This is a genomic window from Bradyrhizobium sp. USDA 4341, assembly GCF_054063755.1.
The window spans coordinates 2073390-2128615 of sequence record NZ_JBSSGO010000002.1 but is presented as its reverse complement, the minus strand read 5'-3'; the positions used below and the strand labels follow the sequence as shown (position 1 = coordinate 2128615).

The window sequence follows — 55226 nt, the reverse complement described above, 5'->3', positions numbered from 1 at the left end:
ATGCTGGACGACATCCTGGGCTCGTCCGCGAACATGGCCGACCTGAAGAGTCGCGTCGTTCTTCATACGGCCAGCGTACCGCTCTTCATCGAAGAGGTTTGTCGCAGCCTCAAGGACAGTGGAGTCCTCCGCGGGCATTGGGGCGATCTGGCGCTTGCGCGTCCGGTTGGCGATCTGGGAATTCCAAGCAGCATCCAGGGCGTTATCGCCACACGTCTGGATCGCATATCGAAGGAGGAGCGTTCGCTGCTGCAGATCGCGGCGGCGTTGGGGCCCCAGTCGACGGAATCCATGCTGCGTGAGGTGGCCGGCCTGCCGCAGGAGGTTTTTCAGCGCTGCCTGATGGCGCTCGATCACGCCGAGTTTCTTGTGAGGATCGATGTCGAACAGGATGGTTTGCTCGAATTCGCGCACGAGATGGTTCGCCAGGTGACCTACGACTCGATGGTCGAGAAGGTGCGAGAAAGCGTCCATGCGCGCATTCTCGCGACGCTGGAGAGCAGCGGCCGCTGGCTTGATGAACCCAACAGGCTTTGTGATCATGCAACGCGTGCCAAGGATTGGCAGAAGGCGTTTACCTACGGACGAGCCGCCGCAAGAAGAAGCCTGACGCGGTCGGCGTTCGCCGGTGCGGCCAGCTACTTCGAGACCGCTATGACGGCGCTCGACAAGATGCCGTTCTCGACATTGCGGGAAACGGATGCCGTCGACCTGCGGATCGAGGCGCGGGTGGCGTTCATGTGGTCGGGGAAGGTCGCGGAATCATTTGATCTTGGCAGAGAGGCCGAGCGCCGTGCCGACGCGATCGGGGACATTGGACGCAAGGTCGCGGCCATGACCGTCAGGTCGGGCACGCAGAACTTCTACAGCACGCCGGTCGAGGCGATCGCAACTGGCGAGGACGTCGTACGTCTGGCGGGGCAGTGGGGTAATGCGGGCTGGCTCAACCTCGCCCAATACACCCTTGGCCAAGCCTACTTCATCGCCGGCCGGTTTCGCGAGGCTGAGCAGATGCTGGGACAGGCCTGCGTGCAGCTTTCCGGACCGGATGCCAGCGCGCCGCCCGGCACGACCCCGAGAACGCTGCTGTTGCTGTGCTGCATGATGAAGAGCGTAACCCACACGACGCTGGGAGAGTTCGATACCAGCATCGAATTTCACCAGCGCGCGGCAGCGATCGCCGATGAAAGCAACCGACCGTTTGATCGCGTTGCCGCTGGATATAGCGGCGGCTTCCTGATGCTCGGCCAAGGCAACCCCGAGGGAGCAGCGGCAATTCTGGAGGAGGCCTTCGCGGTCGCGCAGAAGTATGGAATTCGCCTCTTCCTGCCGGTCGTCGAGTGCCATCTCGGCATCGCCTATCTGGAGCAGGGACGTCTCGAAGAAGCACGGATGACACTCGCCGGGGCGCACGAGGAGGCCAAGTCCGTCGGCTATACGTCGATCGTGCTGCGAACTTCAATCGCTCAGGCGCTCGCGCTGAACCGGCTCGGCGATGCGCCGACCGCGCTGAACATGCTGCGAGAGGTGCGAAATACCGCGCGGCAGCAGGGCTTTTCCGGCCTGGAAGCCGAGGCGCTGTTCAGCGAGACGACGATATTGCCTGCCACAAATGAGGACGAGACGAATTCCGTCCTCCACCAGTTGCGCGCAGCGATCGCGATTGCATCGGACAGTGGTGCGAAGCCACTGCTGCATCGGGCCGAAGCGCTTCTGAATGGAATGGTCGCCGATTCCCAGGGAAGTTTCTCGCGCCACTAGGACGCAGCTGCGAGCGGCGGCGAGACCACCTGCGGTGCCTCGGGGGTTTGCGTGGCGGTCGTCGCCAGCTGGAAGCGGATGCCGTGCATGGAGACGGTCAGCGGGATGGCGCGGAAGTCGTCGTGGAAGGCGCGGATCCGGCGGGCCAGTTCGCCGGCGCTGATGCCGGCGGGAAGCTCGCACATGTCGCGGTACATCTGCCGGGTGCTCTTGATGCCGCACCAGGCGATTTCCAGCTCCTGCAGCGGTGAGGGATCGCGGGCGAGATCGCGGGACATCCGCCAGAACAGATGGGCAAGCCGCACGTAGGCGATCTGCTCGAGCCCGCGCACGCTGATCTTGTCCGGAATGATGAAGGACTCGACCCCGACGATCGGACCGGAATCGACGCGCGCGGCCATCACATGGGCGGTCGCGCCGAACGTGCGCGCACCGTCATAGAGCGCGAAATGCGCCGGCGCCCAGCCGGGATATTGCGGCGGGCCGGGGTGGAAATTATAGGCGCCATGGCCAAGCGCCGACAGGATGCTTTCAGGCACGATGACGCTGGTGGTGAACGCCAGCAGCCGGGCCTCGCGCAACACCCCGGGCTCGATCGCCGCGAGGTCCTCGGCCGTCACCGCGCAGCGGAACGACAGTGTCGGATTGTACGCCTTCAACAGCTCGGTGAGCGCGAATTGCTGGTTGGCGACGCCGGTGAGAAGGATGATGGTCTTCATGATGTCGATGTCCTTCTCTTGCCTGGTTATTGTACCGTTGATCAGCCGCGTTGCCCGGCCATGACGAGGACGCTGCCGGCATCGCGGGATTGACCCACGGTGCGGAACAGATCGGCCGGCAATGCTTGCCAGGGCGCAATCTCGATGATCCGGTTGTTCGCGCTGGCGGCTGCCGATTTCGCCGCGCGGATATCGTCCTGCCAGGGGCAAAGCGCGAGCTCGAGCCGGCCGAACCCGCCGCAATCGGCAGCGAACGCGCCGGTGACCGCCTCGATGCTGGCAGCCATTTCGCGCGCGTCGCTGGTCGCGAGATCGCGCATGATCACGGTGATCGCGTTGTTCGAGGCTGCCGGCGACTTGATCACGATCATGGCGTCGCGGCCGCTGCTGCGGCTGGCGCGCCGCGCGGCCCGCATCGTGACGCCGAATTCGGCGTCGGGTCCAAGGTCGCCGTTGTCGGTCGGCAGATTGTGGACGACCGTAGTGTGGCGGGGCGTGCCGGCGTCTTCGGCGGGCGCATGGTACGAGCGCGGCAGCCACGCGGTGTCGAGCGCCATCTGCGATGACGTCAGGCTCCAGGCCTGGTCGAGCAGGTAGCCCTCCCAGACCGCGGGATAGGCTGTCGCGATGTGATGCCAGTTGCGTAGCAGCGCTTCGGCGGCCGGGGTGCGGCCGAGATACAAAGTGCGCGCCGACATCTCCCACCGGTTCCACTTGTGGAGCGCGATGTCGCATGCGAGGCACGACGGCAGCAACGGCGGCTCGCTGAGCGTTGCATCGGCCTCGATGAAGAGCAGCGGTTCGCGGTGCTCCTGCCACATCCGCAGCAAGAAGGCGGATTTCTCGGAGGCGCATATGCGCTCGCCATCCGCCGTGTCGATCGGCACGATGTCGGAGGCGATCTCGAATTCGGCGAGCTTTTCGCGAAGCGCGCGGGCATGATCGTCGCCGCAGGCGCGGGGATAGCAGGAGACCACGCGCAGCGCTGCACCGGATCGGGAGCCTTCCGCAGGCGCGATCGGGCGCCAGTTGAGGCCGCCCCACCACATCTCGTGCGGGCCGTCGAAGCTCGGTCCGATCGTCCCGAAGTCGGTCAGCTTGGACTTCAGGAAATCGAACGCGGGATTTTCGCCGAAGGGGACAACGACTGCACAATCGGCGCGAAGCGACCGGTAGAGCATTTCGGCGGCGGGGCCGCTCGGCGGCTCGACCAGAATGATGACGCCATGGTTCCGCCCCGGCACGGAGCCGGCCTGATGGACGGCCACTTGTCCGAGCCGCTCGGACAGCCACGCGAGCCGCCGGCGCTGTGCAGCGCTCGTCCGGATGCCGTTCGCCGCCAGCAACTGGTCGAAATTCGCCTGCAAGCCATCCGCTTGCACCGTGTCAGCCGAAATCATGCCCGCACTACCCCTCGTTAACCTTCTACGAGCGGGGCGGCCAGATCAGGCGGACAAATCAGCTGCCGTTGGCTGTCTGCGCACCGTTGGCGCTGCGCCAGGTCAGGGTGGCCGAGGGAGCCCGGTTACCGTCGCGGTCCTCGACCGCAAGGATGCGGTCATGGTCGAGGGCAGTCAGCGCGACGGTGTAGATGGCAACATCGTCCTCGAAGCTATCGACCGGGATCAACAGCATGCCGTCCTCGGTGGTGGCGCGGAACTGACGGCCGCTCCTCTCGAGGCCGGCATCGATCAGCCGTGCCTCCGCGATCGTCTTCACGTTCGAACTCGCCGCAGCCTTCGCAGCGCTTTCGCCGTACTGGACCGTGATGCCGTGGAGCATTCCGGCGCGGCTGAGCTTTGCCAGCGGCAGCGCGATGGTCGCAACCGCCATGCGGCGCGACAATGGAATCCGCAGGCGGAGGTCGCCGAGCCCGGTATGATAGACGCTGACGGCTTCCAGCGACGCCTGGCCGTCCGGCCCGAACAGGCCGACCCGCAGCGTCCCGCATTGCGCCTCGCCGAACACGTTCGCGGGCAGCCGATTGGCGCCGAACAATGTGTAGAGATAGGCGTGCGAGGGCGACAACGCGGCAAAGCTGCCAGCCAGCCACATCGGCGGCGCCGGCGCCGTGCAGGCGGTCAAGAGGCCGCGGGCGACGATGCAATCATTGATGAAGCCCGCGTCGAGCAGCGGCGCGAGCGCCTGCGTGCCGAGGTTGACGTCATGCTTGATGGAGCCGAGCAGCACGAGTTCATCATCGTCGGGCAGCAGCAGGAGGCGTCCGAGCACGGCGGCGGCCCAACGTGCCGCAACGACGGGATCGGCGTCGGGATGCAATGCATAGTGCGGCGCAAGCTCGCGGGCGCGCGACGCATAGGCCAGCGTTCCGGATTGCACCTCGTTGGCCAGCGCCAGCTGAGCGGTCGGGCGCTGATCGCCCTCGCGCAACACCTCGCCGCCGCGGTAGTCCCGCGCCGATCCTTCATCGGAACAGCAGAGCTGCTCCAGCAACGCGACATTGCCGATCAACATGCGCTTGACGTGCGGCGTGACGATGCGATCCGAGATCAGGCCTTCTGCGGTGTCGTTGTCGGCGAGGTCGTCGAAGGCATCATCAAGCGTCAGCAGGTAGGCGCCATGCAGGCGGATGCGAATGCCTTCGCGATCGAAGATGCGCCGCAGCGACTTCTGCACGCTGGCGGAATAGCCGAGGTCGACGAGGATCAGGTCGGTGCAGCCGTCGAAATCCGCGATCTTCGCCCGAAGATATGCGAGCAGGCGGGTGCGGACACCGGCAGCGATGTCGGTGATTTCGCGCGGGTCCATCAGATCGGGCAGGGTGTCGGCGAGTTCGCGGCCGCTCGCAATGCCGTCGGGATATTGCGCGAAGAACTTCATCACCGCCGGAGGCTGCACCTTGACGATATCGACAAAGGTGGCCGCGTCGATCTTGACGACCCGGCTCAACAGCTCGCTGAGAGGTTCGAGCGTATCGGCGGACCCGACCAGGCTGACACGACGATTGATCTCGACATAGGCGCCGGTCTCGCCATGGCTTGCCCGCCAGACGCGATACGGCAGCAAACCGTCGCGGCCGAGGAATCCGATCGCAACGCGCGCGCCCTCGCGCGCCAGTGCAGCGCGGCGCGCTTCGATGAAAGCGTCGAACGCCGCCATCACCGGGCCGAGCACGGTCACGCCGAGGTTGAAGGCCGGAGAATGCTCCGCGCTGCGTGCGGTCACCGCGCGCCGCAGCGTGCGGGCGCCGCAATCGAGCCGCGACGGTTGATCGGGACAAAGCAATTCGAAGATCGAGGTTTCGCGCTGAAACTTCGCCGCTAACGGTGCACTGGCCTGCGGATAGTAGCGCGGGCGGATGCCGTGACGGCGGGCGCCCTTGATATCGGCGTTGTGATTGTCGCCAACATGGAACGAGCTCGCCGCATCGATGCCTTGCTCGGCGAGATAGGCCTCGAATAGTTTTTCGCTCTTGCCAGAGCCGTGATCGCAGGATGCATAGAGGAAATCCCAGGTCAGTCCCGGGCTGCAGGAGCGCAGCAGTTGCGCGAGCTGATCGGTGCTCCAATACGTGTCGGAAATGAAGCCGACCCGAAAGCCGCCGCGCTTCATGTCCATATATTGCTCGAGCATTTCCGGATTGGGGCGGCACAGCTCGAGCTCGGCTTCGAACTCGATCTGCGCGAGATCGCCCAACGCATCGCGGCTCAGTCCGAACAGCCTGAACGGAAAGTACTTATAGATGTCGACGATGCGCACTTCAGTGGAGCCGCACCGCTCCAGCGCGAGCTTGCGCGCGCGCGCTTCGGCCTGGATTCGATGCTGAACGAAACTGACGGACATGTCCGGAAATTTTTCAGCAATGCGGGAAAGCTGAAAAACCCTTTCAAATACGCCATCCGGCGTCGTGCAGGCACGCAACAGAAATGTATCGAAAACATCGAATGAACATGCAGAAACATTCTGCGCTCGACGCGTTGCGTCGACTGTCATGATCGTCATGCGCAAAATTCCCGCCAGTCCTCATGCGTTGAACGCCTGCGTGGGACAAATCAGGCGCGATGATTCAAAAAAGTTGATGCGCGATTCAAAAACGCGCGCTTCGCGACTGACAGATTCAAAAAATCCGATAACGTCGAAATGGTGATTCGGAAAAAATTGCCTAGTCGCAATCGTCGAATGCAAGATGGCGACCAACGGCGATGGATCACTCGCATGCTGCGCGCATGCATGTGTTCGCGTGGCGTTAGTTGATGTGACAACAGCGTTTTCCGGCGCGACGAACTCTCCCGCGGGAATGCGAGGCGATGCTGAACGACTGCTCCAGACTCCGTCGAACTTTTCCCTGCGCCTCCGCGCAGCGGCAGCTTTTGCCGGGCGGTCGGCAAAAAAATCCAGCTAAGCATTTGAAAAATAACGAAAAAAATTCGCCTGGTTTACTCGACCCCTCCGTTCAACGCTCAGAAGCCGCATGCGATGTGTGCTTGCGGCGTTGGTTGGAGAGCGGCGGATGAGTTACGCGCTTGATGTGATGGCAGCGGTCGAGGTGGAGGCCACGGCGGCCGCGGCTGCACCGGTCGAAGCGGCTGCTCCCTGGAGCAACGTCCCCACCGTTGCCGATGCGGGCCCGCTCGACACCGTCGAGATCCAGGACGAGGACAAGGAGCTGCTCGACCGCCTCGCCGCCGGCGACGAGGCGGCGTTTCGTGCTCTCGTCGAACGCCATGTCGATCGCGCCTACGCGATCGCGCTGCGCATCGTCGGCAACGCCGCCGATGCCGAAGACGTGGTGCAGGACACCATGCTGAAGGTGTGGACGCACCGCGGTCGCTGGCAGCATGGCCGCGCCAAGTTCTCGACCTGGCTCTATCGCGTCGTCAGCAACCGTTGCATCGATCTGCGTCGCAAGCCGCGCACCGAGAATGTCGATGTCGTGCCCGAGGTCGCCGACACCCAGCTCGACGCTTCTACCGTCATCGAGCGCAACGAGATCGGCAATCTTCTGGAGCTCGCGATGCAGCGGCTGCCCGAGCAGCAGCGCGTCGCGGTGATCCTCTCCTACCACGAGAACATGAGCAACGGCGAGATCGCCGAGGTGATGGATACGACCGTGGCCGCGGTCGAGTCTCTGCTGAAGCGCGGGCGGCAACAGCTGCGCGAGCTGCTCAAGCGGCATGAGCGCGACCTGCGCGGCGCGTTTACCGACTGCTAACCATAAATTCCGGCTTCTGAAGATTTCGCGCCTGACCACCGGCGGCCGACCCGTTTGATCGGTCGGACGGGGGCTGGATCCGCGTCACCTCTCTTTTTCACGATGCGGCATGCCATGCCCCATCAGCACAGGAGCTACTCATGCCCGCAATTTCCACCAACACAGCTGCCAACTCCGCGGTCCGCTACCTCAACATCAACTCGCAGCAGGAAACCAGCGCGCTGTCGAAGCTGTCGAGCGGCTCGCGCATCACCTCCGCTTCCGACGACGCGGCTGGCCTCGCGATCTCGACCCGCATCTCCTCCGACATCACGACGCTGCAGCAGGCTGCCACCAACGCAGCGCAGGCGACCTCGATCCTGCAGACCGCCGACGGCGGCGCGTCCAACATCTCGGACATCCTGGCCCGCATGAAGTCGCTGGCCTCCGAGTCCGCATCCGGCACCGTGGCCGACTCCAGCCGCGCCTACATCAACTCGGAATTCACGCAGCTCAAGGGCGAAATCGACTCCATCGCCTCCGGCACCCGCTACAGCAGCCAGAGCCTGCTCGACGGTTCGAGCGTGTTCTCCTCGGGCGTCTCGGTGCTGGTCGGCTCGACCTCGGCCGACACCATCACGATCACGCTGACCAGCCTGACGGCGTCCTCGCTCGGCGTGACCTCGCTCGACGTCTCCAGCCTGTCGAGCGCCACCAGCGCAATGTCGGCCCTCGACAGCGCGATCGACACCGTGTCGTCCGCCCGCGCCGAGATCGGTGCCCAGGAATCGCGCTTCAATTTCAGCGCCGACTCGATCTCGACCCAGACCCAGAACCTGCAGTCCGCGAATTCGGCGATCAAGGACGTCGACATCGCTTCGGAGCAGGCGACGCTGTCGTCGGCCGAAGTGAAAACCCAGGCCGCTGTGTCGGCGGAAACCGCTGCCAACCAGATGCCGCAGTACCTGCTGAAGCTGCTCGGCTAATTCGAACGATAGATCGGGCCGGCATCGTGCGGGCCCGGTTCTCACGATGGCGGAGGTGTCGACATGACGGTTAGCAGCGCCACCTCAAGCACATCAGGCGCGACATCGTCGAGTTCCGCCAGCTCTGCGAGCACGGTGACCACGACCGGCACGACCAATTCGGCCAGTATCGACTGGACTGCCCTGATCGATGCCGAAGTCAACGCCAAGCTCACGGCGGCGACCACGATCACCACCAAGATTACCGCCAACCAGGCCAAGGTCACGGCCTACCAGTCCCTACAGACCGAGCTGTCGACGCTGGCAACCGGGTTGTCGTCGCTCAGCACGTCGATCATCAACTCGATCGCTACCAATGCGTTCGCCACACGTTCGGCGACGATTTCGTCCACCGGCGACGTCAGCGCCTCCTCGGCGCTGTCGATGAGCGTCAACAGCGGCTCGGCGACCGGCGATCACGCGCTCCAGATCACGCAGCTCGCAACCGCGCAGAAGGCGATCGGCACTCCGCAGTCGAGCAGTTCCACTGCGCTCGGCTACTCCGGGACGTTTTCGCTGGGCCTCGCCGGCGGCAGCAGCACGGCGATCTCGATCACCAGCGGCATGTCGATGCAGGATATCGTCGACACCATCAACGCCCAGACCTCGGCGACCAATGTCCAGGCCTCCATCGTCCAGGTGTCGAGCGGGTCCTATGAGATGGTTCTGACGGGGACCCAGGACGCCGCAAACATCACCTATTCATCGACATCCGGCGACGACATCCTGAACAAGCTCGGCGTCACCGACACCTCGGGGGCGTTCACCGACGTGTTGCAGAAGGCGCAATCCGCGGAATTCACCCTCGACGGCATCGCGCTCACCCGCAACACCAACGATATTTCCGACGTTCTCTCGGGCGTCACGTTCGACCTGCTGCAGCCGACGCCGAGCGGCACCAGCCTGAACATCAGCATCTCGACCGACACCAGCCAGATCACCTCGGCGCTGCAGACCTTCGTGACCAATTACAACGCATTTCGCGACCAGGTGATCGCGCAGTCCGCGCAGAATTCCGACGGCACCGCCGCATCGAGCGCGGTGCTGTTCGGCGACAGCACGATGCGCGATATCATGACCCAGCTTCAGCAGGTGCTCAGCGGCTCCGTCGGCGGCATGACGATGGCTGACCTCGGCCTGTCGTTCAACCAGAACAACGAGCTGCAGCTCGATACCGGTACGCTATCGACCGTGCTGACGCAAAACCTGGCCGGCGTCACCAAGCTGCTGTCCGCGCAGACGACGACCTCGTCCAGCCAGCTCAACGTCGTCAACACCGGCACGTCGCCGCAATCGTTCACGCTCGATGTGACGGTGGATTCGACCGGCACGCTGACCGGCGCCTCGGTCGGCGGCGACAGTTCCGGCTTTTCGGTGGTCGGCAACACCATCATCGGCAATTCGGGCACGATCTACGCCGGCATGGCATTCACCTACACCGGCTCGACCTCGCAATCGATCAGCGTGACGTCGTCGTCCGGGATTGCGACACAACTTTATCAGCTCGCGCAAACCAACTCCGGGACCAGCGGTCAGCTACAGACCATGATCACCAACCTGCAGTCGCGCGATACCGATCTGCAGTCCCAGGTCAGCGACATCCAGAGCAATGCGGCGACGTTCAAGGCGCAGCTGCAGCTTCAATACGCCAATTATCAGGCCGCCATCGAAAGCGCGAACAACACGCTGGGCTACCTGAGTGCCCTCCTGAACGCATCATCGAGTAAATAATGACCCAGAATGCTACGGCCTACCTTGTCAACAATGCCTATCGATCTGCCGCGGTGGCGGTCCCGCCGTTGAAGGCGGTGGTGATGCTGTGCGACGGCGCCATCACGTTGCTGCAGAAGGCGCTGGATGCGCACGAGGCGAAGCGCTTCGAGGAAGGGCACACTTATCTGACGCGGGCGACCGCGATCCTGCGCGGATTGAGCCACCATCTCGACGTCACCCGCGGCGGCGCGATGGCCGATCGCCTGTTCCGGACCTACAATGCCCTGATCATGGCGTGCCTGCGCTCCTACGGCCGGCCGCATGCCAGGGAGAATTTCCGGCGCATCATTGCCAGCCTGACGGAACTCCGCGACGCCTGGAAGTTCGTCGAGGCGACCGCCGGCAAGGCCGCCAAGGCCAGGATGCTCGACAAGACGCTCGAATCAGCCACCGGCCGCTGAGCGGGCGAATCGGCCGGCGAACCCCGTTTCGCCGGGAGGGGGCAGGGCGCTTGGGCGGGCGTCCTGTTGGGGAAAAAGGCCGCTCGGTGAGCGCCATGCTGGACCTGACGTTACGGCGGCGGAAATTGATTTCCGCCGTCTCGCGAATGCTTTATGACAGCCTTGGCGACGAGGCTGGATCTGCGCGCGGGATGGACGTTGCGACATTCGAAGACCTGATCGACCGGCTGGGGGAGGATCTGTCCCGCTGGCCCGATGATCAACGTCTTGCCGCCGTCCAGCTGCTCGCATCCTCGGTCGAGGCGCGGACGCTCTATGAGCAGGCGAGCGCGGTACGCCGGGCGCTCACGGCGCCGCCGGTTCGTGCACCCAAGGGTCTTGTCGACCGCATCGTGACTGCGGCGGCGAAACTGCCCCAGAAGGAACTGCCCGAAGTTGCGGCCCCGGAGCCGACCCCGTCTGAGGAGCAGCCGAACGATGCGCAAGCTCCGGGCGATGCCGCACAGCAAGGCAAGGTGCTGCCTGCACTGTTGCTGGCCCTCTGCCTGTTGCCAGCATTGGCGCCGCCGGCATTGATGCTCGGCGAACCGGACCTGCCGATCAGCCTCTCGCTCTAAGGTCTCCGCATTCCTTTGCAGCGCTCCGCGCCCGTCCGCGGTGGGTCGGCCTGCGCGCGCATTTGCGCGCCACTGGGCCGCGGCCGATCGGCAAATTCTGCCGATTAATCAAGTGATTCCGGGCGGACGAATCCGCGCCTGAAATCGGCGCGTCATCCGTTCTATCTGCGAACGACTTCACGATCCCAATGTTTCACCGCGTTCCGTCGCCTAGCCCGCGACGAAGAGAGCCTTGTCATGACCGTTTCCTCGGCAACCTCTGCTGCAGCCTCCGCCGCCTCGAGCTCGTCGTCGAGTTCGTCAACCAGCGCGTCGATGGGGATGAGCTCGACCGATTTCCTCAACCTGCTCGTCAGCGAACTGCAAAATCAGGATCCGCTGAACGCCACCAGCACGACCGACTTCATCAATCAGCTCACCTCCTACGCCAACTTCACCGAGCAGCAGTCGACCAACGCCAGCATGACGTCGCTCGCGAGCTCGTTCTCGAGCCTCGTGACGCTCAACTCGGTCAACTATATCGGCCACACCGTCGAGGCGAAGACCAACACGGCGGAGCTGACCAACGGCTCGGCGACCTTCGGCTACTCGCTCACCTCAGCTGCTTCCAACGTCGCGATCGCGATCCAGGACTCCTCGGGCAACACGGTGTGGAGCGGCAAGGGGACCGGAAACGCGGGCTCGAACACCTTCACCTGGAATGGCCAGACCACGAACGGCACCCAGCTCAGCAATGGCGGCCAGTACACGATCCAGGTGACCGCGACCGACTCCGCTGGAAACTCGCTGCTCAGCTACACCACGATGACCGGAACGGTGACCGGGATCGATGCCTCCGGCTCGACGCCCTCGCTGCTCGTGAACGGCGTCCCCGTCAGCGCCGCCAACATCATCGGCGTCACGTCCTGATTGCTTCCGGAGTATTATCATGAGTCTTACTGGTGCACTTTCCTCGGCGATCTCGGCGCTCAATTCGCAGAGCCAGTCGCTGGCAATGATTTCCGACAACATCTCGAACGCCGATACCACGGGTTACAAGACCACGTCGGCGATGTTTGAAGATCTGGTGACGGCGTCGAACAGCGCCACCTCGTACACGTCCGGCGGCGTCACGGTGTCCGGCCGCGCCAACATCACCCAGCAGGGATTGCTGGCGGCGACCACCAACGCTACCGACGTTGCGATCCAGGGCAGCGGCTTCTTCGTCACCACGAACGCGACGACCGGCGGCACCACCTCCTATACGCGCAACGGTGCGTTCACCACCGACAACTCGGGTTATCTCGTCAACAACGGCAATTACCTCGAGGGCTGGCGCACCGACGCACAAGGCAACATCATCGGTAATGCTTCAGCCGCAAGTCTCGGTCCGATCAACACGCAGGTCGCCTCGACCAGCGGCAGTGCCACCACCAAGACCACCGTTGCGGCGAATCTGCCGGCCGACGCTGCCATCGGCGCGACGTTCAACAGCTCGATGACGGTCTACGATTCGCTTGGTACGGCGAGCACGATCCAGATCGATTGGAAAAAGACCGCCGACAATGCCTGGCAGGCCAGCTTCGAGCAGCCGAAGCTTGCGTCGAACTCCAGCACGGCCAGCGCCAACGCGATCACCGATACGGTGGCGATCACCTTCAATCCCGACGGTTCGCTCGCCTCGACGGTGCCGAGTCCGCCGACCATCTCGATCACCGGCTGGAAGGACGGCGCGGCCGACAGCTCCACCGCCAATGGTACGGCGATCACGCTCAATCTCGGCACGGCCGGCAAAACCGACGGTCTCACGCAATATTCGTCGGGCCAGACCACGCCTTCCGTCGACCTCACGAGCATCACGTCGGACGGTCTGCCTTACGGCAAGCTGAGCAGCATCGCGATCGGCAAGGGGGGCGTGGTCGATGCGACCTACTCCAACGGGCAGACGATCGCGATCTACAAGATTGCGGTCGCGACCTTCAGCGACCCCAACGGATTGAGCGCGGCCAGCGATGGCCTGTACTCCGCGACGGCAGCCTCCAGCAATGCCACGCTGCAGACCTCGGGGGCCAACGGCGCCGGCACGATCTACGGCAGCGAGCTGGAATCGAGCACCACCGACACCAGCGGTCAGTTCTCCAACATGATCTCGGCGCAGCAGGCCTATTCGGCGGCGTCGCAGGTCATCACCACCGTCAACAAGATGTTCGACACGCTGATTTCGGCGGTGTCGCGATGATGACTGAAAAGCAGAATGATCGCCTGCTGGTCAGGCTTCAGCGGCTGAAGGCGAGGGCTGCCTCGGTTCGGCCGGACGATCGGGCGCAGCTCACTGCGTTGCTCGACGACGTCGGAGCGTTGCGGGACATGCTGATGCGCGAGTGCGCGCGGCTCGACCAGGAACTGAATCGGGCCTCGGTCCGGGTAACGGCAATCACCGCGTATGGGCGCAGCGCACAATCGGTTCGCGCCCTGCGTCGCGGACACTAGCTTGAACGGGAGCGATGACATGACACCGGAACGCAACATCAAGATCAATCCCGCGGGCAATGACGAGCGCGCCAGGTCGTTGATCGCACTGATCGACGATCTGATCGAGATCGTGAACGAGGAGAACGTCGAGCTCGCCAAGGGCCTGCCGGCCTCGCGGCTGAAGCAGGTCGACGAGAAGAACCGCCTCGCCACGCTGTTCGAGCAGTGCGTGGCGGAGGCCGTCGGCAAGACCGCCAACCTCAACGTCCAGGATCGCCTGCTGCGCGAGCAGCTGATGGATCGGATCCTGAAGCTTCGGGTCGCGATGGACGAGAACGTGATGCGGCTGCGCGCGGCGATCGATGCCAGCAACCGCAGGATCGAGGCGATCATGCAGGCGATCCGCGAGCAGATCGCCAACGTCTCGCCTTACGGGGCCGGCGGCCGTCGCGTCACATCTGCGATGTCCTATGGCGCCAACGTGCGGGCCTGATCGCGCCGGCGCCGGAGGGAGTGGGTCGTGTCGTCGCTCGATATCGCACGAAGCATCGCATTCAGCGGGCTGTCTGCCACGCAGGTGCAGATCAGCGTAGCCTCGGCCAATATCTCCAATGCCGACACCAAGGGCTATACTGAGAAGACTGCCAACCAGAGCAGCAGCGTCACCAGCGGTGTTGGCACCGGCGTCACGATCTCGGGGATCACCAGCGCGGTCGACAAGCTGCTCCTGAAGTCGCTGGTCGGAGCCGATTCCGATCTCGGCGCCGCCGACACCAACAACAACTATCTGACCGAGCTCCAGCAGCTCTATGGCAGCACGTCGAGCGGCAACAGCTCCACGACGGGCACCTCGCTGGCCAACACGATCGCTGCATTCGAGTCGGCGCTGTCCTCGCTCGCCAGCACGCCGAGCAGCGCTTCGCTACAATCGAACGCCGTCAGCGCGCTCGCCGCGGTCACCAATCAGCTGCAGCAAACCTCGAGCGGCATCCAGAAGCTGCGCTCCGACGCCGACCAGGACATCGCCTCGTCGGTCACCGACATCAATTCCGATCTGCAGCAGATCTCCGACCTCAACAAGCAGATCAAGCAGGAAGCGGCCGCTGGTCAGTCGACCGCCGATCTCGAGGACCAGCGCAACAGCGCGCTGCAGGACCTCGCGTCGATGATGAATGTGAGCTACTTCACCACGTCGAGCGGTGATCTGCAGGTCTATACCGGCTCCGGGCAGGCGCTGGTCGACAGCACGGCGCACCCGCTGAGCTACACGGCGCTCCCTGGTGTCACGGCATCAACGACGTATAGTGCGGGATCGTCGAGCGGCTTCAGCGGTATTACCGTCAACGGGGTCGACATCACCTCGCAGATTTCCTCCGGCAAAGTCAGCGCCCTGATTACCCTGCGCGACCAGACCTTGCCGGCCGCGCAGTCGCAACTCGACGAGCTCGCCCAGCAGCTGGCCTCGAGTGTGAATGCGGTCTCGAACCAGGGCACAGCGGTGCCGCCACCGACGAGCCTGACCGGTACGGCGACTGTCAGCAATTCGACATCGTTCGCGGGCACCGGCACGGTGCGTATCGCAGTCGCCGACAAGAGCGGCAATCTCGTATCGTATCAGGATATCGATTTATCGGCGTATTCCACGGTGGGGGCTCTTGCCGCCAAGATCAACACCATCCCCGGCGTATCGGCATCGGTCGATGCCAACGGACATTTGTCGATCTCGGCGACCGGCTCGGGCAATGGCATCGCCATCAACCAGATGACGAGTTCGGTCGGCGGTGAGGGATTGTCCCAGTATTTCGGGCTCAACGACCTGATCACGGGGACCAGCGCCTCCAACATCGCGGTGCGCAGCGACATCCTGAGTGGCACGGCCACGCTGCCGACGGCGACGCTCGATGCGTCGTCCGCGCTGACGGTCGGAAACTCGGTGCTGTCGTCGGGCTCGGCGGCGGTGGTGAATGCGCTCTCGAGCGCGCTGACGGGGTCGACCAATTTCGCGATGGCGGGTGGGCTGGGCGCCACCACCGGCTCTTTCACCGACTATGCGGCAGCAATCGTTGCCAACGTCGCCGGCAAGGCAACCCAGGCGTCGGCAACCTATACGTCCAAGCAGACCGCGCAGTCGACCTATGCGAGCTCGCTGTCGTCGCAGTCCGGCGTCAACATTGACCAGGAAAGCGCGAATCTGAGTGCGTTGCAGAACAAATACGCTGCCGCATCCCAGATCATTACGGCCATCAATTCCATGTTCTCGGCGCTGATGACCGCAATGAGCGCAGCCTGAGTGTGAGGGCGTTGTCATGATGATGCGTGTTGCCACCTTCGCGCAATCGGAGCAGATGATATCAAGCGCGCTGCGCGTGCAGTCGGTGATGGCCAATGAGCAAGTGCAGGAGTCCTCCGGGCTGCAATCCGAGGATTTCGGCGGTTACGGCTCAGGCGCCGGGCGCGTGATCAATTTGCAGGTCTCGGTGACACGAGCCCAGTCCTATATCGATGCCAGCAATCTCGCCGACAACAAGGTGCAGGCGATGTATTCGGCGGTCGGCTCGGTGACCGATATCATCACGCAGCTTCGGACCCAGCTCAGCGCCGCCACGACCGGCAGCAGCACGGCGACGGCATCGGTGATCAACTATGCCCAGCAGGCGATCTCGCAGATGCAGGGGCTGCTCAACGCCCAGTATGACGGCGAATACGTCTTCAGTGGCGCCCGCACCGACGCTGCGCCTGTGGATCTGTCGAGCTATGACACCGGCACGGGCTCGCTGACGTCATCAGACACCAGCTACTACAAGGGTGACAGCGAGATCGCGTCGGTGCGCGTTTCGGACAGCCAGTCGGTTTCCTATGGCGTTACCGCCGACAATCCTGCCTTCGAGCAGGTCATGCGGCTGTTGAAATACGTCGGCAACAGCACGACGTTGTCGTCGAGCGATATCTCGCAGGCGCTCGACCTCGCCAGCAATGCATTGGATGCAACGTCCACGGTGCAGGCAAAGCTTTCGACCTCGGCGTCGCAGATCGAGACCGCCAGCACGAACCAGAGCGACTACCAGAATTTCGCCAAGACCCTGTCGACCAACCTCACCAGCGTCGACGTCGCGGCGGTGACGGCGCAGCTTTCGACCTATCAGGCGCAGCTGACGGCGTCCTATTCGGCGATCGCCAAGATCCAGAGCATGAACCTGGCCAACTATCTGAAATAGCAGGGCCGCGGCGAGCGGCTCAGCGGTTCAGGATCGTCAGCCAGACATCGCCGAGGATGATTGGCTCGCGCGGCGCGAGCCAGGTCAGGCCTGCGGCCTTGCCAAGCTCGGCGATGGTGCCTTTGGCTTGCAGGTCGGACAGCACCTTGTTGACAGCCTCCAGCAACGTCTTGTCGGTCTCGAGAGCGACGTAGCCGCGGTTGGCGCCGATCGGATAGTAATAGCCGGAGGCCGCGATCTTGGTGTCGGGATGATCAGCGCGGTAGGCGTCGAACCGGCGCAGATCGAGCAGCGTGGCGTCGAATTCTCCGCGCTCGAGCTCTCCCAGCAGGTCGCTGCGCCCGGGAACGAGGTGGGTGATGTCTTCGATCAGCTTTCCCTTGTCGAAGGTCATCAGGATGGCATCGCCCAGCGTGCCGCTTTCGATCGTCAGGCGAAGGCCGGCGAGATCGCCGATATCGGTCATCTTGCGGTCCTTGACCCGGTCCTTGGCCTTGGGGCCGAGCACGACGGTCATCGGCGAATAGATGTAGGGCTGGCTTGGCGCCAGCACCCCGATCGGAATCCGCCTGCGGCGATCGTCGCGGGTGGCGCCATCGAAGTCCGGCAGCTTGGCCGTCGCGACACCAGGCGCCTTCAGCGAGTCGGTGGTGAGGGCGTAGCCGCCGACCAGCGAACAGCGGCCGTCCGACAGCAACGCATTGGCCTCCAGCGCGGGGCTCGAATCCTCGTCGAGCTTGCTCTCGAACCACTGGATCTTGAGCGGCCGTCCGAGCCGCTCGGCGATGGTCTGCGCGAGTGCGACGTCGAAGCCGGCATCCGGCTTGCCGCGATGATGCACCGACAACGGCGGGAGATCCTCATCGAGGCATACTTTGAGCGGCTCGCCGGCCGCATGCGCTGCCGCCGTCATGGCGAGAAGCAAGGCTGTCGCGGCGCCCGGCAGGAGGGCTCTCATTGGGGCCTCCGGCTCGCCAGGAAGGCCCAGACGTCGGCGATCTCCTGCTCGCTCAGGATGTCGGCCCAGGGCGGCATCTTGCCGTTCTTGCCTTGCTTCACGGTGGTCACAAAGCGCGTCTTGTCGTCGGGAAACGCGCGCAGGTCCGGCGTGATGGTGCCGGAGTTCACCATGTTGGGCCCATGGCAATGCGAGCAGTTCTTGGCGTAGGTGACCTTGCCCTGGTCGGCCAGACCCTGAAGGTCGATTGCACTGGTTTGCTGTGCGGCTGCCGGGATCAACGTGATCAAGGCCGCCGCGACGGCGGCGAAGATCGCCGCCGTCAACAGGGTTACTCTTTCAATCACGTGTGCTCCGCGCTCAGTTCTTGACCGCGAAAACCCACAGCGAGCCGCCGGGCGGGACCTTGGCAAGCCGCTCGTCGCCCGAGAACAGCGAATAGACGCCGCCATAGCCCGAGGTGACGGCGACATACTGCACGCCGTCCTGCTGCCAGGTCACGGGTTGTCCTTCGATGCCCGAGCCGGTCTGGAACTGCCAGAGCTTCTTGCCGGTGTCGGCGTCGAACGCCTCGAATTCTCCGGTCAGCTGACCGGAGAACACCACGCCGCCCGCGGTGGAGAGCACGCCGGAGAAGCGCGGAATATCGCTCGGCGCTTCCCACTTCGCCTTGCCGGTCATCGGATCGATCGCCTTGAGATGGCCGCGCGGTCCGGTGCCCCATTCCCAGGGATCGGTGAGGTCCATGCCGAGATACCACTCGCCCTGCTTGAACGTCACCGGCTCGGACTTGTAGCGGCCGCCGAAGGCGAGCGTGTTGGCGTAGGCGAGGCCGGTCTGCGGATTGAACGACATCGGCTCCCAGTTCTTGCCGCCGAGGATCGACGGGTAGACCGTGACCTTCTTGCCCTCACGTGCATCCTTGACGACGTCGGTCTCGATCGGCCGTCCGGTCTTCAAGTCTACTCCGGTGGCCCAGTTGACGTTCACATAAGGATTGGCCGCGAGAAGCTTCCCGTTGGTGCGGTCGAGCACGTAGAAGAAGCCGTTGCGGTTGGCATCCATCAGCACCTTGGTCGGCTTGCCCTCGACGTTCATGTCGGCGAGCACCATTTCGGCCACCGAGTCATAGTCGAACGGATTGTTCGGCGAGAACTGGTAGTGCCACTTGATCTTGCCGGTCTTCGGATCGAGCGCGAGCACCGAACAGGTATAGAGGTTGTCGCCCGGACGCACCGCAGAGTTGAACGGTCCGGGATTGCCGATGCCCCAATACACGGTGTTCAATTCGGCATCATAGGAGCCGGTGATCCAGGTCGATCCGCCGCCCAGCTTCCAGGTGTCGCCCTTCCAGGTGTCGCCACCGGGCTCGTCCGGAGTCGGGATCGAGTAGGTACGCCAGAGGCGCTTGCCGGTCGCCGGATCCCAGCCGTCGATAAAGCCACGGGTGCCGAATTCGGCGCCGGAGATGCCGGTGATCACGACGCCGTCGGCGACCAGCGGCGCCACCGTCATCGAGTAGCCTTCCTTGATGTCAGCAGCCTTTTCGCGCCACAGCTCCTTGCCGGTCTTGGCATCGAGCGCGATCACATTGGCGTCGAGGGTGGTGCGGAACAGCTTGCCGTCATACAGAGCCGCGCCGCGATTGATGATGCCGCAGCAGACGATGCGTGGCGTCTCGGCGGGGTACTCGACCTTGGTCTTCCAGATCTGCTTGCCGGTCTTGGCGTCGATCGCCATCGTGGCATTGTGCGTGGTGACGTAAAGGACGCCCTGGTAGACGAGCGGCTGCGATTCCTCGCTGCGGTCGTCGTTCAAGCTGTAATTCCAGACCGGGACCAGATTTTTGACGGTGTCCTTGTTGATCTGGTTCAGCGTCGAGAAGCGCTGAAGATTGTAGCCCATTCCGTAATTGAGAACGTTCGATGTATCAGTCGCACCCTTGACCAACTGCTCGTTGGTCTGAGCGCTTGCACCATAAGATGCAAGAATCACGAGGCTTGCGGCCAGCGCAATGCGTCTCATCATATCCTCCCAATGAACCTTTTCCGCACGCCTATTCCTGACGTTGCGGACGGAACCATCCCCCCGAAACCAAAACGGGTCAATACGAAAACGTGAACGAACCCCAGTCAGTCTCCGGAGGCCGGTCGAAAGCTTCAGGTTTTTGCTGATGCGCCCGTAGCTTACCGTGGCATGGAATACAGAACGCCATGAGTGACTCGCCGGTATGCCGCAGCGCGAACGGTTCGGTCAGCTCGACGGCGCATGCGGACAGGCGCTCGGACGTGGCTTGGTGCCTCGCTTGTCCGGCGGCACATTGCAATTGTCGATGCGCTGCTCGTCGGTCCATTTGCGTCCGAGCCGCTCCTTGCCGGTTAGCGTGCGCTGCTGGACAGCCTCTGCCGATGGGGCAGGGGCCCTGTTTTGCGCGGACGCAGGTGCCGTCAGACCGAGCGCAACGAGGCAGCCCAACGTGGTCCTGCAAATATCGCTCATGGGTCACCTCGCTTGTTCCGGTGCGATGCCATCTGCCGAACGCCAGAGTTGATCTGTGAGGTAGTCCCATTCCACCCGAAACCCGACAGGTCTCGCTGGTTGCTCTGGCTGTGGGAAGCCTGATCGAAGCTGCTATGGTAGCTTCGATCGCAGGGCGCGCTCCGTATCCTTGCCGGAGCGGCACTCAAGGGAGACCAATGATGATTTCGCGCCGATCGCTTGCTTTGACCTTGGCTGTTGCCGTGCTGTCGGGTCCCGCTCTCGCCGCATCGGGTGGTGGCAGCGCGCTCAAGATGCTCGATCCCGACAATGACGGCACGGTCGACCTTGCCGAGGCCAAGAAGGCCGCCGCCGATCTGTTCGCGAAGCTCGATCCCGATCATGATGGCACGCTCGACATCCGCGAATTGCGCGGACGGCTGACCGCGAAAGAACTGGCGAAGGCGGATCCAGATCACGACGGCACCCTGACGCTCGACGAGTATCTCGCGGTCGTCGAGCAGCGGTTCAAGGCCGCCGATCCCGACAAGGACGGAACGCTGGATGCGAAGGAGTTGAAGTCGCGCGCCGGGCGGGCGCTGCTGCGCCTGCTCAAATAGGTCCGAGCCCGCGAATTGTGTCGGGCGGATTCCGCCTATTGATGCAGGATTTCGCGCATAACAAAAAAAGTTGCGATTTCGCTCTTGGGCAAGACTCGGCCGGCGCAATCGGGTCTGCTTATTGGTGCGTCGCCGCCCTGCAGCCGGAAAATGCCTGACAGATCAGCGTCGGGGTTTCCCAGTCGTTTCAAAGCCGGGCGGACGTCAGCGAGCCGTCGTCCGTTTCGGCATGCCCAGCAGCGAAGTCGGGTCCTTACCCGGCCGGCTTGCGCCCTGGAACAGCCAGCCCTAGCTTGCCGCGCGGCGCGACGCTTGCGCCAACTTAGACTTGGGAGAAGGAAATGGCCTGGAAAACACCGAAGATCGTCGAAGTGCCGGTCGGCATGGAAATCAACATGTACGCCTGCGCAGCGCGCAAGTAATCCGAGACAAGTAACGCGAGACAGCCTGCCCGGCTCGTGCAGCTTGCTGCATCGAGCCGCGGCAGGCGTCTTTCGCCGGCGCGACGCTGCCGCTCGAAATTCCCGCAGATACTTCCCACAACACGCTGAAATCGAGACCCCCTGCGCGATTGGCGGGCTGTCCTGCTTTGTCCTACAGTGCGGCTTGAGGCGGTGGTCCGGGGACGATGAGTTTCGAAATCAAGCGAGGGCGTTGGGTGGGCGTGCTGTGCGCGGCGATTGCTGGCGTCGCAGCGGTGCTGCCGCTCGGCGCCTACGCCGAGGGTTTTGATACCGAGCACATCTTCGGCTTCATGATCGGGTCCGATGTGGGCGACGTCGGCGAGCGTGAGTTCCAGAGCCAGAGCACCGGGCGCTTTGCCAAGGATGGCGGCCGCTACCGCGCGCTCAATCAGGAAATGGAGCTCGAGCTCGTTCCGGCGCCGAATTTTCGTGTCGAGCTCGGCACGTCGTTCAGCGCGTACGATATCAACCGCGTCCCGAGCTTTGACGATCGCCGCCAGCTGTCGTGGCAGAGCGTCTCGGTCGATTTTCGTTATCGCTTTCTCGAGCGCGAGGCGGCGCCCTTCGGCATGACGGTGGCGCTGGAGACACGCGCTGGCCGCGTCGACGAGACGACGGCTGCGGCAGTCCGCAGCTACGGCACCCAACTCACGGTGGCGTTCGACCGCGAGGTGATCCCGAATTTTGCAGTGGCGGCCCTCAACGTCAGCTATGAGCCGGAATGGACTCGCATCCCACGCAACGGCACAGCAGAGCAGGATGCCACGATCGGTGTCGCATTTGGCCTGATGGCCAAGGTGAGGCCCGATATCCTGATCGGCGGCGAAGCGCGCTATTTCAGGAAGTATGAGGGGATCGGTCTGGATGAACTGTCCGGGCAGGCGCTGTTCATCGGTCCCACTGCCTATGTCCAGCTCTCGGAGCGCTCGCGTCTGACCGCGACCTGGAGCGTGCAGGCTTGGGGGCAGCGGGCCGGCAGCAATGCCGCCCTCGATCTGGTCAATTTCGAGCGTCACCAGGCGCGGCTGGTGTACGGTCTGAATTTCTAGAGCCGGGTTCCCAAGCCTTGTCACGGGCCTGTGAAACCCTGACCTGGCTGATTACGTATTCCGTCGTGCTATCTATTTCGTGAGCACGCCTGGGGATCGCGCATGAACCCGATTGATCTGATCGTCACTGTATGCGCCGTGCTGTCGCCCGCCACCTGCGAGGAGCAGCATCTGGTGTTCAACTGGAGCGGTTCGCTGCAGCAATGCGCCATGGCCGCGCCGCCTTACATCGCACAATGGGTCGGCGAACATCCGAAATGGACTGCAGTGCGATGGCGGTGCGAATATCCGCACACCAACGATCGCGCCGGTACGGACGGCAAACCGCCGGCGGGCTAGCTGCTATTTGTTGCAGTCCTTCAGATCCTTGTCGGACACTGAAAACACCGCATCGGCCTTGATCTCGATGTCACGAACGAAGCACCGCCTGGCGCCGCTGTAGCCGACCTTGGCATCGTAGCGACCGGGCTCGACGCCGGTGATCCGCAAGCGTTCGTCGTGGTCGACTTCCTTGTCCTTGTCGTTGAGCGTCTGGTTCGGGCCCCACTCGTTCTTGCCCGCCGGTGACAGCTCGAAGCTCGAAATCGTGGCGCTGGTCAGATTCCACAGCCGGATGCCTTTGCCCTTGCTTTGGGCGAGCGCTGTCGCCGGCAGGACAAGCAACGCAACGGCAACAGCAACAGCAATCAACGCACGCGGCATCCAATCTCTCCCTCACGCTTTGGTCCAAGGATGACGGCGCCTCACATATTTGCAAGGTCCAACTGTGAGAGCTGCCGCTTGATTTCGTCGATCTCCGGCTCGCCGCGCACCGCGCGCGGCGCGGCGATGGTTTCGACGTGAAGGATTCGGGCAGGTCGCGGCGACAGGAAGAACAGCCGGTCGCCGAGGCGGACTGCGTCGTCGAGATCGTGGGTGACCAGCAGCGTCATCATCTCCCGGCTAGCGACCAGCGTGGCGATCTGGTCGCGCAGCCGCCCCGCAAGTGCATTGTCGAGCGAAGTCAGCGGCTCGTCGAGGATGAGGAAATCCGGCTCGATGGCGAAGGCGCGGGCGAGCGCGACGCGGCGGGCGAGGCCGAGCGACAGCTCACCGGGAAAATGGTTGCGGTGCACGCTCAATTCGAGCACCTCGAACAGCGCCGACAGCGTGCCGTCGTCGACATGCGGTGCGGCGATCCGCACATTCTCCTCCACGGTGCGCCAAGGCAACAGCCGCGGCTCCTGAAACACCATGCCGAGGCGCATGCCGGGAGAGCGCGCGACATGGCCCTGGTAGTTGGCGTCGAGCCCGGCGAGAATCCGCAGCAGGGTGCTCTTGCCGCAGCCCGACGGTCCGAACAGCACGCCAACCTCGCCGGCGTTCAATGTGAAGGTGACGTTGTCGAGCACGTCGTGCCGCTTTCCGGCCGCGCTCGCAAAGGTCTTGCCTGTGATATTGACCTCAAGCTGCACGGAGCCGCCACCGCGTTAGCCTGGTTTCAAACGGCTGCACCAGCAGGGTCTCGATGACGAGCACGACACCGGCAAAGCTCAGCGAGTAGGCGAGCAGCAGGGGGATGTCGAACAGCTGGAAGGCGACCCCGATCTCGAAGCCGACGCCGTTGGGGCGGCCCAGATATTCGGCGACCAGCACGATCTTCCAAACCAGCGACAGCCCGGAGCGCGCAGCGGCCGCGATGTAGGGCGCAAGCTGCGGCAGGACCACATGCCGGAAGGCGCGACCGCGCGGCAAGGCAAAGGCCGTTGCCATTTCGTCGAGCGCAGGGTCGAGCGCGCGGGCCCCCTCGCGCAGGGTGACGACGGCGGTCGGCAGCTTGTTGATGGCGATGGCCGTGATCGCGGCGACCTCGGTCAGTCCGGCCCAGATATAGGCCAGCACGATGACGACCAGTGCCGGCAAATTGAGCAGCAGGATCAGCCAGGGGTCGCCAAGGCGATTGGCAAGCGACAGGCGGCCCATCAGATAGCCGATCGCCGAGCCGAGCGCCATGGCGAGGGTGAAGGCCAGCGCGACGCGCGCCAGCGTTGCGCCGAGATTCACGAACAGCGCGCCCGATCGCGCTTCGACTATGAGGACCGACAGCACCGCCGGTGGCGCCGGCAGCTTGGCATCGCCGATCAACAGCGAGGCAATCCACCAGGTCGCGATGAACAGCGCGAATGACAGGAGGCGCAGCACCGCTAGTCTCCCGGGATCGCTTGATAGAACGTGCCGGGATCGAGCTCGGTCGCGGTGCCGACGAGATCGCGGCCGCCGAGCTGCGCCAGCACCCGGTAGAGCACGCGAGCATCAGCCTCTTCGTCAGCGATCGGACGGCGCGGGATGCCCTCGCGGTAGCGGTCGCGATAAGCGCGCAGCGTCGCCGCATCCTGCGCGCCGGTCAGCGGCGCAATCGTGTCCCATTCGGCATCCGAGGTCGCCAGAATCTCTTTCGCGGCGCGCGTCACGGCGATGAAGCGGGCCACCAGATCCTTGTTGGCATTGGCCCAGGCTTCGTCGAACACGTAGCCGATCATCGCGATGCGGCCCTTGCTGCCGAGCTTTTGCAGCACCTCCTCCATGCCGGCGAGCCGGCGAAAGCCCTTGGCTTCAAGCGCCGCGCAGAAATTCCAGTAGGTGAGCGTCGCGTCCATCTCGCCACCGAGGGCCTTGGCGGCCAGCAGCGGCGGCGCGCCGTAGACGATGGTCGACTGCGACTTCAGGTCGACGCCATCCTGCTTCAATGCGGCCTGCAGCAGCAGCCAGTTCTTGTCGATCGCACCGCCGGCAATGGCGAGCTTGCGCCCCTTGAGGTCCGCCAGCGTCTTAAGCGGTGAGGCGGCCGGGACCATCACGGCGCCCAGCGCACTCGAGTACGGATAGAACTGCAGCTTGGCGCCGAGCGAGCGTTCGCGCGACACCCAGGGCCAGTCGGATACCATGACGTCGGCCGAGCCGGAGCGCAGCGCGATCTTGCCGGCCTCGGGGCTGGCGAGCTCGACGACATCGATCGACAGATTGGCCTTCTTGTCGAGACCATGGGAGCGAATGACGGCCAGTTCCCAGGCCAGCGTTCCGGTCTTCTGCGCTGCAACGCGGATGGTTTCCGCGTTGCACGAGGTGCCGAACTGCATGACCGCCAGAACTGCCGCAGCCAACACCGTGCGTACAGAGATGATCATCGTGTCTTGAGCCACTTCCCCGAATGTTTTCTTTTCTGATCAACATCCATAGCATAGCTTGCGGAAAGAGAAGAGGAAGCAGGACCATGGCAGGAGCTGGCATGCTACGACCGATTGTCGCCGTCCTGGTGCTCGGCGGGACGGCCGTCAGCGTGCGAGCCCAGGAGATCAACGACTATCCGACCTCGGCGCGGGCCGAATATGTGTTCGGCTGCATGAAGTCCAATGGCGAATCCCGGCAGTCGATCGAACAATGTTCCTGCTCGATCGATGTGGTCGCCTCGATCATCCCCTATGATCGCTACGTCACCGCCGAGACCGTGCTGAGCATGGCGCAGGTGCGCGGCAATCTGGGCGGCCAGTTCCGCTCGTCCGAGCAGGCCGCCAACGCGCTCAACGACCTCAGGCGTGCGCAGGCCGAGGCCGAAGTGAGGTGCTTCTAGCGTTGATCGTGAGATCGCGAACGCGTCAGGTCCCGGGATTCTCGACCTTCCATTCGTGGTCGAAGACGTGCCCGTCGGTGTCCTTGGCCTCGGCACGGAAGTGCTTGGCGCCATTCGAGACGTAAGTGAAGCGGATGTTGGGGTCCTCGGAAATCGAGATCCCACCCTCCATCGTGAGCACCGGACTGTCGTCCTGCCAGATGTGAAGTTCATTGACGAAGAAGGCCGGGATATAGAGCTGCGTGACCTGGTCCATTTGCAGACCTGAATTATTCGGATGCCCGATCATGATCTGGGCCTCCCGTGTGCTCGTCGCCGGCCCTTGTTCGGACTTTGTGAATTGCCGGTAGCGCATCTGGCCGAGCCGATTCTTCGCTTCCTCGACGTTCTTGCCGGCCGGTGCCGAGCAGCCGCCGGATGCTTTCACATACACCTTGCTTACATAGAGCTTGCCGTCGCTGAGCTCTGCGACGGCGTGCACATTGGTGTAGTTGTTGACGCGGACGCGGGTCGATATCTCGGTAACGTTGGCGTCCGGCCCCAGCGTGAACTTCGCGGCCATCGGCGCCGGGTTCTCGTCGATCACAAGCGTGATCGCGACGACGCGGCGGCTATCGCTTGGCGATAGCTTGGTGCGCAGCGTCACCGGAACGATTGCCGCGTCTTCCGCGCGCCCCGGCATCTCGATGCCGATGATATCGTTGCCGTCATTCATCGGACGATTGCTGAAGATGTCCTGGACGAGGCCCGGCCAGGGATCATAGGTCTCGGCAGCGGGCGCAGCGGGTATCCCCAGCGCGATCGCAAGAAGGCTGGCGATGCAAAGCAGGCGGGCGCGATGTCCAGTCATGTTCGCGAGAATCCTATGCAGCCGCGTCATTATAGGACGAACAGCTACTCCCATTCAATTTCCGAGAATGCTGCAGTTGCGTTGCGGGCGTTGTAATCGTCGAACAATTGCCAGCGCGGCCGCTCGGCTGCCGCGGCATGCTCCGCCGCAGCCGTGATCGGCTTGCCGCTTGCGACCAGCGCGCGGACGTCCGCGGCCAGCGTCTCAAGATAACGCCGCTCGTCGGCAAGCGCTGCAGGCCACGCACTCACGGGTCCGTGACCGGGAACCACGCGCTCGGCGGGACTAGCCTGGAGCTCGTCGAGCGCACGCAGCCAGCCCTTGAGGCTGCCGTCGACCACCGGAATATGTTCGAGGAACACCAGATCGCCGGCGAACAGGGTGCCGGTGCGCTCATCGAACACGGTGAGGTCGTTGTCGCTGTGGGCGGGTGGCCATGCCTTCAAGGTGAGGGTCCGTCCGCCGAGGTCGAGCTTCAGCATGTCCGCGACCAGCACGGTCGGCGGAATGATCCGTACCTCGTCGATCAACGCGTCGCCCATGGTCCGGCGAAAGCCGTCGAGATAGAATTGCCCGCGCGTCGCCAGCGCTTGGGGCAGGGCCTTGTGGCCGACGAAGCTGGTCCCGTCAGCCACGAAAGCCGCGTTGCCGAAGCTATGATCCGGATGCGCGTGGGTGTTGATTACATAGCGGATCGGCTTGTCGCTATGGCTGCGCACCGCGGCGAGCAATTGCTGCCCTTCGCGGACGCTGCCGCCGGTGTCGATGACGGCAATGGCGCTGTCGCCGACCACGAAGCCGATATTGGCGATGGCGCCTTCGTTGTCGCGCGTCATCAATGCAGTGACCCCGGTGTGAACGAATATTCCGGGCGCGACTTCGCTCACAGGCAATTCCGCCTCTTGAGCCCGCGCTATGGTCGGCGCCCAAAGCATCAGGAGCAGCGCAAGCACCGAACCGCCATGAGCCATGTTTCCGCCTCAGTTTTTCCGGGACGCGCGATCGATGTCGTCGCTCTCCAGTTTGCGCTGCAACAAGCAACGCCGCACCGTCGCGATCATTATCCCTGTTGCACGTCATGGTGCGCGGGGCAATTGGTGGATAGCGGCAATCCGTCCGATCAAGAGGAGACCGCGCAATGAGAGTTATCGGATGCCGTCCTGTTCTGCTCGCGCTTGCCGGCTTCATCGTCTGTTTCACCGGCCGCGGCGTCGCGCGTGCGCAGGTAAATGAGCAGGGCGAACTCTCCATCGAGCTGGTCGATCCCAAGGTGCTTCGCATCTGCGCCGATCCGCGCAACCTGCCGTTCTCGAATGACAAGGGCGAGGGCTTTGAGAACAAGATCGGCGAGCTGTTCGCCGAGAAGCTGCAAAAGAAGCTGGATTATATGTATTTCCCGCAGGCGACCGGCTTCGTGCGGATCACGCTCGGCTCGCATCGCTGCGATGTGATCATGGGCTTTCCGCAAGGCGACGACCTCGCGCAAGGGACCAATCCGTATTACCGCACGGCCTATGCGATCGTCGCCAAGCCGGGCAGTGGACTGGATGAAGTCACGACGCTCGAGGATGAGCGGCTGAAGGGCAAGCATATCGGCATCGTCGCCGGAACGCCACCAGCGACCAACATGGCCATCAACGGTCTGATGAGCAATGCGAAGCCTTATCCGCTGATGATCGACACGCGCTACGATTCCTCGGCCGAGGCGATGATGAACGACCTTGAAAAGGGCGAGATCGACGCCGGCATCCTGTGGGGGCCGATGGCGGGCTTTTATGCCAAGAAGGCGAACCCGCCGCTGCATGTCACGCCGCTGCTCAAGGAGACCACGGGACCCAAGCTGGTCTATCGCATCGGCATGGGCGTGCGGGCGTCCGACCAGAACTGGAAGCGGCAGCTCAATCGTCTGATCCAGGAGAACCAGCCGGCGATCAACAAGATCCTGCTCGACTTCGGCGTTCCGCTGCTCGACGAGAACGACCGTCCGATCGGGCCGGAGACCGCGACCAAATCGCCATGATCAGGCTCGCGGCCATGCTTGCGGTGATATTGCTCGCCGCTTCGCATGTCCGCGCGCAGGACCAGCCTGCAGAGCCCGAGGGGTATCGCACCGAGGATTATCGCACGGTGGTGCCGGCAACGCTTGCCGGCGCACGGGTGCTCACGACGGCGGAAGCGGCAGAGATCTGGCGCAACAAGTCCGGCGGTTTCGTCGACGTGCTGCCGCGCGCGCCGAAGCCTAATCTGCCGGCCGGCACGGTGTGGCGCGAGCGGCCGCATCGCGATATTCCCGGCAGCATCTGGCTGCCCGACACCGGCTACGGCAAGCTCGCCGCATCGACCGAGGACTATATGCGACGCGGCCTGGTCCGCGCCTCCGGCGACGACAAGGCCAGATTGCTGGTGATCTACTGCCAGGAAAACTGCTGGATGTCGTGGAACGCCGCCAAGCGCGTGCTCTCCTACGGCTACCGCAACGTGGCGTGGTATCCGGAGGGAACCGACGGGTGGGGGCGCGCCAATCTGCCGCTGGCGGATGTGGAGCCCGAGCGGCGTGAGGGCGAGCAGTAAGCCCGTCCTCACGCGGCCAGGAAAATGCTCCAGCGAGCTACTTCTGCTTGTCGAGCTTGTTGATGGTCTTGCCGCCGTCGCCGTCCGTGGTGGTGAACGTCACCTTGTCGCCGGCGTGAAGCTCCTCAAGCGACTGTCCCTTGGGCACCTTGTATTCCTGAATGGCGCCGCCGGCCGCGCCCACCGTGCCGGTTTGCGTCTGCTGGATCGAGATGGTTCCACTCAGTCGGTCAATCTTGGTGACCATTCCCGACATGGATTGCTGGGCCAAAGCCGCTGTGGTGATCAGGCTCGCAGCGGCGAGGCTGGTCATGACGATCTTGGCTGCTCTCATCGAGGTCTCCCAACTTCAGATATAGTTGAAGATAACGAGCGGGCAGGGCAGTTTGTTCCGGTGGCCGGTGGTGATCGCCGGGGCGAGCGGCCGCAGGCCTAATCCAGCTCCTGCTGGATGGTGCGGCCGAGCGCGAACAGCCGCTGATCGATGATGGTCGGCACCTCGCAGACGAATTTCACCACGCGTCCGCGGTCCTCGAATATCCGCGTCTCCCAGACCAGCTGATTGCCGAGCTCATCGACTTTAGCCTGGTCCGGCGGCGTGGCATCCTGCAGCGCCTGCAGCGCGATCGTATCGGCGCGGATCTTTTCCGCGGCCTCGCGCTGCTTGCGCATCACGCGCTCCAGCCCGTTCATGACCGAGGCCCGCTGGCCATTGAGCGTATCGAACAGCCCCGCGAACAGCAGCTTTCCCGCATTGGCCTTGTCGGCCGCTGCGGCCGACAGGAATTCGGTGATCTCCTTCTGCGCATCCTCGAGCGGAACGCGGCGCGCCGCGAGCTTGGTCGCAAGTTGGCTGATCTTCGGATCGTCCCGCCACTTGGTCTCGGCATCGCCGAGCGGCGGCCCGGCCCAGACCGCGGCGAGCGCGATCTCGGGCACCTTGGCCTGAGCGCATGGCCAGTCCGGGTAACGCGGGTCGGCAGCGACCGCGACCTGGTTCGACAGAACCGTCGCGAGCAGCGCGCCGAGTGCTGGCCGCCAGCCTGTCATGCCTCGCCTCCGCCGGGTCCGCGGCGCACCAGGCCGCGCGATGGATCGTAGGCCAGGATCGCGCCGATCATGAACACCACCGTGCAGCCGCCGACCACCGCGAGCGAAACCCAGTTCATCTTGCCGTACAGCGCAAACCGGATCAGCTCCACCGCATGCGTGAACGGATTGCACTGGCAGACATAATACAGCATCGGGCTGCCTTCCTGCACGCGCCAGAGCGGGTAGAGGGCCGACGAGGCAAAGAACATCGGGAAGATGACAAAGTTCATCACGCCGGCGAAATTCTCCAGCTGCTTGATGCTGGCCGAGATCAGCATGCCCAGCGCGCCGAGCATCAGGCCCGACAGCACCAGCGCGGGAAGCACGGTGAGGTAGCCGAGGGTCGGCGGCGTGATGTCCCAGAACCACGCGATCAGCAGGAAGGCGTAGACCTGGAGCAACGACACCGCGGTGCCGGCGAGCAGCTTGCAGAACAGAAGATAGCCACGCGGCAACGGGCTGACCAGCAGTGTCCGCATGTTGCCCATCTCGCGGTCATAGACCATCGACAGCGAGGATTGCATGCCGTTGAAGAGCTGGATCATCGCCATCAGGCCGGGCGCGATATAGACCTCGTAGAGGATGTAGGTCTCATAGGGCGGGATGATCGAGATGCCGAGCACCTGACGGAAGCCGGCCGCGAAGATGAACAGCCAGACCAGCGGCCGGACCAGCGCCGAGACGAAGCGCTCGCGCTGATGCAGGAAGCGCAGCGCCTCGCGCCATACGATGCCGTTCAGGCAGACGATGTATTCCGACACCGAGAAGCCGCTTCGCTCAGGCGTGACCGTCGTGCTGCTCATGTTGGCGGTTTTCCGGTGAGGGTTGCCGTTCCGGTCAGGCGCATGAATGCGGTGTTGACGTCCTGCGCGCCGGCGTCCGCGATCACGCGCGACATCGGGCCGTGCGCCAGCATCCGGCCCTGGTGCAGCACGACAAGGTCGTCACCCGGCATGATCTCGTCGAACAGATGCGTTGCCCAGAGCACGCCGATGCCCTGTTCGGTGACGAGCTGGCGGACATGATCGAGAATGTCGGCGCGCGCCTTGACGTCGAGCCCGACGGTGGCCTCGTCAAGCAGCAGCAGCCGCGGACGGTGCAGCAGCGCACGGGCGATCTCGAGCCTTCGCATCTGGCCGCCCGAGAGATCGCGCACCTTGCTCGTGGCGCGGTCGGCAAGACCGATGCGGCCGAGCACCTCGGCGCTGCGCAGCCGCGCCTCGCGCCGCGAGATGCCGTGCAGCGCGGCGTGATAGAGCAGGTTTTGCGTCAGCGAGAGGTCGAGATCGAGCGTGCGCGGCTGGAACACGACGCCCATCAGCCGTAGCGCTTCACCCGGCGTCCGGCTGATGTCGTGATCGAAGATCCTGATCTGGCCGTTCTGGATCCCGAACAGCCGCGTCACCAGCGAGAACAACGTGCTCTTGCCCGCGCCATTGAGGCCCAGCAATGCGGTGAAGCTCGCAGGCTGAACCGTGAAGTTGATATCGATCAAGGCGCGTCGCGGACCGTAGCTGTGGCTGACATTGCCGATCGACAGCGCCGGCGGCACGGCCCCTACAGGGCCTGCATCCACCGAGGGCTGGCTCGCGATATGGGCGTCGGTTGCGGTCATGGCTGCGCGATCGTGATCCCCCAGGGCAGTTCGCCGACCTGGATGGTCTTGATCACCTTCTGGGCTGCGATGTCGATCACCGAGACGTCGTTCGAGACGCCGTTGGTGACCATCAGATATTTTTCGTCGGGCGTGAAATCCATGTGCCAGACGCGCTGGCCGACCAGCAGATATTTGAGGACCTTGTGGGTCGCGCCGTCGACCACCGCGACGCGGTTGGCGGGACCGAGCGCAACGAACGCGGTCTTGCCGTCCTTGGTCATGCCGATGCCGACGGGCTGGATCGCCTCGTTGCGCAGGCCCGGGATTTCGAAGGTGATCTTGCCGGTGACCTCGCGCTTGACCGGATCGATGATCGACACCGTGCCGCCGATCTCGGAGGAGACCCACAATTCGGAGCCGTCGCGTTTGAACTGGGCGAAGCGCGGCCGCGAATCGACCAGCACATTGGCGACGATCTGGCGCGTCGTCGTGTCGATGAAATGCGCCATGTTGGTGGTTTCGGACGTGTTGATCAGGATCTTGCCGTCCGGGCTGATCGTCATGCCCTCGGGCTCGACGCCGACCTGGATGTCGCCGAGCCGGGCGCGCTTCTCGAGATCGATCACGGTGACCGTGTTGTCGTTCTCGTTGGCGACATACATGGTCTTGCCGGCGCCATCCTGGGTGAACAATTCCGGGTCGGGGCCGGAGGGCAGGGTGTCGACGATCTCCTGGGTCTTGGTGTCGATCACCTGGATCGTGTCGTCATCGCCGACCGCGACCATCACGAACTTGCCGTCGCGCGAGAACTCGATGCCGCGCGGCCGCTGGCCGACCTTGATGGTTTTTGTCACCGTCCAGCTGTTGGTGTCGATGACCGTGACGGTGTTGCCCTTCTCGTTGGAGACGTAGGCAACGAAGGCGGACGCCGGTGTCGCGGCAAGCCATACGAGCATCCCGGTCAACAGGCAGCGGCGCCACATGCGTTTATCTCCCTCACTGCAGCTTGCACTTCGTTTCAGGCCGGTCAACACCGAGCGTGTCGAGTTCGGAGACCTGATGCAGGAAACCTTCCTGCGGCGAGACCGAAACGACCATACGACCATCGGCCAGCAGGATCGGCTGGCGGAGCTGCAGATTCCAGTCTCGCAGGGTCAATCGCGTGCCCTTGAAGGCGGCGATCGAGAAATCCTTGCCCTTGAGGAAGGCGATGACCTTCCTGGGATCGCCCGAATTGGTGCGGGAGGTGGCTTCCCCAATCATGCGCGCAGCGGTCCAGGCCTGCATGTCGAGCGCCGTCATGCGGCGCATGTTCAGCTTGACGAAGCGGTTCTGGATCTGGACCGCGCCCCATTGGTCATGCGCCGCGTCCCAGCTGGTCGGCACCAGGCCCGCCGAGCCGGCCACGGGACGCGGGTCCCAGGTCCGGTAAGGCAGATAGTTCGCGAACACCTCGCTCTCGTCGGCGGCGACCAGCACGTCGTAAGCCGGCGCCTGCTGCGTGAACACCGGCATCTGACGCTGGATCAGCGTCACGCCGCTGTCGGTGCGGCGCGCGCCGCCGGTGTCCTCGAATGTCCGTTCCTGGACGATCTTGGCGCCGAAGCGCGTCGCGGCGCGTCGCAGCGCGTCGGCGTAGAGCTTGTCCTGATCGTGCGAGCCGGTCACCAGCAGCCAGCGCTTCCACTGCTTCCACACCAGGTACTGGCCAAGCGCATCCGCCAGCATCGAGCGGGTTGGTGCGACATGGATCACGTTGGCGCGGCAGTCCTGCTCGCGCAGCCGATCGTCGATCGCGCCCGCATTCAGCAGCACGGTGCCGCGATCGCGCAGCGCGTCGGCGACCTTGAGCAGGGCATCGGCGGGCAGGTCGGTGATGATATAGTCGTTGTGGCCGGCGAGATCGGTCGCGACCTTGGCGACATCGTCGCTGTCCTTGACCTTCACCTCGTCGAGCACGAAGCGCTGGTTGAGGAATTTTCCGGTCGTATTGTTGTCCTCGATCGCAAGGCGTGCGCCGGCGATGCCGTCATTGTCGGCCGGTTGCTCGACCAGCGAGAGCGTCGACTTGATGCCGGCATGGCCGAGATAGCCGATATGGACCTCGACGGGATCAGCGGCCAGCGCTCCGGTCGCCACCATGCTGAGCGCGATCGTGCCGATCAGCCATCGGAACATAACTCCTCCCGTAGTCATTCTTCACTCGGCATGGCATTGTCGAAAGGCGGCTTCCGCTTTTCTGGGCCATGCGTTGACGTGCAAGATGCCGGAATTGGCCGGGCTTGCAACCCCGCTTTTTGTCGTTGCGCGGTACCAAATTTCGATTGGTTCACAATCATGAGATCAGCGTTCGTCTTCGTCATATCTTTGCTGCTGATGTCAGCGACGGCGCGCGCCGAACCGCCCAAGCTCGCGGTGTTCGACCTCGAGATGATCGACACCAGCCTTCAAGGGGAGGTCGACGGACCGCGGACCGACGAACAGGCGCGGTTGCTGCGCACCGGCGATCAGGTGCGTAAGGAGCTTGCAGATTCCGGCAAGTTCCACGTGCTCGATATCGCGCCTGTCAATGCTGCGGCGCACGGCAGCAATCTTCAGGCCTGCGGCGGATGCGACGTGAAGCTGGCCGGCGAGCTAGGCGCTGACCTCGCGATGACCGGTGTGGTGCAGAAGGTCTCCAACCTGATCCTCAACATCAATCTCTATCTGCGCGACGTGCATACCGGGCAATTGGTGGCAGCAGTGAGCGCCGACATGCGCGGCAATACCGACGAATCCTGGTCGCGCGCCACCGATTACCTCGTGCGCAACCGCCTGCTCCCGCCGAACTACGGCGCCCCGCAAGCCCGTTAGCTGCCGGGCACAAATGTGTGACCGTCATCCCCGCGCAAAGGCTTCGCCTTTGTCGCTGGAGGTGCGAGCCTCTTCGGCGAGCCTCGAAGGATGAATCGGCCACCAGCCGGGCCGTACATCCTTCGAGGCTCGCTACGCTCGCGCCTCAGGATGAGGGAGATGGACTGGCGCCATCCTTTCCCGCTGGGAAGCGCTCACGCCTTCAACCGCGCGGCGTGCCAGCGCAGGTGATCGGCCATGAAGGTCGAGATGAAGTAATAGCTGTGGTCGTAGCCGGGTTGACGCCGCAAGGTGAGGGGGATGTTGGCCTTCTCACAGGCGGCCTTCAGGAGCTCGGGCCGCAGCTGTTCAGTGAGAAAACCGTCGGCATCGCCATAGTCGACCAGCAGATCGGAGAAGCGGGCGCCGTCCTCGATCAATGCGACCGCGTCGTGCTTGCGCCACGCCTGCTTGTTGCTGCCGAGATAGCCGCCCAGCGCCTTGTTGCCCCACGGCACCTGCGACGGCGCCACGATCGGCGAGAACGCGCTGGCCGCGCGATAGCGATCGGGATAGCGCAGCGCCACCGTCAGTGCGCCATGGCCGCCCATGGAGTGACCGAGAATCGATTGCCGCGCCGTGTCGACCGGGAATTGCTCGGCGATCAGTTTTGGCAGTTCCTCGGTGACGTAGCTCCACATCCGGTAATTGGTCGCGAACGGCTGCTCGGTCGCATCGACATAGAAGCCTGCGCCGAGGCCAAAATCGTAAGCGTTGGCGGGATCGCCGGGGACGCCTTCGCCGCGCGGGCTGGTGTCGGGTGCGACGAAGATCAGGCCGAGCTCGGCACATGCCTGCCGGAACTCACCCTTCTCGGTGACGTTGGCGTGCGTGCAGGTCAGGCCCGACAGATAGGTGACGACGGGCAATCTGGCGCCGGCCGCATGCGCGGGGACGAACACCGAGAAGGTCATATCGGTCTTGGTCTCGCGGCTTGGATGCCGGTAGACGCCTTGCGTGCCGCCATGCGACTTGTTCTGGGAAACCGTCTGCATTGCCATATTCCTCTGTGTTGGAGCGCGACGTCAGCCGACGCCGCTCTCGATCGCGAGGCGCACCAGCTCTGCCGAGGTGCGCACGCCAAGCTTCTGGCGCATGATCGATGACGTGTTCGCGACCGTCTTATAAGACGAATGCACCAACCAGGCGATCTCCGACAGGCTCTTGCCGGAACTGAGCAGGCGCAGGATCTCCATCTCGCGCGAGGTCAACTTGGAGAGCGGATTCTGTGCGAAGCCCGGCCGCGCAAAGGCGACGTTGCGTGCGATCGCGGGCGGCAGATAGACGCCGCCATTGCCAACTTCGCGCACGGCCTCCACCAGATCGTTGGGGTCGCCGGTCTTCGAGACGTAGCCCTTGGCGCCGATGTCGATGGCGCGGGCGGCGAACACAGGGTCGTCGTTCATGCTGAACATGATGAGGCGCGCGGATGCATCGCGGGTCAGGATACGGCGGGCCAGCTCGAAGCCGGAGACCGTCGGCAGGTTGATGTCGATCACGCAGAGATCGGGCTTCTCCGCGACGAACGCCTGTTCGCCGCTTTCGGCATCCGCAGCTTCCAGCAGGATGATCTCGGGATCGTCGGCGAACACGGTGCGACAACCGGAGGCAACGATGGGATGATCATCAACGATCAGAATGCGCATGGCGTTGTTCCGGCGACCTGCTTCGACTAGCTCATCGTTACATCGATTTGCACGAAGAACACCTCGGTTCCGACCGGTTGTGCACCTCGCACGAGATTGCGATAGGGTGCGATTAGATAGCCGGGCAAATTTGGCTGTCAACGATCCTCTCGGAGGAGGGATCGCGGTCGGGGGCAACGTCATGTGGCAAAAGCTATCCTTGCGCGCACGGATCAACCTGCTGCTGGCGCTGATACTGGCGCTTGGGTTGGGCATCAATATTGCGCGGCTCGTGCTGGAAGCGGGGCCGCGCGTCCAGGCCGAGGACCAGAGCGTGATCCGGCTGGCGCGCGAGTTTGTTGCCACGATGGTGGCCGGTCTCGACGAAGCGCCGGATCCGGATGCGCGGCTCGACCAGATCGTCCAGGACCTGAGCCGGCTGCGTCATGTCAGCATCACGCGGCAGGATGACGCGACCGCAAAATCTGCCGAGCGCCTGGCGGAGGCAGGCGATTCGCGCGCCCCGCCCGAGTGGTTCGTCGCGCTGGTTCATCCCGAGCAGACCTCGGTGCGGGTGCCGATCTCGGTTCACGGCAAGCCGCAATCGCTCTTCATCACCTCGCATCCCGATGACGAAATGGCCGAGATCTGGGACGGCATCGTCACCCAGATCGAGGTCGGCTCGGCGATCGCGGTGGCGCTGCTGCTGGTGACCATGCTGGTGGTCGGCCGCGCACTTGCGCCGCTGGAAGCGCTGTCGCAGGCCATGACCGGTATCGAGGCCGGGGATTACGACGCGCGCGTCGAGCCCGGCGGATCGCCTGAACTGGCGGCGATCTGTGCCAAACTGAACCATTTGGCGGCGACCCTTGGCGAGGCCGTGGACAGCAAGCGGCAGCTGGCCGAACGTGCGGTCTCGCTGCAGGATTCCGAACGCAAGGAGATCGCGCGCGAATTGCACGATGAGTTCGGGCCCTATCTGTTCGCGCTGCGCGCGCACGCCGGCGCGCTGACGCGGCTGTCGGAGGTCGAAAAGCCCGATCCTGCTGCGCTACGCAAGCACGGCAGCGCTATCCTCGAGCAGGTCAACGCGCTTCAGCAGTTCACTCGCCGCATCCTGGAGCGATTGCGGCCGGTGGGTTTGGCGGAGCTTGGGCTTGCGGAAGCGCTTGGCGCGCTGGTGCGGCTGTGGCGCGAGACTCACCCGGAGGTGGAGATCGAGAGCAGCATATCGCCTGATCTCGGCGAGACCGGCGAGACGGCCGATCTGACGATCTATCGCATCGTCCAGGAGGCGCTCACCAATGTGTTCCGCCACGCCGGCGCAACGGCGGTCGATATCACGATCGAGCCTGCGGAACGGCAGACCGGCCTGCGCGGCAGCCGCGGCTGCGCGCTGGTGCGTGTCCGCGACAACGGCCGCGGCCTGCTCAGGGATCACCGGCTTGGCCGCGGTTTGACTGGCATGCAGGAGCGAATCCTCGCGCTCGGAGGCACGCTCAAGATCAATTCCAGCGATGATGGCGTGACGGTCGAGGCGCTGGTGCCAAAGGCCGCACAGGCTTAGCGCGCAGTTCGCGGCCAGTATGCGAAGACGGCCCATGCCAGCGCGAGCGCACCGGCGATCCAGAGCACGATGATCGCGATCATTCCCCCTCGACTGATCGGGCGCTGCAAGACGGCACTGGCATTGGCGCGGCATTCGGTCATCACCTCATCCGGAACGAGCGAGATCGCAAGCCAGATGCCCAGCGGCAGCAGGATCAGATCGTCGAGATAGCCAATGACCGGGATGAAATCCGGAATCAGGTCGATGGGCGAGAGCGCATAGGCCGCGATGGCGACGGCGAGCGCCTTTGCGTACCACGGTACGCGCGGATCACGTGACGCGAGATACAGCGCAACGCTGTCCCGTTTCAGGTTGCGCGCCCAAGCCTTGATTGAGGAAAGTTTGATTGCGGAAAGCTTGATGGACAGCATGGCGTGGCACCTGCACGCCAGGCGAAACGCTATTCCAGTACCACATCGACCGGCATGCCGCCGTGCAGACCCTTGTGCACGGAGGAGGGCGCGATGCCAAAATACTTCCGGAATACGCGGCTGAAATGCGATGAGCTCGAGAAGCCCCAGGAGAACGCGACGTCCGTGATGGTCTTGCCGTTCTGGGATTCCAGCTCCTGCCGGCAATTTTGCAGCCGAGCCTTCCAGATGTAATCGCTGACCGTCATGCCGCGATCGCTGAACAGCATGTGCAAATAGCGCTTCGAGCAGCCGAGCGCCGCGGAAATGCGGTCGATGCAGAGATCGGGATCGCGCAGATGCTCGCGGATGAAGCCCTGGGCCCGCACATAGGTCGCCTCGGCGCTGCCGCGGTCGAACATCGCGCCGGTCTCACGCAGCGGCAGCAGCAGCAGGTCGATCAGCGCATCGGCCACGCCGACGGCGTTGACCGGGGTCAGCGTGGGCGCTTCGCCGAATGCGGCATGCACGAAATCATAGGCGATGCGGCCGGTGCCATTGCGCGCCGACAGCTTGCATGGCGCCATCTTGGAGAGCTGGAAGCCGCGCTCCTTGAGCAGGTCCTTCGGAACGATGACGACCTCGTGACGCGTCAGGGACGGGCTGATGATCGTGTGCGGACACGACACGTCGTAGGCGAAGCAGTCGCCCGGCATGATGTCGAAGTGCAGACCGTCCTGCTCGAAATGCGAGACGCCGTGGGTCTGGAAGACGATCTTGATGTAGGGATGCTCGCTCAGCCTGATGCGCGAGACGGTATGGGCGATGCGGTGCTGGCTTGCCTCGATCTGGCACAGCTTCAGTCGTGATACCGTCGTGAAATTGATCCGGCCCTCAAGCGAGGATCCTTCCAGCGCATCGACGTCGAACTGACCGCACAGGTCAGTGAGCGCATCCGACCAGCGCTGGATCTGCCGCTTCGGCGTCAATCCGTTCGTGCTGAGTGAATGGACTGTATCGGACATCTTTCCAGCCACCGATTCGATCCCCAACGTGACTGCTCACCGAGCTGAAATCTGGCCCGGGATGATGCGCCTTCTCCCTGATTCTGAACAGCTTAGGGAGGCGGCGGGACTTCTTCCCGGATAATGTCGGGTGATCCTCCGACTTAGTTCTGGGCGCGTCAAGCGCAACCTTGGGCCCGTTCTACTCCGACGCAGGAACAGCACTGAAGACGTTTGATGCCCTGCAACATGAAGCAGCCTTACCTGCCAATTCGCGGCCCGACCGCAAAAATCTGACAATGCTTCGCTTCTGAGCAAACGGCGCTTCGCTGCTGGGCAAGTCAACGCGGTTCGATAGGACTACCAGTGAGGTACCAAAATGGAAGAAGTGGGGCCGTTTCGGCGGAAACCCTTGAGCTCATGAACCTGGGAGGAAATCCACGATGCGCAAGCTGCTTTACGCGACCAGCCTTGGGGCAATGGCGGTGTTCGCCGCCGGAGCTGCCAACGCCAATGACGAACTCCACAAGATGACGCAGAACCCGAAAGACTGGGTGATGCCGACCGGCGATTACACCAATCAGCGCTATTCGAAGCTGAATCAGATCAACGCCCAGAACGTCGGAAAGTTGCAGGTAGCGTGGACGTTTTCGACCGGCGTGTTGCGCGGTCACGAAGGCGGCCCGCTGATCATCGGCAACATGATGTACGTGCATACGCCGTTCCCGAACAAGGTCTACGCTATTGACCTTTCCAAGGACAATCAGATCGTCTGGAAGTACGAGCCGAAGCAGGATCCGAACGTCATTCCGGTGATGTGCTGCGATACGGTTAATCGCGGCGTTGCCTATGGTGACGGCAAGATCATCCTGCATCAGGCCGACACCACGCTGGTTGCGCTCGACGCCAAGACCGGCAAGGTGGAGTGGAGCGTCAAGAACGGCGATCCGAGCAAGGGATCGACCGGTACGTCGGCGCCGATGGTCGTCAAGGACAAGGTCCTGGTCGGCATCTCCGGCGGCGAGTTCGGCGTTCAGGCCCACATGACGGCCTACGACCTCAAGACCGGCAAGCTGGTCTGGCGTGGCTTCTCGGAAGGTCCGGATGACCAGCTCCTGGTCGACGACAAGACCACCGAGCTCGGCAAGCCGGTCGGCAAGGACTCGAGCCTGAAGACGTGGCAAGGCGATCAGTGGAAGATCGGCGGCGGCGCGACCTGGGGCTGGATCTCCTACGATCCCGAACTGAACCTCGTCTATTACGGATCGGGCAACCCCTCGACCTGGAATCCGAAGCAGCGTCCCGGCGACAACAAGTGGTCGATGACGATCTGGGCGCGTAACCCGGATACCGGCGTTGCCAAGTGGGTCTATCAGATGACGCCCCATGACGAATGGGACTATGACGGCGTCAACGAAATGATCCTCTCGGATCAGAACATCGACGGCAAGGCGCGCAAGCTGCTGACGCACTTCGATCGTAACGGCCTCGGCTACACGCTCGATCGCGCCACCGGCGAACTGCTGGTCGCCGAGAAGTATGATCCGAAGGTGAACTGGACCTCCGGCGTCGACATGAACAAGAGCTCGCCGACCTATGGTCGTCCGAAGGTTCTTGACGCAGCGTCGACCGACAAGGCCGGCGAAGACCACAACGTCAAGGGCATCTGCCCGGCGGCGCTCGGTTCGAAGGACGAGCAGCCGGCGGCCTACTCGCCGGATACGCAGCTGTTCTACGTGCCGACCAACCATGTCTGCATGGACTACGAGCCCTTCAAGGTGAGCTACACCGCAGGTCAGCCCTATGTCGGCGCGACGCTGTCGATGTATCCGCCTCCCGGTGAGACCAACATGGGCAACTTCATCGCCTGGGACGGCAAGACCGGCAAGATCGTGTGGTCGAACAAGGAGCAGTTCTCGGTCTGGTCGGGTGCACTCGCGACCTCCGGCGGCGTGGTGTTCTACGGCACGCTGGAAGGCTACCTGAAGGCAGTCGACGCCAAGACGGGCAAGGAGCTCTACAAGTTCAAGACTCCGTCCGGCATCATCGGCAACGTCACCACCTATGAAAACGGCGGCAAGCAGTACATCGCCGTGCTGTCGGGTGTTGGCGGTTGGGCAGGCATAGGCCTCGCGGCTGGTCTGACTGATCCGACGGCCGGTCTCGGTGCAGTCGGCGGCTATGCCGCGTTGAGTAACTACACCGCGCTCGGTGGAACGCTCACCGTGTTCGCGCTGCCGCAGTGAGCTGAGCAACCCTCGTTCCGGCGCATGGAGCGATCTCCATGCGCCGGTCCGTCTTCAATCCGCACGCGAGGATATGCTTTTGCGTAAGATCTGGTTTGTGACTGCCGCGATCTTCGTCGTGGCAATGGGAGGAGTTGCCTCCGCCGAGGACGTAGGTGATCCGGCCGCCGTCAAGTCCGAGGACGGCAAGTATCTCGACAAGGATGGAAACCCGACGTTCAAGGTCGCGTCCGACGGTACGGTGGACTGGTACACTTACTCGGGCTACCGCCGCTATCATTCGGAGTGCCACGTCTGCCACGGACCCGACGGCATGGGCTCGACTTACGCGCCGGCTTTGAAGGATTCGCTGAAGACCATGAGCTATCCCGACTTCATGGGCGTGGTCGCGAGCGGGCGCAAGAACGTGTCGACGTCGCAGGAAAACGTCATGCCGGCATTCGGCGATAACCCGAACGTTGCCTGCTACATGGACGACCTCTATGTGTACCTGCGCGCCCGCGCCAATGATGCGGTTGGGCGTGTTCGACCGGCCAAGCACGAAGATAAGTCGGATGCCTATGGAAAGGCGGAAGACGCCTGCATGGGCAACAAGAACTGAGCGTGATCGGCGCGAATGACAAACCTGTTTGATGTTTTGTGGAGACCAAGATGAAGACCCGCGCCGCAGTTGCATTCGAAGCCAAGAAGCCGCTTGAGATCGTCGAGCTCGACCTGGAAGGCCCCAAGGCCGGCGAGGTCCTTGTCGAGATCAAGGCGACGGGCATCTGCCACACCGATGCCTATACGCTCGACGGCTTCGACAGCGAAGGCATCTTTCCCTCGGTCCTCGGGCACGAAGGCGCCGGCATCGTTCGCGAGGTCGGCGCCGGCGTGACGTCCGTGAAGCCGGGCGATCACGTGATCCCGCTCTACACGCCGGAATGCCGCCAGTGCAAAAGCTGCCTGAGCCAGAAGACCAATCTCTGCACCGCGATCCGCGCCACGCAGGGCAAGGGCGTGATGCCCGACGGCACCTCGCGCTTCAGCTACAAGGGCAAGACGGTCTTCCACTATATGGGCTGTTCGACCTTCTCGAACTTCACCGTGCTACCCGAGATCGCGGTGGCGAAGATCCGCGAGGACGCGCCGTTCGACAAGAGCTGCTACATCGGCTGCGGCGTCACCACCGGCGTCGGTGCGGTCGTCAACACCGCCAAGGTGACGCCGGGCTCCAACGTCGTGGTGTTCGGCCTCGGCGGCATCGGCCTCAACGTGATCCAGGGCGCCAAGATGGTCGGCGCCGACAAGATCATCGGGGTCGACATCAACGACTCCAAGGACAATTGGGGCCGCCAGTTCGGCATGACGCATTTCGTCAACCCGACCAAGGTGAGCGGCGATATCGTGCAGCACCTGGTGGGCCTGACCGACGGCGGCGCCGACTACACCTTCGACTGCACCGGCAACACCAACGTGATGCGCCAGGCGCTGGAAGCCTGCCACCGCGGCTGGGGCGTGTCGGTCGTGATCGGCGTCGCGGAATCCGGCAAGGAGATCGCAACCCGGCCGTTCCAGCTCGTCACCGGACGGGTTTGGAAGGGCACCGCGTTCGGCGGCGCGCGCGGCCGCACCGACGTGCCGAAGATCGTCGACTGGTACATGAACGGAAAGATCCAGATCGATCCGATGATCACCCACGTGCTGAAGCTCGACGAGATCAACAAGGGCTTCGACCTGATGCACGAGGGCAAATCGATCCGTTCGGTCGTCGTGTTCTAAATTCAAAACACCAAGCACTAGGAGGATAGGTCAATGACTGTTCATATCCACCCGTCAGTCGACAACGGCGTCAAGCAAGGCTCCGGCAGTTTTGCCGGCGGCACACTGGTCTGCAAATGCGCGGACAAGAAGGTCAAGGTCGGGGTCAAGGGCGACGTCGCCCACAACCACGCCTGCGGCTGCACCAAATGCTGGAAGCCTTCGGGCGCCACTTTCTCGGTGGTCGCGGTGGTTCCGCGCGAGAACGTCACCGTGCTGGAGAACGGCGACAAGCTGAAGATCATCGACGCCGCGGCGGTGATCCAGCGCCATGCCTGCACCGGATGCGGCACGCACATGTACGGCCGGATCGAGAACAAGGGCCATCCGTTCTATGGCCTCGACTTCATCCATCCCGAGCTGTTCCAGGAGTCCGGCTCGGCGGCGCCCGGGTTCGCCGCCTTCGTCTCGTCCGTGATCGAGTCCGGCGTCAAGCCGGCCGATATGGCCGGGATCAGGTCGCGGCTGAAGGAGCTTGGGCTCGAGCCCTATGACTGCCTGTCGCCGGCGTTGATGGACGCGATTGCCACCCACGTGGCGAAATCCAAGGCAGCCTGATCAAGGCAGCCTGACCGCGGCAGCCTGACAAGGGCGGCACGACCGGCCGGCCCTGACGAGATCCGGCGCCGGCAGAGGGCCTGCCGGCGACGGATATGCTGGTAGTACCCGTGACCTTGAACCTTGCATGCCCTGCGGGCGACCACAGGGCATGCATTTTATTTTCCGCGTTGCCCTCGTCCTATCCCCGATCCTGGTCCTTTCGCCGGCCCGCGCCGCGTCGCCGGAGGACCGCTACTTTGCCGCACGCGACGCTGCGATTGCCAAATTCGCCAAGCTGTCGAACGACAACAAGATCAATGAGGCCGTCGACAAGGCAGAGGCAGCCGCGCGTGACGAGCTGAAGGGGCAGCTGATCGCGATCCTGTCCCAGCCCGCCCGGCCTGGCTTTGCCCCGGCCCAGCTCAATCTCGACACTCTATATAAAGGCGATATGGGGTTCGGCATGCTGGACGGCCTGCGCTTCGACGCCGACACCGGCAGGGACGGCGGCAAGATCGGCGAGAAACGCGCCGACGGCAGCTTCGTCGAGCCGAAAGCCCACATCATCGTCACCTCCGAAGCCCTGTTCACGCGCTGGCTGCACGAGCACAAGGCGTGGTGGGACAAGGGCAGCAAGAATGTGCCGCAGCAGGTTGAACCGGCCCTGAAGTTCGAGGGCCTCTACACTCAGGCGATCTCGACCGACGCCGCTGTGATCAACTTCAACGAGCTGCCGGTCGCCAAGCCAGCGTCGGCCACCCTGACTTACGGTTTCCTCGCCGGCCGCACCCAAGACTCGACGCCTGAGGCCGCCGACGAGGTGTTTGTCGCAGCTCTCGCCAACGGCAAGTTCTACATCGCCTATGGCGAGATCGAGCCCACGGTGCAGGTGCCGGCCTGCGCGACGATCCGCGCCGACTACAACAAGAAGGCCGACGAAGCAGCCGAGAAGCTGCGCCAGAAGCGGATCGACAAGAAGGCCTATGACAAACTCGGCGACCTGCGCCAGCAGGGCGACGATGCATTCAAGCGCTGCTTCGTCCAGCACGCCCCGGAACAGCCGGCATTCGCCGAAGCCACCAAACGGGCCCAGTCTCTGTTGGAGACGGCGATCGGCAAATAGCGTCGCTTGGCGGTTTGATCGGCTGGCGGTCCGACCCTATGTTCCCCAGGCAGATTTCGAGCCCCGGGGAGACGCCATGAATACCGCCATCAGTCCGTTTCGCATCGCCGTCAGCGACGATGTTCTTGAGGATCTCCGCACCCGGCTGCGCCGGACCCGCTGGCCGGAAGCCGAACTGGTCGACGACTGGAGCCAGGGCGCGCCACTGCAATGGATCAAGGATGTCTGCCGCTATTGGGCCGAGACCTATGATTGGCGGCAGCGCGAGGCGCAGCTCAATCGATTCAGCCAGTTCACCACCGAGATCGACGGGCTCGACATCCACTTCATCCATGCCCGCTCGAAGCACCCGGAGGCGCGGCCGCTGATCATCACCCATGGCTGGCCGGGATCGGTGGTCGAATTCCACAAGGTGATCGAGCCGCTGACCGATCCGACGGCGCATGGCGGCAGCGCGGCCGATGCCTTCCATGTGGTGTGCCCGTCCTTGCCGGGCTTCGGCTTCTCGGCCAAGCCTACTGCAACAGGCTGGGGCGTCGATCGCATCGCCCAGGCCTGGGCCGTCCTGATGGAGCGGCTGGGCTACGCCAGGTACTTCGCGCAGGGCGGCGATTGGGGCTCAGCGGTCACGACCGCGATCGGCGGGCAGGATGCGGCGCACTGCGCCGGCATCCACATCACGCTTGCGATGTCGACCCGGCCCAATGTCGAGGGCCAGCCGACGCCGGAGGAGACCCGCGCGCTCAACGGCATCAAATACTACGCCGACTGGGATTCCGGCTATTCCAAGCAGCAGTCCACCCGGCCGCAGACGCTTGGTTACGCGCTGACGGATTCGCCGAGCGGGCAGGCGGCCTGGATCCTGGAAAAGTTCTGGGCCTGGACCGACTGCGACGGGCATCCGGAAAACATCCTCAGCCGCGACGAACTGCTCGACAATGTCATGCTGTACTGGGTGACCGAGACGGCCGCATCGTCGGCGCGGCTCTATTGGGAAAGCTTTGGGCCCGGCAAGCGAACCCCGCACAAGGTGAGCGTGCCGACCGGTGTTGCCGTGTTCCCCAAGGAGATTGTCACGCCGGTCCGCAAATGGATGGAGACGAATTTCACCAACATCCAGCACTGGCGCGAGATGCCGAAGGGCGGACATTTCTCGGCGTTCGAGCAGCCCGAGTTGTTCGTTGGCGAGGTGCGGGAGTTTTTCGGGAAGCTGCGCTAGCCGTGCAGCTAGTCGCGTAGGATGGGTAGAGCAAAGCGAAACCCACCGACCTCGCTTGCGGCGCGCATGATGGGTTTCGCTTCGCTCTACCCATCCTACGAACTGCTACAGAAGTCCCCGATAAATCCCCGGCGCGGAGCCTTCGATGGTCACCGCGCCGACGGCCTTCGCATAGAATTCTGCCGGCCCGACGCCGCCGATGATGGCGTAGCCGAAGCCCTGGTGTTTCATGTCCTCGAGGCAGGCGAACAGCAGTGCCTTGCCGATGCCGCCCTGCTGCGCCTTCGGGGCGACGCCGGTCGGACCGAAGAAGTTGCGGCAGGCCGCGTCGTGGCAGGCGAATCCCACGATCTTCTTTTGCTGGATCGCGATGAAGCAGGAGACCGGTTGGCGGCTGAACGCAACCTCGGTTTCGCTGGCCCACGCCTCGCTGAACGTTTCCCGTACCCAGGCTGTGACCTTGTGCTTTTCGGGAGCGAGCGCCCGGCGCATGACAATTCCGGCCTTGAGCAATCGATCGTAGGCAGGCCGGGAATCGGGCAGGGCATAGAGTTTGACGAGCATGTCCATCCCGCGACCTTAGTTGAAAACGCGTCCCGCGGGCAAATCGTGTGAGAAAGTGGGGCGCGCTAGCTGTGCAGCGCGTGGTTAATCCACCCATGACACGGGTCTGCCTCGTCATTCCGGGGTGTCCGAAGCACGAGCCCGGAATCCATCGGGCCGCCGGCTTTGTGGATGAATGGATTCTGGGTTCTCGCTTCGCGAGCCCCGGAATGACGGATCTGTCGCGATAGATAGCGGCGGGTCGCGGGGCGGACCGTCGAGCACCGCTGTTATTTCCGCCGTTGCTTGTTCGCGATCCTGGCTTCACATGCAACAGCCCAGAAATACCCGCCGCAGAATGCAACAATCGCAACGATCACGGCGGCGGCGATAATCTCTTGCATGTCGGCGGCTCTCCAAATACACGTACCTTGCATATGTGGGAATTATACCCACGCATGACGAATCTCGGTTTCGAGATGTGACGGGGCGGAGCGAAGGCATGGTGAGAGTCAGCGCAACAGACAGACGTCTTCGGGCGATCGCGGCTCTCGTCGTCATCGCCGGCATCGGTTCGGCGCAGGCCGCTCGAACGTCTGACAAATCGGACGCCAGCGGGGGCACGGTCTCGATTCCGATCGACACTAGGAGCCAGACGTCCGCGATGGAGGGCGTGGTCCGCCCCGTCCAGCTTCCCAAGGGCGCATCAGCGGTCAGCGAGACCTACGGAGACTGGATCGTCAAATGCCTGCTCGATGGCGGTGCCAGGCTCTGCACCCTGGGTCAGGCGCAGACCTCCAAGGAGACCAATCAGCAAATCTTCGCCATCGAGCTGATTGCCAGGGACGGGAAGGCCGAAGGCAACATCCTGATGCCGTTCGGGCTGAAGTTCGACGCCGGAGCCGTCCTCAAGCTCGACGGCAAGGATCTGGAGCAGACCCGGTTCTCCACCTGCACCGCGCAAGGGTGTTTGCTTCCGGTTTCCTTTCCGACGGTCGTGACCGACACCATCAGCAAGGCCAAGACGCTCACCGTCGCCGCGCAGAACATCAGTAACGGGCAGGCCGTCGTCTTCAATGTCCCTCTCAACGGCTTCGCCGCGGCGCTGGAACGGACCATTCAGCTTGGAGGCTGACTGGCAATCTCGTCAGCTCGCCAGCACCGGACCGCGTGCCCATCGGCGCGCGTTTGAATCGAAGGCCCGGGCTCGCGCTGGCACACCGCTTCGGCGAAGCGACAGCGTGGACTGAATGCACATCCGTCCGGCGGATTGAGGGGATTGGGAAGCTCGCCCCTTGTCGTCGCGAGCGGTGCGCGGCGTAGCGGATCGGGAATCGCGGCGATCAGGGTCTGCGTATACGGGTGGGCCGGCCGCTCGAAGATCTCGCGCCAGCCGCCCATCTCCACAATGCGGCCGAGATACATGACCGCGACCATGTCGCTCATGTGCTCGACCACGCCGAGATCGTGGCTGATCATGATGTAAGAGAGGCCGAGACTCTCTTTCAATTCCAGCAGCAGATTGATGATCTGGGCACGGATCGAGACATCGAGCGCCGAGACCGGTTCGTCGCAGATGACGATCTTGGGATTGAGGATCAGGGCGCGGGCGATGCCGATGCGCTGGCGCTGGCCACCCGAGAATTCATGCGGGTAGCGGCCGGCCTGCTCGGGCCGCAGGCCGACATGTTTGAGCATCGCCGCAATGCGTCCGTCGATCTCGCTTTGGGCCGTCACGCCATGCAGGCGCAACGGGTCTTCAAGCGTGCGGCGAACGGTCTGGCGCGGATTGAGCGAGGCGTAGGGATCCTGAAACACCATTTGGGCGGTACGGGCCAGGAGCTTTCGATCGACCGATCGCTGGCCCGTCACGACGTGGCCGTCGAGCACGATCCTGCCTCGCGTCGGCGTCAGCAGCCCAAGCAGCGAAAGGGCGACGGTCGACTTGCCGCAGCCGGATTCGCCGACGAGACCGAGGCACTCGCCGCGCTTCAGTTCGAGATCGATGCCGTCGACCGCGCGCAGCAGCCGCTGGCCGCCGCCCAGCAAGCCGCCGCCGAGCGGAAAATGCACCGCGAGATCCTCCACGCGGAGGATGACATCGTCGCCAGGCTTCGCCGCGGCTTCATGCATGGTGGTGGCACCTGACAAGCCCGCCTGCAGCGAGCCATGTCGTTTCCGGTGCGGTGGTCCGGCAGATCTCGGTCGCCTGCGCGCAACGCGGATTGAAGCGGCAGCCGCTTGGAAAGTCCGCGATCGCCGGGACGACGCCGGCGATCTCCCTGAGCCGCGACCGGCCGAGCGCTGCGCGACTCCCCAGCCGCGGCAGCGAGTCGACCAGGCCTTGCGTGTAGGGATGCGCGCAGGCGCGGAAGATGTCGTCCGAGCCGCGTTCCTCGACAATGCGACCGGCATACATGACGCCGACGCGGCGGCAGACGTTGGCGACCAGGCCCAGATCGTGGCTGATCATCAGGATCGCCGTGCCTCGCTCCGCGCACAGATTGCGCATCAGCTCGATGATTTCCGCCTGCACCGTCACGTCGAGCGCGGTGGTCGGCTCGTCTGCGATCAGAAGATCCGGATCGCATGCCAGCGCGATGGCGATCATCACGCGTTGGCGCATGCCGCCCGAAAGCTGGTGCGGGTAATCCTTCACCCGCCGCTCCGGTGCGGGGACGCGCACGTTCGCCAGCGCCTCGACAGCCAGCTGGTTTGCCTCGCGCCAGCTCTTGCCCTTGTGCAGCACGAACATCTCCGCGATCTGCCGGCCGACGGGCGATACCGGATTGAGCGCCGTCATCGGCTCCTGGAAGATCATGGCGATGCGGTTGCCGCGCAGCGCCCGCTGCTCGGCCGCGGAAAGTCCCTGAATCTCGCGGCCCTCGAACCGTATCGCGCCGGCGGCGACCGAGAGCGGCCGCCGCAGCAGGCCGATCAAGGCGAGCGCCGTAATGCTCTTGCCGCAGCCGGACTCGCCGACAAGGCCGAATGTCTCGCCACGATCGATCCGGAACGAAACGCCCTCGACCGCCGCAACATGCTTGGCGCCGTCGTCGAGATCGATGCGCAAATCCTCGACTTCGATCAGCGGAGCGGCCGTCATGCGCGCCGGCTCCGCGACTGTGGATCCAGCACGTCACGCAAGCCATCGCCGAGCAGATTGAGGCCCAGTACCGTCAGGAAGATGGCGAGGCCTGGGAATACCGACAGCCATGGCGCCGTGGTGATCTGGTCGCGCGCCTCCGACAGCATGCTGCCCCAGCTCGGATAGGGTGGACGGATGCCGAGGCCGAGGAACGAAAGCGAAGCTTCGGCCAGTACCGCCCCGCCCATGCCGAGGGTGCCGATGACAATGATGGGGCCGACCATGTTCGGCAGCAGCTGCGTGATCATGATGCGCAAATCCCCATAGCCGAGCACTCGCGCAGCCTGCACATAGCCCTGGCTCTTGAGCGACAGCGTCGAGGCGCGTGCGATCCGGCAGGTGAAGGACCAGTTGGTCAATCCGAGCGCGATCAGGAGGCTCGTCAGGCCGGGTCCAAGCACCGCCATGATTGCGAGTGCGAAGATCAGCGAGGGGATCGCCAGCATCAGATTGGTCAGCCCGTTGACGACATCGTCCCACCAGCCGCCCCAATAGCCCGCGGTCAGGCCTAGCGTCACGCCGATGACGCTATTGACGAGCTGCGAGACGATGCCGACCGTCAGCGAGATGCGCGCGCCATGCACGACGCGGGAATAGATGTCGCGACCCTGCGCATCGGTGCCGAACCACCAGATCCAGCTCGGCGGTTCTTCGGCATTCATGAGGTTGGCGCCCATGACCGGATCGGTATGTGCAAGCCAGGGCGCGAACAGGCCGACGAAGATCGCAAGCGCGAATAGCACCCCGCCGATGATCGCGCTGGTTCCAAGCTTCATCGCGGCCGCTCCGCTGTGGCAGGCTGCATGGTCGATCGTGCGCTGACGTGATAAGACTGGCCGCCGCTCATGCGTATCGGATCCTGGGGTCGATCACGCCGTAGAGCAGGTCAACCAATGTATTGACGGCGAGGAAGAACAGCACCACCACGAGAATGGTGCCCTGCACCGCGGGGATGTCGCGCTGCAGGACGCTGTCGACCAGCAGCGAGCCGATGCCCGGCCAGGAGAACAATTTCTCGACGACGACGGCTTGGCCCATCACGACGCCGAATTGCAGACCGATCGCCGTGAGAATGATGACGAGGGCATTGCGCATCACGTGCCACGTCACGACCCGGGTCTCGCTCATGCCCTTCGAACGCGCCGTCCGGACAAAATCCGCGGTCATGATCTCGAGCACCGCTGCCCGCGTCGTCCGCGCCAGCAGCGCCATCGGCGAGACGCCGAGGGTCACGGCAGGCAGAAGCAGATATTTGAGGCTGCCATCGCCATAGCCGAAACTCGGCAGCCAGCCGAGCTTCAATGCAAACAGATACATCAGCAAAAGCCCGAGCCAGAATTTGGCCATCGAGAGGCCGGACACCGCCAGGACCATCGAGAGCGTGTCGACGATGCTGCCCGGCTTCAGCGCGGCGATGAAACCGAGCGGAACGCCGACCGCAATGGCAAACGCCAGCGCTGCGAATATCAGCTGCAGCGTTGGCCACATCCGTTTGGCGACCATGGTCGTGACCGGCTCGCGGGTCCGGAACGAGGTCCCGAAATCACCTGTCGTGAGTTTGGCGACATAGGAGCCGAACCGCACGTAAACGGGATCGTCGAGGCCGAGCTGCTTTTTCATGCGTTCCACGACCTGCGGGTCCGTCGGGCCCCGGCCGTCATCACCCATGCTCGACACGATGCTGCCCGGAACGACGCTGAACAGCACGAAGATCACCAGCACGACAGCCAGGACGGTCGGAATGGTTTGCAGGACTCGACGGATCGCGAAGGAGAGCATTCGACGTTTTCCTCATCCCCTCCATCGTTTCACACGATGGAGGGAGAGCGATTGGCACCGGTCACTTCGCCGGCGAGGTGTCGTCGACCCAAAGGTCTTCGACGTTTTGATGGGTCAGTTCCGTCGCGTCCAGCTGGATTCCCTTGAGCCAGGGCTGCACCGCCATGACCGCCTTGTTGTAGTTGAAGAACCAGATCGGCGCTTCCTCCTGGAGCAGCGCATTGGCCTCTTGCAGCAACTGGACGCGCTTTGCGGCATCGTCGGTCTGGCCGGCTGCATCGATCATCTTGTCGAACTCCGCGTTCTTGAAAGTCGTATAGTTGCAGGCCGATTGCGGTGTCGCCGAGTGGAAGCATTTGAGCGCTGCCTGCGGATCCGGGCCGGTCGCCTGGGAATAGATAAAGGCCTGGAAGTCGCCCTTGCGAATGACCTCCGCCAGCACCGCGGTCTCGACCTGCTTGACCTTCACCTTGATGCCCACCTTGTCCAGCATCGGGATCGCGGCTTCGACGATCGGCAAGCCCCAGCTTTCGTTCTGACTGGTGGTCCATTCGAATTCAAAGCCTGAGGGATAGCCCGCTTCGGCGAGCAATTGCTTCGCCTTCGCAGGATCGTAAGGGTAGGGCTTCATGGCCTTGTCGTATGCCGGCGAGGTCAAAGGCAGCCAACTCGTGGCGCGATAGGCTTTGCCCTTGACCAGTTTGCTGATGATCAGATCGGCATCGATCGCGTAGTTGACGGCCTGCCGGACCCGCTTGTCGGAGAATGGCTTGAACGTGGGATTCATCCCCATATAGCGGGTGAAGACCTCGGCGACCTCGACGATGCTGCCCTTGAGGTTGGAGTCGGCCTGATAGGCGACATATTGCGCGGGCCCAAGCACCGAGGTGTCGATCTCCTTGTTGCGGAAGGCGACGTCGCGGGCGGCGGCTTCGCCCATCAGCGATACGACGAGCTTGTCGGCATATGGCTTGCCGGGCTTGTAGAACCGGTCCCAGCGTTCAAGCACGATGCGCGATCCCGGCACGTGCTCGACGAATTTGAATGGACCAAGACCGATCGGCTTCTGGAGGAAGCTCTCCTTGCCGCCCTCGTCGGCCGGATAGATCGAGGTCAACGCGGTGAAGAAATAGAAGGCGGGATCGACTTTCTCGGTCAGCTTCATTTCGAGGGTGAAGTCGTCGATCTTCTTCAGGCCGGAGATTTCCTTGGCTTGGCCCTTCTCGACCTCGGCCGCGCCCTCGATCAAGCGGACAAAGCGCGCACCGGGATAGGCCTTGGTGCCGTCCATGATGCGATTGTAGGACCAGATGATGTCGTCGGCCGTCATCTTGCGGCCGTTGTGGAAATAGGCGTCGTCGCGCAGCTTGAAGGTATGAACGAGGCCACCGCCCGAGACGGTGACCTCCTTGGCAAGTTCCAGAACCGGCTTGCCCTCGGTCGAGTCCCAGATGTAGAGCGAGCGGTGCAGAGCCTTGGCGTAGATCTCGTCCTGGGCGCGCGGTGTCGTGTGGATGTCCATGCTGGTGAAGCTGGAGCCATAGGGCGCGGTCATGCGAATGGTCCCGCCCTTGCGCGGGGTCTGGGCCTCCGCCGTGGCGGCGAGTGCGAGCCCGAGGCCAACCCCGATCGCAATCAACTTGAACTTCATGCTTCCCCCAACGATGCAGGAACATTCCGATCAGCGAGTTGACCATCGGCAGCACGTCAAGCGCAAGGTCCTCATGTCGCGTCGATGGCGACCGGCACCAAATAATTTGTGTCGCCGCGATGCGTGGGGCAGGAATATGGAAACGCTGCGGGTGCTGCGGGCGCCTACGGACATGATTTGACCGCGCCAGGACCTTGGCTGCAACTTGCGCGAGTATGTAAGCGATTGCGATTGAACGGATTTCGGCAAATCGGCGCTTCCGTCGTCGGGCAAATCAGTGATTCAATTCCGCCCGTCTCACCCGATTGAGGGGCGCGTCGCGATCGTCACGCGTGTTGCGGTGAGATGCGGTGGACGCGGATCATGCAAGCGACGACAGCATGTGAAGCGGACGGTGAAGTCGTGTGGTCCTGACGCCCCAGTGGCTGGTGTCCTCTTGCAAGATGCGCTTGCGTGTTGCGAGGGCGGTGACAAGCAAGCCTAGTCTAGCCGGGGAGAGCACGTATAAGCCGTAAGCCATCGCGCAGGGAAAGCCGGAGTCTCCGGTTACACCTGTGGTCCTACCCCCGGTGCTTTTTGTTGCACCGGACCCATGGGTGCAATCGGCACCCGGCTTTCCCTGCGCGCTCTGCGAACGGAGAGGGCGGAACGAGATGCAAGACTCGGGCAGATGTTGTCGCGAGAATGCGAAAGCATGACCCACAAACGGCGCAACATATCCGATGTCGTCCTGGCGAAAGCCAGGACCCATTACCCCAAATGTCAGTTGCGATGCGACGCTGGGGCCACGGCCCCTCTCTCAAATATCGGTGGTTATGGGTCCTGGCTTTCGCCAGGACGACGATTGGGCAGATGGCGGGCTCGTATCTCTGCCGTCATGCCCACGCGATGGCGAACACTTTGCGCGGGCATGACGGGGCGGATAGCTCCGCGCGATCTTGGACATTCATTCCAATCCCTAAAGATACCAGGCCAGCACCGCCTTGAGCCGGGCGTTCTCGATCACCGGCAGCGCGACCACCTGGTTCATGCCGGAGCCACGCGCCAGGGTAGCCGCGATCGATTCATCCTGCTTCAGATGCTCGGTGAGTGCGGGCATGCCGGTGGCCCATGCGCCGCCGATGCTGCCTTCACCCCGGCTGATCGTCTTGGCCGCATAGAGCGTGGCGAGATTGGACTGCTCGCTGCAGTCGCCGGAGTGAAACACCAGCGCCGACCGCGCTTCGTTCGGCACCCAGATCTCGAACCGGCGTGCGATCGGCGTTGCCTGGGCCGACAGGAATGTCACCACCCAGGT

General features: G+C 63.5%; 58 protein-coding genes (2 of these 58 cut by a window edge). 28 read left to right on the top strand and 30 right to left on the bottom strand.

Translation table 11 applies throughout. The annotated features are described in order from the left end of the window. Positions 1–1761, top strand: the 3' portion of a protein-coding gene (locus ACVIGB_RS16140) for an ATP-binding protein (RefSeq protein WP_456721880.1). The gene continues 1293 nt to the left of window position 1, outside the view; 1761 of the gene's 3054 nt are visible here — the last part of the coding sequence; its start codon lies beyond the left edge, outside the window; it ends in the stop codon at positions 1759–1761. On the opposite strand, the gene ACVIGB_RS16135 is transcribed toward ACVIGB_RS16140, so the two are convergent. Genes ACVIGB_RS16135 through ACVIGB_RS16125 form a run of 3 tightly spaced genes read right to left on the bottom strand, consistent with a single transcriptional unit; the run spans position 1758 to position 6284 of the window. Then, on the bottom strand, positions 1758–2483 hold the full coding sequence (locus ACVIGB_RS16135; protein WP_456725160.1) for a formyltransferase family protein: 726 nt from the start codon (positions 2481–2483) through the stop codon (positions 1758–1760). The genes ACVIGB_RS16140 and ACVIGB_RS16135 overlap by 4 nt on opposite strands. A 38-nt stretch (positions 2484–2521) precedes the next feature. Beyond that, on the bottom strand, positions 2522–3880 hold the full coding sequence (locus ACVIGB_RS16130) for a hypothetical protein (RefSeq protein WP_456721881.1): 1359 nt from the start codon (positions 3878–3880) through the stop codon (positions 2522–2524). Between the two features lie 58 nt (positions 3881–3938). Further along, positions 3939–6284: a hypothetical protein gene (locus tag ACVIGB_RS16125; RefSeq protein WP_456721882.1), complete on the bottom strand. Its 2346-nt coding sequence runs from the start codon at positions 6282–6284 to the stop codon at positions 3939–3941. Between the two features lie 667 nt (positions 6285–6951). Between ACVIGB_RS16125 and ACVIGB_RS16120 the strand changes: the two genes are divergently transcribed. From ACVIGB_RS16120 to ACVIGB_RS16070, 11 genes are all read left to right on the top strand, one after another. Further along, positions 6952–7653 (top strand): RNA polymerase sigma factor, encoded by a 702-nt coding sequence (locus ACVIGB_RS16120; protein ID WP_207831563.1) that lies wholly within the window; start codon positions 6952–6954, stop codon positions 7651–7653. A gap of 140 nt (positions 7654–7793) precedes the next feature. Then, positions 7794–8618, top strand: coding sequence for a flagellin (locus ACVIGB_RS16115; protein WP_029080085.1), 825 nt, complete (start codon positions 7794–7796; stop codon positions 8616–8618). A 63-nt stretch (positions 8619–8681) separates the two neighbouring features. Then, positions 8682–10388, top strand: a complete 1707-nt coding sequence (gene fliD, locus ACVIGB_RS16110; protein WP_456721883.1) for a flagellar filament capping protein FliD — start codon at positions 8682–8684, stop codon at positions 10386–10388. Beyond that, positions 10388–10831, top strand: coding sequence for a flagellar export chaperone FliS (locus ACVIGB_RS16105; RefSeq protein ID WP_456721884.1), 444 nt, complete (start codon positions 10388–10390; stop codon positions 10829–10831). Before fliD ends, ACVIGB_RS16105 begins: the two co-directional genes overlap by 1 nt. Positions 10832–10926: 95 nt before the next feature. Further along, entirely contained in the window at positions 10927–11448 is a 522-nt protein-coding gene (locus tag ACVIGB_RS16100; protein WP_338062312.1) for a hypothetical protein, read from the top strand. Between the two features lie 237 nt (positions 11449–11685). After that, positions 11686–12357 carry a flagellar hook assembly protein FlgD gene (locus tag ACVIGB_RS16095; protein ID WP_456721885.1) on the top strand — a complete coding sequence of 224 codons (672 nt, stop codon included), beginning with the start codon at positions 11686–11688 and terminating at the stop codon, positions 12355–12357. Between the two features lie 19 nt (positions 12358–12376). Then, on the top strand, positions 12377–13666 hold the full coding sequence (gene flgE / locus ACVIGB_RS16090) for a flagellar hook protein FlgE (protein WP_456721886.1): 1290 nt from the start codon (positions 12377–12379) through the stop codon (positions 13664–13666). Then, a complete protein-coding gene (locus tag ACVIGB_RS16085; protein WP_456749161.1) occupies positions 13666–13917 on the top strand; it encodes a hypothetical protein in 252 nt (83 codons plus the stop codon). The genes flgE and ACVIGB_RS16085 overlap by 1 nt, the downstream gene beginning before the upstream one ends. 19 nt (positions 13918–13936) lie before the next feature. Continuing rightward, entirely contained in the window at positions 13937–14392 is a 456-nt protein-coding gene (locus ACVIGB_RS16080) for a flagellar protein FlgN (RefSeq protein WP_456721888.1), read from the top strand. Between the two features lie 27 nt (positions 14393–14419). Further along, positions 14420–16189, top strand: a complete 1770-nt coding sequence (gene flgK / locus ACVIGB_RS16075; RefSeq protein ID WP_456721889.1) for a flagellar hook-associated protein FlgK — start codon at positions 14420–14422, stop codon at positions 16187–16189. A gap of 16 nt (positions 16190–16205) precedes the next feature. Continuing rightward, a complete protein-coding gene (locus ACVIGB_RS16070; protein ID WP_456721890.1) occupies positions 16206–17114 on the top strand; it encodes a flagellin in 909 nt (302 codons plus the stop codon). A 19-nt stretch (positions 17115–17133) separates the two neighbouring features. Here the strand turns inward: ACVIGB_RS16070 and ACVIGB_RS16065 are convergent, their stop codons facing one another. The 4 genes from ACVIGB_RS16065 to ACVIGB_RS16050 all read right to left on the bottom strand — a co-directional run bounded on the left by ACVIGB_RS16065 (position 17134) and on the right by ACVIGB_RS16050 (position 20571). Further along, a complete protein-coding gene (locus tag ACVIGB_RS16065; protein WP_456721891.1) occupies positions 17134–18072 on the bottom strand; it encodes a substrate-binding periplasmic protein in 939 nt (312 codons plus the stop codon). After that, a complete protein-coding gene (locus ACVIGB_RS16060) occupies positions 18069–18362 on the bottom strand; it encodes a c-type cytochrome (protein WP_456725161.1) in 294 nt (97 codons plus the stop codon). The genes ACVIGB_RS16065 and ACVIGB_RS16060 overlap by 4 nt, the downstream gene beginning before the upstream one ends. 70 nt (positions 18363–18432) lie before the next feature. Beyond that, the gene (locus ACVIGB_RS16055) at positions 18433–20097 is read right to left on the bottom strand and encodes a methanol/ethanol family PQQ-dependent dehydrogenase (RefSeq protein ID WP_456721892.1); all 1665 of its coding nucleotides are present in this window, start codon (positions 20095–20097) and stop codon (positions 18433–18435) included. Between the two features lie 228 nt (positions 20098–20325). Then, entirely contained in the window at positions 20326–20571 is a 246-nt protein-coding gene (locus tag ACVIGB_RS16050) for a hypothetical protein (RefSeq protein ID WP_456721893.1), read from the bottom strand. 200 nt (positions 20572–20771) lie between these two features. Here ACVIGB_RS16050 and ACVIGB_RS16045 point away from each other — a divergent pair, with 200 nt between their 5' ends. The 4 genes from ACVIGB_RS16045 (at position 20772) to ACVIGB_RS16030 (ending at position 23022) form a co-directional block, all read left to right on the top strand. Continuing rightward, the gene (locus tag ACVIGB_RS16045) at positions 20772–21170 is read left to right on the top strand and encodes an EF-hand domain-containing protein (protein WP_456721894.1); all 399 of its coding nucleotides are present in this window, start codon (positions 20772–20774) and stop codon (positions 21168–21170) included. 341 nt (positions 21171–21511) lie between these two features. Next, the gene (gene pqqA / locus ACVIGB_RS16040; protein WP_009031067.1) at positions 21512–21592 is read left to right on the top strand and encodes a pyrroloquinoline quinone precursor peptide PqqA; all 81 of its coding nucleotides are present in this window, start codon (positions 21512–21514) and stop codon (positions 21590–21592) included. Positions 21593–21798: 206 nt separating this feature from the next. Beyond that, complete coding sequence (locus ACVIGB_RS16035; RefSeq protein WP_456721895.1) at positions 21799–22683, top strand: hypothetical protein; 885 nt, start codon at positions 21799–21801, stop codon at positions 22681–22683. Positions 22684–22785: 102 nt separating this feature from the next. After that, complete coding sequence (locus tag ACVIGB_RS16030) at positions 22786–23022, top strand: hypothetical protein (RefSeq protein ID WP_176529972.1); 237 nt, start codon at positions 22786–22788, stop codon at positions 23020–23022. Between the two features lie 3 nt (positions 23023–23025). On the opposite strand, the gene ACVIGB_RS16025 is transcribed toward ACVIGB_RS16030, so the two are convergent. From ACVIGB_RS16025 to ACVIGB_RS16010, 4 genes are read right to left on the bottom strand one after another with little or no spacing between them, the layout of a single operon-like run. Further along, a complete protein-coding gene (locus ACVIGB_RS16025; RefSeq protein WP_456721896.1) occupies positions 23026–23385 on the bottom strand; it encodes a hypothetical protein in 360 nt (119 codons plus the stop codon). A gap of 41 nt (positions 23386–23426) precedes the next feature. Then, entirely contained in the window at positions 23427–24137 is a 711-nt protein-coding gene (locus ACVIGB_RS16020; protein ID WP_456721897.1) for an ABC transporter ATP-binding protein, read from the bottom strand. Beyond that, complete coding sequence (locus tag ACVIGB_RS16015) at positions 24127–24864, bottom strand: ABC transporter permease (RefSeq protein ID WP_456721898.1); 738 nt, start codon at positions 24862–24864, stop codon at positions 24127–24129. The genes ACVIGB_RS16020 and ACVIGB_RS16015 overlap by 11 nt, the downstream gene beginning before the upstream one ends. A 2-nt stretch (positions 24865–24866) precedes the next feature. Then, entirely contained in the window at positions 24867–25799 is a 933-nt protein-coding gene (locus tag ACVIGB_RS16010; RefSeq protein ID WP_456725162.1) for an ABC transporter substrate-binding protein, read from the bottom strand. A 149-nt stretch (positions 25800–25948) separates the two neighbouring features. Between ACVIGB_RS16010 and ACVIGB_RS16005 the strand changes: the two genes are divergently transcribed. After that, complete coding sequence (locus tag ACVIGB_RS16005) at positions 25949–26290, top strand: hypothetical protein (RefSeq protein ID WP_376711575.1); 342 nt, start codon at positions 25949–25951, stop codon at positions 26288–26290. A gap of 25 nt (positions 26291–26315) precedes the next feature. Here the strand turns inward: ACVIGB_RS16005 and ACVIGB_RS16000 are convergent, their stop codons facing one another. Together ACVIGB_RS16000 and ACVIGB_RS15995 are read right to left on the bottom strand one after the other, a co-directional pair. Beyond that, the gene (locus ACVIGB_RS16000; RefSeq protein WP_456721899.1) at positions 26316–27140 is read right to left on the bottom strand and encodes a quinoprotein dehydrogenase-associated SoxYZ-like carrier; all 825 of its coding nucleotides are present in this window, start codon (positions 27138–27140) and stop codon (positions 26316–26318) included. Positions 27141–27184: 44 nt separating this feature from the next. Next, a complete protein-coding gene (locus ACVIGB_RS15995; RefSeq protein WP_456721900.1) occupies positions 27185–28111 on the bottom strand; it encodes a quinoprotein relay system zinc metallohydrolase 2 in 927 nt (308 codons plus the stop codon). A gap of 167 nt (positions 28112–28278) precedes the next feature. On the opposite strand from ACVIGB_RS15995, the gene ACVIGB_RS15990 reads away from it, so the two are divergent. Beyond that, positions 28279–29160 carry a substrate-binding domain-containing protein gene (locus ACVIGB_RS15990; protein ID WP_456721901.1) on the top strand — a complete coding sequence of 294 codons (882 nt, stop codon included), beginning with the start codon at positions 28279–28281 and terminating at the stop codon, positions 29158–29160. Continuing rightward, complete coding sequence (locus ACVIGB_RS15985; protein WP_456721902.1) at positions 29157–29711, top strand: PQQ-dependent catabolism-associated CXXCW motif protein; 555 nt, start codon at positions 29157–29159, stop codon at positions 29709–29711. The genes ACVIGB_RS15990 and ACVIGB_RS15985 overlap by 4 nt, the downstream gene beginning before the upstream one ends. Before the next feature lie 37 nt (positions 29712–29748). Here the strand turns inward: ACVIGB_RS15985 and ACVIGB_RS15980 are convergent, their stop codons facing one another. The 6 genes from ACVIGB_RS15980 to ACVIGB_RS15955 form a co-directional block, all read right to left on the bottom strand. Next, positions 29749–30045: a copper-binding protein gene (locus ACVIGB_RS15980; protein ID WP_456721903.1), complete on the bottom strand. Its 297-nt coding sequence runs from the start codon at positions 30043–30045 to the stop codon at positions 29749–29751. A 98-nt stretch (positions 30046–30143) separates the two neighbouring features. Then, entirely contained in the window at positions 30144–30761 is a 618-nt protein-coding gene (locus ACVIGB_RS15975; RefSeq protein ID WP_456721904.1) for a hypothetical protein, read from the bottom strand. Continuing rightward, positions 30758–31606, bottom strand: a complete 849-nt coding sequence (locus ACVIGB_RS15970; RefSeq protein WP_176529981.1) for an ABC transporter permease — start codon at positions 31604–31606, stop codon at positions 30758–30760. The genes ACVIGB_RS15975 and ACVIGB_RS15970 overlap by 4 nt, the downstream gene beginning before the upstream one ends. Beyond that, positions 31603–32418, bottom strand: a complete 816-nt coding sequence (locus ACVIGB_RS15965; RefSeq protein ID WP_456721905.1) for an ABC transporter ATP-binding protein — start codon at positions 32416–32418, stop codon at positions 31603–31605. Before ACVIGB_RS15965 ends, ACVIGB_RS15970 begins: the two co-directional genes overlap by 4 nt. Next, complete coding sequence (locus ACVIGB_RS15960; protein ID WP_456721906.1) at positions 32415–33383, bottom strand: YVTN family beta-propeller repeat protein; 969 nt, start codon at positions 33381–33383, stop codon at positions 32415–32417. Before ACVIGB_RS15960 ends, ACVIGB_RS15965 begins: the two co-directional genes overlap by 4 nt. 13 nt (positions 33384–33396) lie before the next feature. Beyond that, on the bottom strand, positions 33397–34578 hold the full coding sequence (locus ACVIGB_RS15955) for an ABC transporter substrate-binding protein (protein WP_456721907.1): 1182 nt from the start codon (positions 34576–34578) through the stop codon (positions 33397–33399). Between the two features lie 198 nt (positions 34579–34776). On the opposite strand from ACVIGB_RS15955, the gene ACVIGB_RS15950 reads away from it, so the two are divergent. Further along, positions 34777–35253 (top strand): DUF3280 domain-containing protein, encoded by a 477-nt coding sequence (locus ACVIGB_RS15950; protein WP_456725163.1) that lies wholly within the window; start codon positions 34777–34779, stop codon positions 35251–35253. A 194-nt stretch (positions 35254–35447) separates the two neighbouring features. On the opposite strand, the gene fghA is transcribed toward ACVIGB_RS15950, so the two are convergent. Beyond that, the gene (fghA, locus tag ACVIGB_RS15945; protein ID WP_456721908.1) at positions 35448–36293 is read right to left on the bottom strand and encodes an S-formylglutathione hydrolase; all 846 of its coding nucleotides are present in this window, start codon (positions 36291–36293) and stop codon (positions 35448–35450) included. 24 nt (positions 36294–36317) lie between these two features. Then, complete coding sequence (locus ACVIGB_RS15940; protein WP_456721909.1) at positions 36318–36938, bottom strand: response regulator; 621 nt, start codon at positions 36936–36938, stop codon at positions 36318–36320. Positions 36939–37119: 181 nt separating this feature from the next. Between ACVIGB_RS15940 and ACVIGB_RS15935 the strand changes: the two genes are divergently transcribed. Then, complete coding sequence (locus ACVIGB_RS15935) at positions 37120–38484, top strand: histidine kinase (RefSeq protein ID WP_456721910.1); 1365 nt, start codon at positions 37120–37122, stop codon at positions 38482–38484. On the opposite strand, the gene ACVIGB_RS15930 is transcribed toward ACVIGB_RS15935, so the two are convergent. Both ACVIGB_RS15930 and ACVIGB_RS15925 read right to left on the bottom strand, forming a co-directional pair. Beyond that, positions 38481–38897 carry a YkvA family protein gene (locus ACVIGB_RS15930; RefSeq protein WP_456721911.1) on the bottom strand — a complete coding sequence of 139 codons (417 nt, stop codon included), beginning with the start codon at positions 38895–38897 and terminating at the stop codon, positions 38481–38483. The two genes, ACVIGB_RS15935 and ACVIGB_RS15930, sit on opposite strands and share 4 nt — an antisense overlap. A 29-nt stretch (positions 38898–38926) precedes the next feature. Then, positions 38927–39901, bottom strand: a complete 975-nt coding sequence (locus ACVIGB_RS15925; RefSeq protein WP_092125863.1) for a helix-turn-helix domain-containing protein — start codon at positions 39899–39901, stop codon at positions 38927–38929. 422 nt (positions 39902–40323) lie between these two features. On the opposite strand from ACVIGB_RS15925, the gene xoxF5 reads away from it, so the two are divergent. The 6 genes from xoxF5 (at position 40324) to ACVIGB_RS15895 (ending at position 46808) form a co-directional block, all read left to right on the top strand. Next, positions 40324–42126: a lanthanide-dependent methanol dehydrogenase XoxF5 gene (xoxF5, locus tag ACVIGB_RS15920; RefSeq protein WP_456721912.1), complete on the top strand. Its 1803-nt coding sequence runs from the start codon at positions 40324–40326 to the stop codon at positions 42124–42126. A gap of 124 nt (positions 42127–42250) precedes the next feature. Further along, on the top strand, positions 42251–42727 hold the full coding sequence (locus tag ACVIGB_RS15915) for a c-type cytochrome, methanol metabolism-related (RefSeq protein ID WP_212310769.1): 477 nt from the start codon (positions 42251–42253) through the stop codon (positions 42725–42727). A gap of 50 nt (positions 42728–42777) precedes the next feature. Next, on the top strand, positions 42778–43887 hold the full coding sequence (locus tag ACVIGB_RS15910; RefSeq protein ID WP_050405342.1) for an S-(hydroxymethyl)glutathione dehydrogenase/class III alcohol dehydrogenase: 1110 nt from the start codon (positions 42778–42780) through the stop codon (positions 43885–43887). A 33-nt stretch (positions 43888–43920) separates the two neighbouring features. Beyond that, a complete protein-coding gene (gene gfa / locus ACVIGB_RS15905; protein ID WP_092115643.1) occupies positions 43921–44484 on the top strand; it encodes an S-(hydroxymethyl)glutathione synthase in 564 nt (187 codons plus the stop codon). A 151-nt stretch (positions 44485–44635) separates the two neighbouring features. Further along, on the top strand, positions 44636–45589 hold the full coding sequence (locus tag ACVIGB_RS15900; RefSeq protein ID WP_456721913.1) for a hypothetical protein: 954 nt from the start codon (positions 44636–44638) through the stop codon (positions 45587–45589). Positions 45590–45665: 76 nt separating this feature from the next. Then, complete coding sequence (locus tag ACVIGB_RS15895) at positions 45666–46808, top strand: epoxide hydrolase family protein (protein ID WP_456749160.1); 1143 nt, start codon at positions 45666–45668, stop codon at positions 46806–46808. Positions 46809–46913: 105 nt separating this feature from the next. Here ACVIGB_RS15895 and ACVIGB_RS15890 read toward each other — a convergent pair whose 3' ends face one another. Next, complete coding sequence (locus tag ACVIGB_RS15890; protein ID WP_456721914.1) at positions 46914–47378, bottom strand: GNAT family N-acetyltransferase; 465 nt, start codon at positions 47376–47378, stop codon at positions 46914–46916. Between the two features lie 475 nt (positions 47379–47853). On the opposite strand from ACVIGB_RS15890, the gene ACVIGB_RS15885 reads away from it, so the two are divergent. After that, on the top strand, positions 47854–48486 hold the full coding sequence (locus tag ACVIGB_RS15885; protein ID WP_456721915.1) for an invasion associated locus B family protein: 633 nt from the start codon (positions 47854–47856) through the stop codon (positions 48484–48486). On the opposite strand, the gene ACVIGB_RS15880 is transcribed toward ACVIGB_RS15885, so the two are convergent. From ACVIGB_RS15880 to ACVIGB_RS15855, 6 genes are all read right to left on the bottom strand, one after another. After that, positions 48471–49484 carry an ABC transporter ATP-binding protein gene (locus tag ACVIGB_RS15880; RefSeq protein WP_456721916.1) on the bottom strand — a complete coding sequence of 338 codons (1014 nt, stop codon included), beginning with the start codon at positions 49482–49484 and terminating at the stop codon, positions 48471–48473. The two genes, ACVIGB_RS15885 and ACVIGB_RS15880, sit on opposite strands and share 16 nt — an antisense overlap. Next, positions 49477–50457 (bottom strand): ABC transporter ATP-binding protein, encoded by a 981-nt coding sequence (locus tag ACVIGB_RS15875; RefSeq protein ID WP_456721917.1) that lies wholly within the window; start codon positions 50455–50457, stop codon positions 49477–49479. Before ACVIGB_RS15875 ends, ACVIGB_RS15880 begins: the two co-directional genes overlap by 8 nt. Continuing rightward, positions 50454–51275: an ABC transporter permease gene (locus tag ACVIGB_RS15870; protein ID WP_229163981.1), complete on the bottom strand. Its 822-nt coding sequence runs from the start codon at positions 51273–51275 to the stop codon at positions 50454–50456. The genes ACVIGB_RS15875 and ACVIGB_RS15870 overlap by 4 nt, the downstream gene beginning before the upstream one ends. A 67-nt stretch (positions 51276–51342) precedes the next feature. After that, the gene (locus tag ACVIGB_RS15865; RefSeq protein ID WP_092115636.1) at positions 51343–52278 is read right to left on the bottom strand and encodes an ABC transporter permease; all 936 of its coding nucleotides are present in this window, start codon (positions 52276–52278) and stop codon (positions 51343–51345) included. 61 nt (positions 52279–52339) lie between these two features. Beyond that, on the bottom strand, positions 52340–53929 hold the full coding sequence (locus tag ACVIGB_RS15860; RefSeq protein WP_456721918.1) for an ABC transporter substrate-binding protein: 1590 nt from the start codon (positions 53927–53929) through the stop codon (positions 52340–52342). Between the two features lie 958 nt (positions 53930–54887). Continuing rightward, a protein-coding gene (locus ACVIGB_RS15855; protein ID WP_456721919.1) for a GAF domain-containing protein crosses the window boundary here: on the bottom strand, positions 54888–55226 show its 3' portion. It continues 600 nt past the right edge of the window; only the last 339 of its 939 coding nucleotides appear in the window; its start codon lies off the right edge, out of view; it ends in the stop codon at positions 54888–54890.

Coding starts and splice junctions, on each gene's coding strand:
- ACVIGB_RS15950 (WP_456725163.1), top strand. CDS start 34,777: ATGTCAGCGACGGCGCGCGCCGAACCGCCCAAGCTCGCGGTGTTCGAC.
- ACVIGB_RS15875 (WP_456721917.1), bottom strand. CDS start 50,457: ATGACGGCCGCTCCGCTGATCGAAGTCGAGGATTTGCGCATCGATCTC.
- ACVIGB_RS15915 (WP_212310769.1), top strand. CDS start 42,251: ATGGGAGGAGTTGCCTCCGCCGAGGACGTAGGTGATCCGGCCGCCGTC.
- ACVIGB_RS16000 (WP_456721899.1), bottom strand. CDS start 27,140: ATGACTGGACATCGCGCCCGCCTGCTTTGCATCGCCAGCCTTCTTGCG.
- ACVIGB_RS15930 (WP_456721911.1), bottom strand. CDS start 38,897: ATGCTGTCCATCAAGCTTTCCGCAATCAAACTTTCCTCAATCAAGGCT.
- ACVIGB_RS15940 (WP_456721909.1), bottom strand. CDS start 36,938: ATGCGCATTCTGATCGTTGATGATCATCCCATCGTTGCCTCCGGTTGT.
- ACVIGB_RS15975 (WP_456721904.1), bottom strand. CDS start 30,761: ATGACAGGCTGGCGGCCAGCACTCGGCGCGCTGCTCGCGACGGTTCTG.
- ACVIGB_RS16120 (WP_207831563.1), top strand. CDS start 6,952: ATGAGTTACGCGCTTGATGTGATGGCAGCGGTCGAGGTGGAGGCCACG.
- ACVIGB_RS15990 (WP_456721901.1), top strand. CDS start 28,279: ATGAGAGTTATCGGATGCCGTCCTGTTCTGCTCGCGCTTGCCGGCTTC.
- ACVIGB_RS15865 (WP_092115636.1), bottom strand. CDS start 52,278: ATGCTCTCCTTCGCGATCCGTCGAGTCCTGCAAACCATTCCGACCGTC.
- ACVIGB_RS16025 (WP_456721896.1), bottom strand. CDS start 23,385: ATGCCGCGTGCGTTGATTGCTGTTGCTGTTGCCGTTGCGTTGCTTGTC.
- gfa (WP_092115643.1), top strand. CDS start 43,921: ATGACTGTTCATATCCACCCGTCAGTCGACAACGGCGTCAAGCAAGGC.
- fghA (WP_456721908.1), bottom strand. CDS start 36,293: ATGGCAATGCAGACGGTTTCCCAGAACAAGTCGCATGGCGGCACGCAA.
- ACVIGB_RS16085 (WP_456749161.1), top strand. CDS start 13,666: ATGACTGAAAAGCAGAATGATCGCCTGCTGGTCAGGCTTCAGCGGCTG.
- ACVIGB_RS15980 (WP_456721903.1), bottom strand. CDS start 30,045: ATGAGAGCAGCCAAGATCGTCATGACCAGCCTCGCCGCTGCGAGCCTG.
- ACVIGB_RS15965 (WP_456721905.1), bottom strand. CDS start 32,418: ATGACCGCAACCGACGCCCATATCGCGAGCCAGCCCTCGGTGGATGCA.
- ACVIGB_RS15895 (WP_456749160.1), top strand. CDS start 45,666: ATGAATACCGCCATCAGTCCGTTTCGCATCGCCGTCAGCGACGATGTT.
- ACVIGB_RS16005 (WP_376711575.1), top strand. CDS start 25,949: ATGCTACGACCGATTGTCGCCGTCCTGGTGCTCGGCGGGACGGCCGTC.
- ACVIGB_RS15935 (WP_456721910.1), top strand. CDS start 37,120: ATGTGGCAAAAGCTATCCTTGCGCGCACGGATCAACCTGCTGCTGGCG.
- xoxF5 (WP_456721912.1), top strand. CDS start 40,324: ATGCGCAAGCTGCTTTACGCGACCAGCCTTGGGGCAATGGCGGTGTTC.
- ACVIGB_RS15910 (WP_050405342.1), top strand. CDS start 42,778: ATGAAGACCCGCGCCGCAGTTGCATTCGAAGCCAAGAAGCCGCTTGAG.
- ACVIGB_RS15955 (WP_456721907.1), bottom strand. CDS start 34,578: ATGTTCCGATGGCTGATCGGCACGATCGCGCTCAGCATGGTGGCGACC.
- ACVIGB_RS16010 (WP_456725162.1), bottom strand. CDS start 25,799: ATGCAGTTCGGCACCTCGTGCAACGCGGAAACCATCCGCGTTGCAGCG.
- flgE (WP_456721886.1), top strand. CDS start 12,377: ATGAGTCTTACTGGTGCACTTTCCTCGGCGATCTCGGCGCTCAATTCG.
- ACVIGB_RS15985 (WP_456721902.1), top strand. CDS start 29,157: ATGATCAGGCTCGCGGCCATGCTTGCGGTGATATTGCTCGCCGCTTCG.
- ACVIGB_RS16035 (WP_456721895.1), top strand. CDS start 21,799: ATGAGTTTCGAAATCAAGCGAGGGCGTTGGGTGGGCGTGCTGTGCGCG.
- ACVIGB_RS16045 (WP_456721894.1), top strand. CDS start 20,772: ATGATTTCGCGCCGATCGCTTGCTTTGACCTTGGCTGTTGCCGTGCTG.
- ACVIGB_RS15885 (WP_456721915.1), top strand. CDS start 47,854: ATGGTGAGAGTCAGCGCAACAGACAGACGTCTTCGGGCGATCGCGGCT.
- ACVIGB_RS16125 (WP_456721882.1), bottom strand. CDS start 6,284: ATGTCCGTCAGTTTCGTTCAGCATCGAATCCAGGCCGAAGCGCGCGCG.
- ACVIGB_RS15890 (WP_456721914.1), bottom strand. CDS start 47,378: ATGGACATGCTCGTCAAACTCTATGCCCTGCCCGATTCCCGGCCTGCC.
- ACVIGB_RS16115 (WP_029080085.1), top strand. CDS start 7,794: ATGCCCGCAATTTCCACCAACACAGCTGCCAACTCCGCGGTCCGCTAC.
- pqqA (WP_009031067.1), top strand. CDS start 21,512: ATGGCCTGGAAAACACCGAAGATCGTCGAAGTGCCGGTCGGCATGGAA.
- ACVIGB_RS15900 (WP_456721913.1), top strand. CDS start 44,636: ATGCATTTTATTTTCCGCGTTGCCCTCGTCCTATCCCCGATCCTGGTC.
- ACVIGB_RS15880 (WP_456721916.1), bottom strand. CDS start 49,484: ATGCATGAAGCCGCGGCGAAGCCTGGCGACGATGTCATCCTCCGCGTG.
- ACVIGB_RS16055 (WP_456721892.1), bottom strand. CDS start 20,097: ATGAGACGCATTGCGCTGGCCGCAAGCCTCGTGATTCTTGCATCTTAT.
- fliD (WP_456721883.1), top strand. CDS start 8,682: ATGACGGTTAGCAGCGCCACCTCAAGCACATCAGGCGCGACATCGTCG.
- ACVIGB_RS16050 (WP_456721893.1), bottom strand. CDS start 20,571: ATGAGCGATATTTGCAGGACCACGTTGGGCTGCCTCGTTGCGCTCGGT.
- ACVIGB_RS16130 (WP_456721881.1), bottom strand. CDS start 3,880: ATGATTTCGGCTGACACGGTGCAAGCGGATGGCTTGCAGGCGAATTTC.
- ACVIGB_RS16095 (WP_456721885.1), top strand. CDS start 11,686: ATGACCGTTTCCTCGGCAACCTCTGCTGCAGCCTCCGCCGCCTCGAGC.
- ACVIGB_RS15970 (WP_176529981.1), bottom strand. CDS start 31,606: ATGAGCAGCACGACGGTCACGCCTGAGCGAAGCGGCTTCTCGGTGTCG.
- ACVIGB_RS16030 (WP_176529972.1), top strand. CDS start 22,786: ATGAACCCGATTGATCTGATCGTCACTGTATGCGCCGTGCTGTCGCCC.
- ACVIGB_RS16080 (WP_456721888.1), top strand. CDS start 13,937: ATGACACCGGAACGCAACATCAAGATCAATCCCGCGGGCAATGACGAG.
- ACVIGB_RS15860 (WP_456721918.1), bottom strand. CDS start 53,929: ATGAAGTTCAAGTTGATTGCGATCGGGGTTGGCCTCGGGCTCGCACTC.
- ACVIGB_RS15995 (WP_456721900.1), bottom strand. CDS start 28,111: ATGGCTCATGGCGGTTCGGTGCTTGCGCTGCTCCTGATGCTTTGGGCG.
- ACVIGB_RS15960 (WP_456721906.1), bottom strand. CDS start 33,383: ATGTGGCGCCGCTGCCTGTTGACCGGGATGCTCGTATGGCTTGCCGCG.
- ACVIGB_RS16105 (WP_456721884.1), top strand. CDS start 10,388: ATGACCCAGAATGCTACGGCCTACCTTGTCAACAATGCCTATCGATCT.
- ACVIGB_RS16100 (WP_338062312.1), top strand. CDS start 10,927: ATGCTGGACCTGACGTTACGGCGGCGGAAATTGATTTCCGCCGTCTCG.
- ACVIGB_RS16065 (WP_456721891.1), bottom strand. CDS start 18,072: ATGAGAGCCCTCCTGCCGGGCGCCGCGACAGCCTTGCTTCTCGCCATG.
- ACVIGB_RS15925 (WP_092125863.1), bottom strand. CDS start 39,901: ATGTCCGATACAGTCCATTCACTCAGCACGAACGGATTGACGCCGAAG.
- ACVIGB_RS16070 (WP_456721890.1), top strand. CDS start 16,206: ATGATGATGCGTGTTGCCACCTTCGCGCAATCGGAGCAGATGATATCA.
- ACVIGB_RS15870 (WP_229163981.1), bottom strand. CDS start 51,275: ATGAAGCTTGGAACCAGCGCGATCATCGGCGGGGTGCTATTCGCGCTT.